We start from the raw sequence: 57671 nt of genomic DNA on the forward strand, positions 1-57671 counted from the left end.
TACGCCGTGTGGCAGCAGCAGGAGATGCAGCGTGAATCATACCAACGCCGGGAACACTTCTGGCTGGAGCATTTAGCCGGAGAATTGCCGGTACTGGATTTGCCAATTGCTTATCCTAGACCTGCTGTTCGCAGCTTCGAGGGTGCGATGTATGAATTTACAGTGGACGCGAATGTATCCGAGCAACTGCACCGAATTGCGGCACAGACCGGAAGTACACTGTACATGGTACTGTTGAGCGCCTACACCGTTCTGCTGTCCAAATACAGCGGTCAGGACGATTTGATCATCGGTACGCCGGTAGCAGGCCGCTTGTTGCCTGAGCTGGAGCCACTGATCGGAATGTTCGTCAATACGCTAGCCATTCGGCATCAGCCGAAGGGCAACCAAACGTTCCACAGCTACTTGCAGGAAGCCAGAGATCGTACGCTGCAAGCCTTCGAGCATCAGGATTATCCACTGGAAGAGTTGGTGGAAAAGCTGGATGTAACACGGGATGCAAGCCGTAACCCGTTATTCGACACCATGTTTGTACTGGAAAACACAGAGTCGCCGGAAGCGAAGCTTGAAACACTGTCCTTCAGCCCGTATGTTCGGGAGCATCGTATTTCCAAATTCGATTTGACTTTGTCTATGAGTGATGAAGATGGGGAGATGAAGGGTTCCTTTGAATATTGCACGAAGCTATTTGGGGCTGACGCTATTGAGAGATTAACCAGAGATTTGATAGCGATCCTGTCCCAGATTGGAATCGATCCAGATTTGCTGTTAAGCGATATTCAGGTGAACTCGGACGAGCAGCCGGAAGGCTTCTCACCGGATTCCATCGACTTTGTTTTCTAAATCCGTTTTCTAAAATGCAATGATTTCACTTTGCGTGTGCAGAGGGTGGCGGCTTGTCCGACTGCCCTTGCCTGCAAAGTATTCTTTTTCCGACACAACGCTCATGTACTAACATTAAAAAAAATACAATTCCCTTTGAAAATTTAAGTATTATAAACAATTCGTCGAGTTTAGGTTGATTATGCACATTATATATTAGGGGAAGAGTATAAGATGGATTAGCTCCATTTTATATTCCGAATTGTTTAGATTATATAAAAGGTACCACTTTGAGTAAGCTCAATGAACTCTAACAAAAGAAGACCCGCGTTTCAATAACGCGGGTCTTCTTTTGTTAGAAATTGCTGGTTTGATTCATATGCAGTTTAAAGACCAATTTGATTAAACCATCATTTTAATTACGATAATTCCAATCAATGCAAGAATTAAGCCGAATATCTCTTGACGACTCATTTTTTCTTTTAGATAGAATTGAGACACGTTCTAAAAGTGTCCCTTCATTTTTTTGATTTTTTTGTTTTGCTCATTAAAAGTTACATCTGTTGAAGAAGGAACTTGTCTAATCTTAATTACAAAGGCTATAAAACAAGATGGCCAGTATGCCCCATTGCCAGTCTTGATACTGTCCTACTTGCAGATCTCGCTTGTATCTAACAACGATAAGAGAGAGGATAATTACAGAATCCGACTAGCTGCACTAAAACGGCGTCTCTTCCCAAAGCAAAGGAGCTAGCAGGATAACAAGCGCAGGCGTTAGTCCCGAAAAAAATGCTATGACTGAAGCTCGACCAAGACAAACTTAAGATCGAAACAAAGAGATATGAGCATCAAGCTTCAGTCTCTTTTATCTTTCTCATGATTTGGTGATGTAGCAGAGTGTGTTAATATGCGGTCAAGTATTTTTTTAGTAAATGGCATAAAGTAATTGAGTATTAGCCCCCCTAAACAAACGGTTAACAAGGTTCCAATGCCAATGGGTCCGTTTAAAAGGACTGCTATGATCAAGAATATAAGGTAGATGAATGTTCTCGAAAAAAATAGATTTGTTCTAGTAAATTCTTGTATGATTAATGTTAATCGGTCAACTGGAATGGGTGCAAAATTTGTCTGTAAATATGTTGCAGTTCCTAATCCTACAACAACTAAACCAATTCCAAAACAAACAACTTTGCTGTACCATAGTTCAGGTGTTATCAAATTGTGTAATAAAAAAAGCCACATATCAATACCAATACCCGTTATAAATGCTGTTAACAACCCCAAAACTTCTGGTGTTTGTCTTTTTAAAAGCGAATTACAACCTATCAATATTATAGCTATTATGATTTCCCAACTTCCCACAGTAAGCCCCACATTTATAGACAGTCCTACTAAAAGTGCATCAAAAGGTGAAGCCCCAAGGTCTGATTGTATAGTGAACGAAATTCCAAGGGATAATATAAAAATTCCTAATACGAAAAAAATATATTTCAATTTACTCGACCTCTTTAATATAATTTTATGTTGCAAATGCAATAAAAATAAGGTAAATTCAATATATATCATTTTTATTGCATTTGCAACAAAATAGGGGTAAAGGAGTCCATTATGAAGGAAGTACTTCGTGAAATTGGAATGATCGCAAGAGCATTAGATTCTATAAGCAATATTGAATTCAAAGAATATGACCTTACAAAAGGACAATATTTATACCTTGTACGAATATGTGAAAACCCAGGAATCATTCAAGAAAAGTTAGCTGAGATGATAAAAGTAGATCGAACAACCGCATCTCGTGCTATAAAAAAACTTGTTATCAACGGATTTATTGAAAAGGAAGAGGATCAGCATAACAAAAAAATTAATAAACTCTTTCCAACAGAAAAAGGGAATAAAGTCTATCCTTTTATAAAAAGAGAACATGATTATTCGGATAATGTTGCATTAGCGGGATTTTCGGAAAGTGAAGTAAACACCATTTTTAATCTTCTTCAAAGAGTAAGAAAAAATATAGGTGATGAATGGGAATTTGTAAAAAAAGGGAACAAGAGAAATTATTGATTTACATGAAGGAGCGATAATTTAAAGTGACTGTAAAAATAATAAAGTGCAGCCGTGAAGATCTACAAATACTCCAAGAAATAAGTATTGAAACATTCAACGATACTTTTAAGGATCTGAATTCACCTGAAAATATGAAGGCCTATCTGGAAAGAGCATTTAACTTTAAACAGTTGGAGAAGGAATTGTCCAACGTCTCTTCAGAATTCTTTTTCATCTATTTCAATGAAGAACTTGCTGGATATTTAAAGGTAAATATGAACAATGCCCAATCCGAAAAAATGGGTAATGAGTCGCTCGAAATTGAGAGGGTTTATATAAAAAACAGATCTCAAAAACATGGGCTTGGTAAATATCTGCTAAATAAAGCTATGGAAATTGCAATGGAACATAATAAAAAGAAAATCTGGCTCGGTGTATGGGAAAAAAATGAAAACGCCATTGCTTTTTATAAGAAAATGGGGTTTGTTCAAACTGGCGCACACTCTTTTTATATGGGTGATGAAGAACAAATTGATTTCATAATGACCAAAACAATGATATAAGTTTAGGGAGATATACGAATTTTTATTGATTTTATATTGTGTTTTATTCACTAATATGTATAATGTTAACTATAAAATTGAATTCAAAAATGTTTTCTAGGGTTCCGCGATAATATCGGCTGGTCCGAGAGAAAACTCACAGTCGTCGTACTGTGCCACGGAGGGATAAAAGCCTGGGAGAAAAACTGCTGTATGCAGTATTCTCTCAGGCTTTTTTTTATTGCTGCTATAAATTCATACTACATTTGCAGCATTATCTAAAAGGAGGAAGCACAGAATGAACAAGACATGGTTATCTGTTGTAGTTGCGGCATTATTCGAAGTTGGATGGGTCATCGGCCTGAAACATGCCAGCGGCTGGTTAGAGTGGGGGGGCACTTTAGTTGCCATTTTAGTAAGTTTCATACTCATGATTATGACTTCCCGTACGCTTCCGGTAGGTACGGTGTATGCAGTATTTGTCGGATTGGGAACGGCCGGCACTGTATTAGCAGAAATTTTGTTGTTTGGTGCTGAGGTAAAGGGATCTAAATTGTTGCTAATCGGGGTGCTTCTGCTCGGAGTTGTAGGACTCAAAATACAGAGCAAAGAGAAGAAACAAGGAAAAGAGGTGCACTGACGTATGAACTGGGTATTTCTTATTTTGGCAGGCGTATTTGAGATGATGGGAGTTCTCATGATTAATAAGCTCCATAAAGACCGGAATTTCCTGTCTGCTTTTTACTTGCTTGCAGGCTTTGGATTGAGCTTTTTGTTTCTATCCCTGGCCATGGAAACACTACCAATGGGAACGGCCTACGCTGTCTGGACCGGTATTGGAGCTTCTGGCGGAGCCATATTGGGCATGATCTTCTACAGTGAACCGCGTAATACCGCGAGGATTCTGTTCATCGCGATGGTACTCGGTTCAGCAGTTGGCCTAAAGCTGGTAAGCTGAATAATGATGGAATTAGAAAAACTGCTGCTCATCTTAGAACAGCAGCGAACTATCTGAATGCTTATGGTAGCTAGAAAAGACCAGCGTGCAGACAAAGTATCGATAAGAAATTTTGTCTGCATGTTTTTTTGCATACTCTTAGCCTTCTATCTCTGATCTTCAGGATCGCCGCGTTGTGTTTTCAGTTTTAGAAAATGAAGAGTCATTTGAAGCTTCAGGCGAATATCACCATCGCTTAGATCAACCTCGAAAAGCTCACGTATCCTGTTGATTCGATAGAACAAAGTATTTCTATGAATAAAAAGTGTTTTAGCAGCAAGATTTGGAGTGTCCACATATTGAAGATAGGCTTCAAGGGTGGGCAGTAAACTTGTTTTGTGGCCATTGTCATAAGCAATTAACTTTTGGATAACTGGATGGCAGAAGTCAGCGAGATCGTTCTGTTCCGATATGATCTTTCCAATATGCTCGCAGAGATAGTCCTCATACATATACACTGGCTTGTTTGAATTAAGTTGGAAATCAATCTCGACGGCGGTTAGGCATTGCTTATAATATTTTCGCAAAAAAGTTAAATGACTAAAGCAGTTACTCAGCGAAGCAGTTAGACCGTTTACTTGGAGAAATTCTAGAAATCGTTTGTCTTCAGCAATGATTTTACAGGATGAATCAACGAGGGAAATGAGAAATACAATGCGTCCCTGATATACGATCCAGCGGCTATCCGGTAGCAATTGGATCATATGCTGTGCAACTAACTGAACTTTCCCGTACACCAAAGCTGTTATCCAACAGTCGTTGGTCTCGGGATCGCGTGAATAATAAGGAATAAGAGCCATACGGGTGAGTTCGTACAGAATGGATTTCTTCATGCTCTCAATGAGTGGTTGGAGCGAGAAGGTGCTTATAGCGCCCTTCATAGAACGAAGCCGGAAACCCTGGCTTTTGCATTAAGTGATTCCCCGACCGGTCTTGCCAGCTGGATCGTAGAAAAATTTCGAGGTTGGAGTGACTGTGACGGAGATATGAAGAGGTCTTTTTCACTTGATCATATCCTCACCAACATATCGATTTACTGGTTTACCAATTCGCTTGCTTCTTCCATACGAATATATACTGAAGGTACTCAAATGCCACTGCATTTCACCGAAGGTCAGCGCGTTACTGTTCCAACAGGGGTTTCCTTATTTCCCAAGGAGCTGCCCACGCCTCCCCGAAGCTGGGTAGAACGCGTCTATAATATTACGTACTGGGAGAAAGCGAATAAAGGCGGTCATTTCGCCGCTATGGAAAATCCTAAATTGTTTGCCGACCATCTAAATCATTTTTTTCATACATTAAGCGTCTGATAGCCTCTATCCTTCGGGGAGCAATGCAGGGGGGATAAACAACAACGGAATGGACAAGAGAGCAGGGTACGTGCTCACGCTTTATCAGTTCTAGGGGCGGGATAACCGCTAATACTTGATGGTTGTTGGTCATTAAATATACGGAAGAATTTACGCACATAGAAGCTGTCGTTGGGGCATCTTGGTTCACTCCCATCCGTTAAAAATTTAGTTCAGAGCAATATCCTGACTCTCTCTCTTAGATATACTTTTTAATTGGAAGCAACCTTAGCACAGTGCAATACCGAACTGAGGTTGCTTCAGTTATCTAAGACATACTACCGTTTACTTCAGATAGGTTCCCGTTTCTCCAATTCCACCTCTACCATTCAATACATATACCCTTGCATTTCCTTTGCCGGAGCATGTCAGGGTAATCTTGCCATCAGTAACGGTTTTGGAATCACCGGTCACCGCATCCACATAGGTTCCGTTCGGAATTCCGGTAAACGTGGCGTTTCCTGAAATCGTGACCAATGCAAAGCTGTCAATGCCTTTGGCACTGTCGGTATATCTTCTCTTAAACGCCAGATTGCCCGACACATTCTCTGTGGAATACTGGCCTTTTTGCAAGGCGGGAACAGCTCTTCTGATTAAATTAAGCTGTCTGATATGTTTCGCCAGAGGATGGTTGAGCGATTCCGCAAGCGTGCCAGTAGCATTTGTGTATTTGCCGTAATCTTGTACCGTAACATTGCCTTCCACGTGATCGCCGAAATATGCTCGTCCCGTTTTGCTTAGCGGTGCGTTTGGACCTGTATCAATAGTTGCCCCTTTTTGAAACTCGATTTCGGAGCCGTAGAAGATAGCGGGTATTCCGCGGAAGGTGAACATCAGATCGAGATTCTCAGCCCAAGTGTCCTGTGTGCCCGCGAATCTTTGATTTTCCGGAGCCTGGTCAGGAGCATAGTCATGCGAGTCGACATAGGTTACATTCCACGTAGCATCATTATAGTATTGGTCGCCACTTCTCATATTGAATGCTTCATGCGCGGTCTTGAATGCCCAATGCATTGGAAAATCAATCACATCCATGCCCGATTTCATCGAATAGTCAGGCGTATGATAGGTATTTCCGTTTAAGAGAGCATTGTTCGAGGTTGGCTGTCCTGCTGTAGTAGAGTTGTCCGTCCACTCTTGTTCAACTGACGCTTTATTGGAGGCGTAGTCATTCTTTCCATCGCCTGGATACGATTTCGAGCTTTTCCAAGTATAGAATGGCGTCGAGATCGCCGGAATTCCACTGTTCCAAACATCTCTGTAACGTGTGGCTACTTCTCCAAAAATATAGAAATCCGAGCCGCCTCTTGTTTTCCAGGCAGGAATATAGTATTTATTGAAAATATACCGGCTCACATGCTTCACCGTATCGACACGGAAAGCGTCAACACCCATGTCAATATAGTGATTGTAGGTATCAATTAAATATTTGTTAACTGCAGGGTTTTCCGTGTTCAAATCCACGCAATCTCCCGCTATCTGACCAGTCTGAACCGTATAGGATTCCCAGGAAAGACTTTTCTCTGTATGGTAAATGTTATTGTTCGTTCCCTCGTTCTTCATTAAGGCGAGCCTTGCCTGATACTGCTGATCGGGTGTCATAGTATCATAGTTTGGTGGCAGCTTATCCGTAGTTTTCACCAAGTTGTTAGCAGTATCCGGTTTAGCCGGATCTTTCTTGAACATGGGGTACAGATTCTCTTCACCGAAATTACCCGTATGATTGACGACGATGTCCTGAATAACCTTCAGCCCTTTGGCATGGGCTGCATTGATCAAATCCTGATAAGAAGCTCCCGCCGATTCATACCGTGGGTCTACTTTGGCAAAATTTAAAGCATGGTAACCATGGTAATCATAACCGCTGGCATTTTGCACAACAGGTGTAATCCAGATGGCGCTGAATCCGAGGGCTTTGATATAATCGAGCTTTTGAATCAGCCCCTTAAAGTCTCCTCTCCAAGCCGGGTCCGAATCTGGATTGCGCGCCTTTCCATCATCCCATGCGTGCACGTTGTTGCTCGGATCACCGTCATAGAACCGAGAAGTAATCACGAAATAGATGGTGTCTTCCCGAAAATCCTTCTTATTTCCAATATTATAAACAAAGCTCTGCTTGGTTTGATTACCAGCGCCGTCTATAACGAGAAATTTTAATGTCGTAGTCTTGGAGATAAGAATAGACGGTCCAGTCAATCCGGTCAGCGCGTTGCCGAGAATATAGACTTTTGAGCTTGTGGTTGGTTCTGTACCATCCTCCGTATAGTATGCCTTGGTCGTTGCCGCCTTGTTATCTTTCAGGTTAAAGGATACAGTCACCGAGGAATCAGAATGCCCGGCAGGCAAATTCGCTGTGATTGTCGGAGCTTGCAGATCTGCATTCAGGTCAATTACATAATCAAAAGAGGATGCATTTCCAGTTTGACCGATTGAGTTGATACCGAAGGCCTTAATGGTCAAAGAGGAAGCAACTTGGATTGGAGAGGTATACAAGGTCGAGGATGTCGTAGGTGTCGAACCATCTATCGTATAGTAAATCTTATCATCACTGTTGGTGCTGGAAAGCGTCACCGTTTGGGACGAATCATATGTTTTGGGTACAGGAGAGGCGGAAATCGCCGGAATTTTAGGCATTTCCGGGCTGACATCATACCATGTGTTATCTGTGTAATACCAGCCCTCTTTCACACTGCGGGACAAGTCGGCCGTTTGTTTGCCGCTACTGTCATTGAAAATGAGGCTTGAGCCTGTGGCATCGGCAATGGTGTAGCTGTACCAGTCATTTCCATCCGACTTCATCAGGATTCCCGGCCACGCCCCGCTTATCGGAACGCTTGCCGGATTCAGGTTCCAGTAATGGATTCGAATCGCTGAATTCCAGCTTGAAGGTTTCTTAAAGTGAACCGTTAACCCAGTTTGAGTTGATTTAGTTGTTGTGGTAGGTGTATACGTTGCGGTAACGGTAGACGTGATCGAAGCGGTTGTCGATGGAAGAGCAGTCGCTGTGGAATTCGTGTAGGTGGCTGTATAATCGTTGTTACTCGAAGCTACGCCGGGTAAGCCGAAGAAGTTGAAGCAAAGCGATAAAATAATCAACCAAGAAATAAAACTCCCAGTTTTTTTTCTTAGCAAGTTAACAACCTCCTGATAATATTTAGTGGAATGGATTTTGCAACCGGTTGCATTAAAAGTAAAAAAAAGAAAGGCATTTATTTGGATAAAATAGATTCATTGATCGCCTCCTCCATGGTATGTAGGGAAATAAATCATTGTACGCGCTTACAAAAGAAAATATGAAAAAAACATCCACAGGGCACTATGCCAATGATTTTTCCTTTTATGATTATATCAACCATACTTTTACTAGTCAATGCAATTGCAGGGACATTATTCAAATCTAAGAAAACCAGTTCGTAATTGAAGTCAACGTCCAAAAAGTCTTGAAGGCACAGTGAATAATAATGAGGGGGAAAAAAGGCCGTTGGAAATTTATCTTTAATATAAGCATTGACAAATTGTCAAATAAATGAAATCATGTCGTTGAGCTCAATTATGTGCAAACGATTGCCCTTTTTGGAAGCGTATACATGTTGTTTTGCCCTCTTTTATTTACTCCTAATCTCTCAAGAGAGGTTGGTTGTAAAATAAAATTTAAAAGGAGAGTTTAGTATGAGGAGGAAGACAAGCCCCATCTTGAGGCGTACCTGGAGTATCGTTCTCTTTGTCGTATTGTTGTTGCAAACGAATGGCTTTACTCCCGAAGCACAGGCGAATGCCGATGTTCGGCAGTTAGGAGGTTCGGATGCGAAGCTATCGGCTGTCGCAAACTACGAACTCCCGGAAAGAACGAAGGATGGTCTTATTTTTCATGCGTGGAACTGGTCTTTTGACAACATCACCAGGAACCTTCCGGAACTGGCTCAGGCGGGATTTAAAGCGGTGCAAACTTCGCCAATCCAAGCCAGCAAGGAAGGGTTGACAGAAGGCAGCAAGTGGTGGATTTTGTACCAGCCCATCAACTTTAAAATCGGCAACTCTCAATTGGGAAGCAGGGATGATTTCAGACAGCTTTGCCAGGAAGCGGATAAATACGGCATAAGTATCATTGTTGATGTTGTCGCCAATCATACGGGGAATGCGGGCGGTGGAAATCAGCAGTATCAGCCGGCGCATAATGTTGATTCGGCAATCAAGAATAACAGCTATTTCTGGCATGAGGCCAGAGGTGTGGAAAACTGGAATGACCGTTGGCAAGTCACACAGTGGGGAATTGGTCTGCCCGACCTCAACACGTCTAACCAGGAATTGCAAGATATCATTATCGGCTTCCTGAATGACGCCATTTCCTTGGGCGCCGACGGCTTCAGATTCGACGCCGCCAAGCATATTGAGTTGCCCAACGATCCGGGGGGCTCCAACTTCTGGCCCCGGGTACTGGGTTCGTTAAACAATAAAGATAGACTGTTTAATTACGGAGAAGTGCTTCAAGGTGGAGCTGACAACTTTGCCGGCTATGCCAATTACCTCAGCTTGGCCGCCTCCAGCTATGGGGACAGTGTCAGAAGCGCCGTTGGTTATCACGGTGGCATCAATGTTGATGCGGCCAAATCTTTTAACGCTAATAATGTAAGCCCCTCCAAATTAGTTACCTGGGTCGAATCGCATGACACTTATGCCAACGACAACAGCGAATCGACGGGGTTGAACGATTGGCAAATCAAAATGGGCTGGGCAATCATCGCCTCCCGGGCGGAGACGACCTCTCTGTTCTTCAACAGACCGACAGGAGGTGGGAAATTTGCGAATCGGCTCGGCGATGCGGGGAATACGCTCTGGAAGGACCCGGACGTCGTTGCCATTAACAAGTTCCACAATGCCATGGTAGGTCAAGACGAATACATTAGGACGCAAGGGAATCAAATTATGCAGGTTGAACGCGGTACCAAAGGCATGACGATTGTGAATCTTGGAGGCAATGCTCAAATCAACTCCCCTACCAGACTGGAGGACGGCGTTTACCAGAACAAGGCCAATGGCGGTGGATCGTTTACGGTGTCGAACGGCAGAATTACCGGCCATCTGGACGGAGGCAGGATCGCCGTACTGTATAGCGCAGCGCAACAAACTCCGTCAGTATCCGTCGATCCTGGGGAAGGAGCCTTTTTCACAGATTCTGTTAACGTGAGAATGAACTATTCCAATGCAGACTCGGCAACGTACACTTTGAACGGGGGGCCGGTGACTCCGTTCAGTTCGGGAGATATGGTCAGCATTGGCGCTGGAACTCCAATCGGATCGACGTTTGTTCTGAAAATAGTCGCCGCGAATTTGTCTGGTCAAACAGAGAAGATGTTCAGATATACGAAGGAGGAACCGAGCTCGGGCATGACCGTTCATTTCTACAAGCCTTCCGGCTGGGGAGTACCGAACATCTACTACTACGATGATTCCGTGACTCCGCTCAGGGAAGGCTCAGCTTGGCCGGGCGTGGCCATGCAGAATGAAGGCAACGGCTGGTATGTGTATAGAGCCCCGGACTGGACGCAGGCGAAGGTCATATTCAACTCAAATGGAAATCAGATACCCGGATCGCAAATGCCTGGATATGCCGTAAGTGGCGAGAGATGGATCAAGGAAGGACGGATTACTCCGCAAAATCCCGATGGGACAAAACCGACGGTTACGATCGATAAACCGGAAGGAACATTCCAAGGGGATAGTCAGGAGATCACGCTCAATTACACCGATGTCGACAGTGGTACTTAGAGACTGAACGGCGGTTTTTTACTACCGACCACAAACTAACGATAGGCACGGGTGATCTGCCCGGTGCCCGCTATACGCTGGAAGTGACAGCTAGCAACGCTATAGGGAAAACGAACAATAGCTATACTTTCGCCAAAGCACAAAGCCCAAGCGAGAAGATGTTGACTTCCAAGAAAGAAAATACAGCTGGGTCGGGAGGTCCAGGGGAGCGGCTTGTATGAATGGCTTTTGGGAAACCTATCTCATTGCATGAATTCTTTTACCCGCTAATGCAAGGTTGCGGCTCGGTCGTTTTGCAATGCAATATTGAGCTTGGCGGTTTAGATCAGCATTTGTCGAGGGACAAGAACATAGTCCTATTAAAAGTCGCTATTTTGGCGGCTTTTTTTGTTGTATAGGCTTTTCAAAAAAACTGAAACTTATTTAAGTTCGCACTTAGCCAGCTTTAGAAAGTTTTTTATATTATTTTGCTGCTATCCTTCCACTGAGAAAGCTAGTATAGAATCAGGATTTTGAGGCTTCTTTAAGGATGTTATTACATAAGAACGGATCTTAATACAATCTTAATGCTGTAGGCAAATTCGTAATACGGTACTGATTTTGCCCATGATATACTAAGGATTGAGAGATATATAATAGAGGGTGGGCACAGGATGGCAGCAAAACAGAACGATGCCGAGTCCATATTTGATCAAATTACTGACTTGCCGGTAAGGAAAAGAAGAGGAAGATTGAAGGTTTATGTTGGATATGCACCAGGTGTTGGGAAGACCTGTGCGATGCTTAGCGACGCCCACGAAGAGCAAAAAGAGGGTATAGATATCGTAGTTGGATATATTGAACATTATGCCCGGCCATACACTGCGGCGCTGTTGGAAGGACTTGAACTTCTTCCTTACATCAAAATTTCAAATAAAGAATCCTCAACTAAGGAATTTGATCTGGACCAAGCGCTCCAGAGAAGCCCTGACCTTATATTATTGGACGATTTGGCCCATACCAACGCGGCAGGATGCCGACATAAAAAAAGATATCAAGATGTCGAGGAGCTTCTTCGCGCAGGAATTCATGTATATACGACGATGAATGTTCAACAGCTCGAAAGCCTAACGGATATTGTTTACTCCATTACTGGCATTTCCGTTGACGAACGCATACCGGACAGTGTATTTGACAGTGCTGATCAGGTGGAATTAGTCGATATTGAACCGGATGATTTAATAGGACGTTTGAATAGGGGAAAGATTTATCCTGAGGGGGAGAATACACAGGCTCATTTATTTACCAAGGAGAAGCTGACGGCTCTACGTGAAATTGCTTTGCGTAATACAGCAAGTCAGTTAAACCGAATTGCGGAGCAAATCAGTGAGCAGGCGATAACAAATGAATCTGATACGAAAGAACATATTCTGGTCTGCCTGTCTTCGGCTGCTTCCAATAAGAAAGTGATCCGAACAGCAGCAAGAATGGCGGCAGCTTTTCATGGTCATTTCACCGCGTTGTTTGTGGAAACACCAGAAGCGAGAGAATTGACATCAAAAAATAAAGCGGAGTTAAGGGAAAACCTTAGGCTGGCTGAGCAAATGGGTGCACAAATCGCAACGATGTATGGAGACGATATTCCAGGACAGATTTCCGAATATGTCAAAACAAGCCACGTATCGAAAATTGTCCTAGGACGCTCCCCTTACAAGAGAAGAGGGCTTGCAAAATCCAATGTAATGGATAAACTAACGGCCTTGCTTCCTAATATTGAAATCTATATTATCCCCTATACTCAGTCCTCCTTATATAAAAGATTGCCTTTTTACGAAAAATACCCAATGCTGTCGTTGGCAGATACTATCAAGACCATTGTTATCTTGACTGTGTGCACAATTATTGGCTTGTGGTTTAAGTATTTGGAATTCCGAGAAGCTAACATTATCACCGTGTACATTCTAGGGGTTTTGTTAAATGCAATTGTGACCAAGGGCAGAATGTATAGCGCCATTTCTTCGGTTATGAGTGTACTTGTGTTTAATTATTTCTTTACCGAGCCTTATTATTCTTTACAGGCTTATGATTCAGGCTATCCGGTCACCTTTCTGGTCATGCTGGCTGCTTCTTTCATGACGAGTACACTAACTATGCGAGTTAGAGAGCAGGCTCGGCAGTCCGCGCAAAAAGCTTACCGTACCGAGGTGCTTCTGGAAACAAGCCGGAAATTGCAACAGGCCAAAGACTCTCCGGCTATTATTAATGAAATGGCGCATCAAATGGTGAAGTTGTTGGACAGAATGGTCATTTTCTATTCAGTTGACCAAGGGGAACTGTCGGCGCCGCAGTTTTTTCCAAAGAAAGAATCTGCAGTTGATCCAGGGGTCTACACAGGAGGCAACGAACGTGCAGTTGCAGAGTGGGTGTATAAAAACAACAAGCGTGCAGGAGCTACGACGGATACTTTTTTTGGCGCTAAGTGTCTATATCATGCGGTGCGTGGAGGAGATCAGGTTCTTGCGGTGGCAGCTATTGTAATGGATGAGGAAGAACCTTTAGAAGTTTTTGAAAATAGCCTAATGCTTGCCATGCTGGGAGAATGCGCGCTGGCGCTGGAGAAAGAAAAACTGAACCAAAGACAACAAGAGATCTCCATGCAAATCCAGCAGGAGCAACTCCGTGCCAGTCTGCTTCGGTCCATTTCTCATGATTTACGCACTCCTCTTACCAGCATCTCAGGCAATGCGGGGATTCTTCTTGGAAACTCAGAGGTACTAAACGAGGAACAAAAAAAAGGTCTATATACGGATATATATGACGATTCCATGTGGCTGATCAATTTAGTAGAAAATTTGCTGTCCATTAGTCGAATCGAAGGTGGTACTCTAAATCTTAATTTTCAGGCAGAATTAATGGAGGAAGTCATTTCGGAGGCTCTGCTTCATGTGAATCGCAACAGTGTGAAGCATGTCATTCAGACGGAATTGGATGATGAATTGATGATGGCTCGAATGGACTCCCGACTTATTGTTCAGGTATTGATCAATATGATTGATAATGCAATCAAGTATACCCAAGATGGCTCTCACATCACGATTTCCGCAAGACACGAAAGACATATAGTCGTTGTAGAAATCTCAGATGATGGCCCCGGTATTTCTTCAGAAGAAGTCAAGGTCAGACTGTTTGAGATGTTTTATACGGCAGACAACATTCATGGGGACGGACGCCGTGGATTAGGGCTGGGGCTTTCTCTGTGCAAATCAATTGTGAATGCTCATGGAGGTACTATTGGTGTTAAGGACAATGTCCCTAAAGGGACGATTTTTTATTTTACCCTGCAAGCTGAGGAAGTGAATGTTCATGAATAAACCTTTTATCCTTGTTGTGGAGGACGATAAACCCATCCGCAAGCTGATTACGACAACCCTGGAGACACAGGGTTATAAATACCATACGGCTGAAACAGGGGAAGCATCGATTTTAGAAGCAGTATCCAAGCAGCCGGACCTAATGATTCTGGATTTGGGGCTGCCGGATATGGACGGTGTAGATATCATAAAAAAGCTTCGTGCATGGTCGAATATGCCTATTATCGTGGTCAGCGCACGCAGCGAAGATCGGGATAAAATAGATGCGCTGGATGCTGGAGCGGACGATTATCTAACAAAGCCCTTCAGTGTAGAAGAACTGCTGGCCAGACTTCGAGTCAGTTTACGAAGAATTCGAAATGACAGTGATAAGCTCCTGAAGGATGCTTCCAGCTTTATTAATGGAAATTTGAGAATTGATTATGCAGCAGGATGCGTATGGATTGGTGAAGAAGAAATTCACCTGACCCCAAGCGAATATAAACTGCTTTGCCTGCTGGCAAAACATGTAGGCAAAGTACTGACCCATAATTTTATTCTGCATGAAATCTGGGGCAGCCACAGCTATGACATTCCTGCCCTGCGTGTGTTTATGGCAACGCTGAGAAAAAAAATAGAAAAAACATCATCACAAACTAAGTTTATTCAAACACATATCGGAGTTGGTTATCGTATGCTTCAGGTTGGAGATGATGGCTAGGTAATCATATTATAATGATGTAATTAGAGATCATGCTCTTTTGGAGCATGGTCTCTTTATTTTTCATCTGTCATCTAAATCTTAAGGTGATCTTTATACCTATATGAAAACCCTAATCCTAAACTAATGGTGAAAATGTTACGCTGAATTCGGAAGTAGAGAGGATAAGGAGGTTTGGCATGTGAGATGGGCACTCCCATGTTCGTCTGTTTCATCGGCTAAGCTGTCAACTGAGTGGAAAGGGAAAGAGGTATGGGGAATGAATGAAATTTTAACAATTGCGGGTCTGATCTCAATTGTGCTGGCGGTGCTGTATTTCGTTAAAAAAATATATGATTTTATCGATTTGCAGAAGGTGACACGGAAGGATATCTATGAGAACTATGATATCTATAAAGCAGCTCAGAAGTTTGCTCTCGGTACACCCGTCGATGAGATCAGAGAAATCCTGACAAACAGCTATGAGTTAGACGATAACCAGGTTGAAGAGACAATGCTTTTGGCTCTTCCTCATCGGCACGATACAGATGGTGGTTATCTTGCCTTTATCAAGGCTGTAAATCGGGTGCTGGAACAAGAGGTTTACAGCTAAACGTTAGTAAGAAGGAAAAATATGAATCGTTAGGCCGCGTTACTGGTGTTTGCTCCCAACTTGGCCAGAGAACAATTTCTACAAGTGCTGAGTGAAGGAGAGAAATTATTTGTTGCTTTGGCATCCAATCCTGATCAACAACAACATTTGTAAGAATTAGGAGTAGAAAATGTTATTGAAAGCTTAGAAGGCTTATTCCACTTGTTGAAGACGGAGTGAGTCTTTTTTACATGCAGAAAATTCAACTACAATAAGCAATTAAAAACGGCAAGTCGATGTATGCAAAGAGGAAGAGAGAATAAGTTCTATGAATTCCATGAAAGCGTTTGACATATTTGAATATCAATCTATAATTATGAACAGAATTGGACCTCCCCGAGATGGAGGTATCCTGATTTTTTCAATCTGAATCGGATTAAGATGTCGCCAATTTTCAAATAGGTCGCTGCCTATGAGGAAGACGATAATTGATAGAGCTGTTATTCATAAACAGCAAGCTCATAACCAGGGGCTTGCTCTTTCATTTACCTAAGGAGAATGGGTCGGAATGACACTTAAAAAAAGAATCTTTTTATTGTTTTTTCTCAGCGCATTTATTCCCTTTATCAGTATATTTGCAATTTCTTACTATACCATTGATTCCATTTTTGCGAATAAAATCAATGATGGAATTAGGAGCAATCTACAGCAGGTAACTTCATCACTGGAAAATTCAATTACCAACCTGAATCATGTTACTCAGCAATTATCCTATAGTGGTACATTAGGCAAAAAACTGGATGAAGTCTTGAAGCCTTCCTCCAATATATTTGAATTGATTGAGGCTAGAGATGAATTAAAGAATGAGTTAAATGTCGTAACGTTTACTAATCCGAATATAGGTCTGACCTTATACTATTTCCAGAAAGAAGGCACTACACAGTTCGCTAACTTTCCCATCAAAGATCGTTTTTCTCCCGAGTCTTTGCCTGTGCTTTCCAAATCATATGGCATTGCGTACTATGGTCCCCATATGAGTATGAACCGATTTGATGATCAGCTTGTTTTATCTGCTATGCGAAAGGTACAGCTGCCTCAAAGGGACGATGTATATATTTACATCGAATCCGGCTTTCGTCTTACACAGGATATACTGGGTTACAATCAATACAAAGGAGCTTTATCGCATTTAATCCTGAATGGTGAGGGCAACATTGTTTACAGTGAAATTCCAGAAGCGATGAAGGTCGGAGAGAATTTTTCCAGCATATCGAAAGGTACTGCAAAAGATGGAATATCCCGTGATTACCATTGGTTTAAGGAGGACTCCAGTCAGAATTGGAGCGTCATATCGGTAATTTCGCAGGCTAAGTATCAACAGGAGAAAAACCAGTGGTTGCTTCAAATATTACTGGTCGCTTTATTTTTTCTCGGCTTTACCGTATTTCTGGCTTGGCTTCTGTGGAAGATGGTTTACAAACCACTCGGTCTGTTCCATTCGGAAATTAACGGAATGTCTCAGAATCCACAAAAGGCAGGCAGCCAGACCCGCACTCAAATTCCCGAGTTTGATTTTCTGTTGGGGGAATTCTCAAATATGCAGCATCAAATCGGCGACCTGTTCAAGGAAGTGCAGCAGAAAGAGAAGATTCGTGCAGATTTGGAAGTGGAAAAATTGTTATATCAGATCAATCCTCACTTTCTGATGAATACGCTGGATACTGTGCACTGGCTGGCCGTCATGAACGGACAAGGGGAGATTGACAAGTTGGTGCAATCCTTAAACAAGCTGTTGTATTACAATTTGGGTAAATTAGGGCAAGTATCCACGATGGAAGAGGAAATTGATGCGCTAAGACAGTACCTAATCTTGCAGCAAATTCGATATGACTTTGAATTTGACGTACGTATTTCAGCGGATGATCAAGTGCTTCAAATACCTGTGCCTCGTTTTATTTTGCAACCGTTGGTTGAAAATTCACTTTATCATGGACTGAGTGACGAAGGTTTTATTCAAATTGAAGTTACACTTGCCAAAACGCTGAATATTTTAATACAGGATAATGGAGCAGGCATGACCGAGGAAGCGATTCAAAGACTTCTGAATAATCGTATAACTGAACATAAAAAAGTAGGGATGGGCATTGGACTCAATTATGTCCACCGCATGTTGAGGGCACAGTACGGAGATCAAGCACAACTGGTGATCGAAAGTGAATTGGGTACAGGGACAAGTATACTGCTCATACTTCCTATCAAAGGAGAAGATGTCTGAGGATGATTAAGGTATTGATAGTGGATGACGATAAATTAGTACGAAAAGGAATAAGCTCTGCGATGCCGTGGAACGAGTTCAATATGGAGGTTGTAGGAGAAGCAAGTAACGGGTTGAAAGCACTGGATTTTCTGAAAGCCCAACCGGTCGATCTGATGTTGACGGATCTCGCGATGCCGGTGATGTCAGGTATTGAACTGATGCGAGCTGCAAGGCAGCTCTATCCAGAACTACATATTGTCGTATTAACACTGCATCAAGATTTCGATTATATCCAGGAAGCGCTCAGACTTGGAGCCATCGACTATATAGCCAAAGTTCAGCTCGAGAAGGAGCAATTCGAACACGTGCTGCATCGAATACATGCTCGGATTGACGAGCTGGCGAATACAAGACGAAAGCTGCCTCTGCTAAGTGAGACCAATGTCCATTATCGCCATGTGTATGCACTTGTTTCACTGGATCGCAAGTCAGGACAGAGCTGGCCGATTGAACTGACATCCAATGTAGACGAGATCCGATGGGAGGTTGAACGGAACTGTTGGATGTGGACGGCACCCATGGACGTAGAGGATCAGCTGTTCCATAAACTGAAGGAATCCCTGGATCAAGTTCCCCAAGGCGCCTTGCTGGTTATATCCGATGTACAAGACCGAACATGGTCGCAAATCCAAAACTGGATTATGAATTATACAGAAACGTCCTTATTCTATGCATACAACCCTTATGATCCTGTCATTGCCGTTTCGATGGATGTGGAGGACTCTTTTCCAATAGAACCGAAGGATGAAGACATGGATCGTATTAAGCAAAGTTGGTTCCTATCACCATGGACCCACAACGATAGTTACTACAACCAACTGATTGAACAGCTCAAATCACTAAGACTGCATAAAGGCCAGCTGATGGGATTGCTATACTCTATAGTTATGGAATGGAATCACCTTTTTGCCCAGACTACGCTGGGTAGAATCTCAATGATCCATTCTTTTCAATCCTGGTACGAGGTAGAAGAGTGGATCAAGCAGACCTCTGAGGGCATTCGTAAGTCAGATGAACAGACTTCGTATTCACAGGAAATTGTAGACGCCGTGAAAAAAGCGATTATGATCATGCACAATGATTTGGACCAAGCTTTTACAGCTTCAGGTCTGTCCCAGCAACTGAACATCAGCCGAAGCTATTTCAGTCAATGCTTCAAGGATCTGATGGGGAAAACCTTTAATGAGTACTCCCGATTTATACGAATAGAGAAGTCTAAAGAGTATTTATTGAATACAAACAACACGATTTTCTGGATTGCGGAGCGAGTGGGTTATACGGATGAAAAATATTTCAGCCGAATTTTTCGCGAATTGACAGGTCTGCTACCAAGCGAATATCGACACCTCGGCAGAGGGGATAAATAGCGTACTCTCCCAGATGACCAATAAACCGGGCGAAAGAGGGGAAAGCGATGATTAAGAAGATGGCTGCATGTGTTCTTGTCGTCAGCTTAATTGCAGTGACCGTATATTTCAGCAAACCATACTTCCGGGAATCGCCAATGGGACCAACGAAAACAATCTCGGACACTGCCGCTGCCGATCCATTTGGGAAATATGAACATCCCGTTTCCATCCGACTGGGATATGCGGTAGACCCAACAGGCGCGGATCTCTCTGGAGGAGAAACACTTGAGAAGAATATATGGAAAACGGTGATTAAACAAAACCTTAACATTGATGTCCAGGTATTATGGCAGGTATCGAAGGAAAATCTGAGTCAGAAAATCGACCTGGCTATCGCCAGCAATGATCTGCCGGATGCCATGATTGTAAATCAGCTGCAGCTGAACGAGATGATCAAGGCTGGTGAAATTGAAGATCTAACCGAGGCATACAATAGCAGCGCATCACCGGAAATAAAAAAAATTATTGATAGCACAAACGGATTGGCTATGGAACAAGTGACCTTCGCTGGCAAGATAATGGCTGTTCCTTCTGTGACAGCGGAAGACTTCAGCATGCTCTGGATTCGACAGGATTGGCTGGACCGTCTTGGACTGAAACCGCCGAAAACGGTAGATGATCTGGAAGCTATCGCCAAGGCCTTTGTGGAGAATGACCCAGATGGAAACAGTAAGCGGGATACGATTGGCCTTGCTTCAAGCACTGGACTGTATAACGATTTCAACAACAGTGCTTTTTCTTTTGATCTAACGCCAATCTTCGCAGCATATGGATCTTTTCCGGGATATTGGCTGAGCAAAGATGGAAAACCTGTATACGGTTCGGTTCTACCGGAAACGAAGGACGCCTTGGTCAAACTGCGTGAAATGTACGCCAAAGGCCTTCTCGATCCAGAACTGGGTCTCCGCAAAGAAGCGGAAGAAACAGTTATTAACGGTCAGGCGGGGATGTTCTTTCAAGGTTTCTATGCTGGGTACTGGCCCCTTCCGAGCGCTTGGCAGAACGAGCCGGAGGCGAACTGGCAAGCATACGCACTCCCACTGGATGCAAACGGTGCATACCATGTAAAGGTGGATAATCCGTCAAGTTCATTCTTGGTGGTACGAAAAGGATATGCTCATCCCGAAGCGATCATAAAAATTAACAATCTGTACCTTCGTGATGAGTTCAAGTACGGTACGCGTTTTATGCTGGGCCGCAATTTCTTAGCTCCGGCAGATGAAGCACGATTTGAATCAAAGGCTGCGCAGGATATTCTGATGGGAACCAAAACACCCGCCGATTTCAAGGACAAGTCTGAATACAAATTGCTGGAAAATTTGGTTTCGACAATAAAACAAACCAAATTGAAGCCTTATGATCAATATGGTATTTCCTATTGGAATGAACACAGCAACAGCTTTATGCGGGGTTATTCGCTTCTAGTAGGCGGAAGAAATTTTTTCGATCCAAACATCCATAAAGTTCGAAGCCTTACCTATATACGAACTCCAACGATGGAGAAGACTTGGGGTGAACTATCAAAACTGGAACATGATACATTTTTAAAAATTATTTTAGGCGCTGAACCGACCGATTCATTTGATCAATTTGTCGAGGAATGGAAGGAACAAGGGGGCGATCAAGTGACTGTGGAGGTGACTGCACTCCATAACCATCGCTGAAGACCATCATGAATGTGATACGATAAATTCTATAAGACACTTTTATAATTCCATTAATCAAGCCGACGATTCCTATTTCAGGAGCTGCCGGTTTTTTTTGTTCTTCACTTTGATTAGTAAGTAAGGATAGACAAATGTATGTCGGTAGGTAGGATAAATGCTTACAAGCCAACTTTGGCTTTTTGATCCCGAATGAAACCGCATACATTTCTCTATCCAAACAGACGTTCAATCCCTATCTCGATTTGTCTTCTCCGAGCTTTATAATGAAAGCGCAAACAACAATGATAGAGAAATATTCAGAACGAAGGGGAATCGAATGTGATGAGAACTAAATGGTTCATAAAAAGCAAATTGTTGACGAGACGTCTGGCTGCGCTGTCGATGTCTGCCCTGGTGATTTCAACCCTTGCAGCCTGTGGGGGCTCTTCCAACCCTCCCACTGCGGAGGAAGCGGGCAAGTATGAGGCAACACCGGGAGACCCATTCAGTGCCTATAAAGACGAAATAACCGTAACGATGGGTCGTGTAACTACAGCCAACCCGAAACTGCCGGCTGGAGATACGTATGAGAACAACGCGTATACTCGGCTAGTTAAAGAAACGTTTAACGCTAAGATTAAAGACCAATTTGAAGCCAACGGAGAAGATTACAGCCGTCAGGTTTCTCTCGCCATCGCCTCTGGGGAACTGCCTGACATGATGCGTGTTGATTCCAAGGATGAACTCAAAGAACTGGTTGATAATGATCTGATTGAAGATATGACGGAAATTTACAAACAATATGCCACAGATAACATCAAGAACATTTACGACTCTTATGAGGGCCGTGCATTAGACAGTGCAACGATAGATGGACGTTTAATGGGACTTCCGGCTACTTCCCTAGATTCCGCGCCAACCATGGTCTGGGTTCGTCAGGATTGGCTGGATCTACTGGGAATCCAACTTGACGCAGACGGAGACGGGGCCATCAAGCTGGATGATGTGGAGAAAACGGCTGAGGAATTCCTGAAAAGAGATCCTGGCCAATCCGGGAAACCGGTAGGTATTCCCTTTGTGAACACCCTGAATACAAGTGACTATAATGCTTCTGCCTATACCATGCTGGGAGTTGCCTCCACCAAGGGTGCATTCCCTCAATACTGGATGAAGGGGAAGGACGGCAGCATTATTTATGGCTCGACAACAAAGGAAACCAAGCAGATGTTAGGCGTCATGGCAGATTGGTTCAAGAGAGGCCTCATCGACCCGCAATTTGGAACACGCACATTTGATGATATTACGGCACTGTACACCAACGGCCAAAGTGGTATTGCTTTTGGACCATGGCATATTCCTGACTGGGGTCTGAGCAGCGTGAAGCAGATGGATAAGAATGCGAAATTCACGGCTTACACTTTGGAGGATGCAGACGGAAAGGTAAACGTGGCACACGCCAATCCAGCTAATCAGTTTATCGTTGTGAGAAAAGGATATGAACACCCGGAACTCGCCGTTAAAATAGTAAACCTTTTCTACGATAAATTGGCAAATGATAAAAATGTGGAAACATCTATGCCAGAAGCCGCCAAGTATCAAGAGAACGGCGTAGACGGTTCTACCAGACCTTTTAATATTGAAGTCAACTCGGCTACCTCGCTGCTGGATGATTACTCTGACATTGTTCGCGGAATTAAAGGGGAGATTAGTTTGGATCAGGTCCGGACAACAGAATCAAAGAACAATATTAAAAGTATTCAAACCTACTTGAGCGATATGGATACGGATAACGTAACATCCTGGGCGAAATATCACTCGCGTATCAACGGAGTGGGACTCATCGACAAACTGACACGGGAAAACAAATTCGTTTGGATGACACCCGCCTTCTCTGGCACTACACCAAGCATGAAACAGACATGGGCTAATCTGACCAAGATGGAGCAGGAATCTTTCATCAAAATCGTGACTGGTGCAGAATCTCTGGATTACTTCGATACTTTCGTTAGCAATTGGAAGAAACAAGGTGGTGACCAGGTAATTCAGGAAATTGAAGACGAAGCTGCATCCGAAAAATAAACAATCATGAACTGCTAGAAGGGCTGCGATAAGCAGCCTTTCTTCAGGAAAGGGGTCCATCCATGAAACAGGGAAATGATAGAGCAAAAGGTCGGTTGGGCACGGGTGCCATGTATCATTTGATGATGCTTCCGGGGATTTTATTTTTACTGGTATTCAGCTATGTTCCGATGGTCGGTGTCATTACGGCGTTTCAGGATTATATACCAGCCAAGGGGATGTTTGGCTCCAAATTTGTAGGGCTGAAGCATTTTATTTATATGTTTAAGCTGCCGGACATCGCACAGGTTTTTAGTAATACGTTGGTGATTGCCATTGCCAAGATTCTATTGGGAACAATGATGGCTATCATTTTTTCCATCTTGTTAAATGAGATCCGCATCAAATTCGTTAAAAAATCTGTACAGACAATTGTTTATTTGCCACACTTTTTATCCTGGGTAGTTCTAGCATCCGTGGTTGTTAACATGTTCAGTTTGGATGGAATAGTGAATCAAATTTTGGCTTTTTTCGGTCTGGAGAATATTAATTTTCTCGGCAGCAACACCTGGTTCCAGCCGCTGATTATTGGGACAGACGTGTGGAAGGAGTTCGGTTACAGTTCCATCGTCTATTTGGCTGCAATTACTTCGATTGATCCGGGTCTGTATGAAGCGGCAGGAATGGATGGAGCCAGCTGGTGGAGAAAAGTATGGCATATTACATTGCCAGGTATGCTGCCTATTATCCTGCTCATGGGAGTGATGAGTCTGACCAATATTTTGAGTGCCGGCTTCGATCAAATTTATAATCTGTATAATCCGGTTGTCTATGAATCGGGGGATATTCTGGATACTTATGTATATCGGATTGGACTCGTTGGGCGACAGTATAGCTTCGGTACGGCTGTTGGTCTGTTTAAGTCAGTGATCGGTATTGTTTTGCTATTATCCGCCAACCATTTGGCCAAGAAATACACCGACCGAAAAATATTCTAAGGAGGCAAAGCCTATGCCGTATTCTGTAAGCCTAAAAGATCGAATTGGCCGGTTTGTCATCAATACCATCGTCATATTGCTGGCATTGATCTGCCTTCTTCCTTTATGGAATATCGTTGCGATTTCATTCAGCAGCAGCGAGGCCGTGTCAGCTAATGCTGTAGGTCTCGTACCGGTCAATTTTACAACAGCAGCGTATACGAAAATTATTGATGATGCTCAGTTCTGGCGTTCCTTTGGCATATCTGTTCTACGTGTTGTGCTTACACTTATTCTCAACATGATTCTTATTATTTTAATGGCATACCCGCTCTCCAAGTCGAAAAGGGAATTTAGAGGCAGAAACATTTATATGAATGTCATGATTTTTGCCATGCTGTTCAGCGGCGGGATGATCCCGAGTTATCTACTGATCAAAAACCTCGATATGCTTAATACAATTTGGTCGCTTGTTCTGCCGGGTGCGGTCCCTATATTCAGTGTCATCCTTGTCATGAACTTCTTCTCTGCTGTACCTAAGGCGCTAGAAGAAGCAGCATTCATCGATGGGGCGAATCCGCTCCAGGTCCTGTTTAAAGTGTATGTTCCCGTGTCCATCCCTGCGCTGGCGACGGTAGCACTATTCAGTATCGTGGGAACGTGGAATGATTTCTTCAGCGGTTTGATCTATATGACCCAAGTTAGCAATTATCCGCTAATGACTTATATTCAGTCCCTTAATGTGAACATTGCGGAACTTCTTCAATCCGGCACCAACTCAGCACAACTCAGCAACTTGACTGAAATTTCAAACAAAAATTTAAATGCGGCCAAAATCGTAGTCGCTGTCATCCCGCTGCTGCTGATTTATCCGCTGCTTCAAAAATATTTTGTGACTGGAATTGTTGTAGGATCGGTAAAAGAGTAATTATATGCTGTGACTTGCTTAAGATAAAAATACTATTTGTGTATTGGAAGGGTTGTAATGAACAATGGAAAATAAAAATTGGTGGAAAGAAATCGTTGTATACCAGATATATCCACGGAGTTTTCAAGATAGTAATGGTGATGGAATCGGCGATTTGAAAGGAATTGTTTCCCGTCTAGACTATTTGCAGCAACTCGGTGTCGGTGCAATTTGGCTATCACCAGTTTGTAAATCCCCTCAGGATGATTTTGGTTATGATATTTTGGACTATCGGGATATTGATCCGATGTTCGGGTCTTTGGATGATATGGGGATGTTAATTCATGAGGCTGGGAAACGTGACATTCGAATCATAATGGATTTGGTGTTAAACCATACTTCCGATGAGCATCCATGGTTTCAAGAAGCAAAAAAAAGTAAAGAAAATCCGTACCATGACTACTATGTCTGGAGAGATGGCGTTGAAGGAATGCCACCAAACGATTTGGGTTCCATCTTTGGTGGTTCAGCATGGGAATGGGTACCCGAGATAGGACAATATTATTTACATCTTTTTTCTGTAAAACAGCCGGATCTCAACTGGGAAAACCCAAAAGTCCGACAAGAGATTTACGAAATGATCAATTGGTGGATAAGCAAGGGTGTAGGCGGTTTTCGACTTGACGTAATTGACTTAATCGGAAAAGAGCCAGATTTGAAAATTACCAGCAACGGGCCGAATCTGCATAAGTATATCAGGGAACTCAGCAAGGAGACGTTTCAAAAAGCTGGAGACCTGCTGACGGTTGGAGAAACATGGGGCGCTACGCCAGAGATCGCCAAATTGTATAGCAACCCGGACGGCAGTGAGTTCTCAATGGTATTTCAATTTGAACATATTAGTTTGGACGAACAAGCGGGGAAAGGGAAGTGGGATCTTAAGCCTCTAGATTTTCTAGAATTAAAAAAAGTGTTGTCTAAATGGCAGACAGAGCTGAAGGGGGATGCCTGGAACAGTTTGTTTTGGAATAATCACGACTTACCCCGAATCGTTTCTCGTTGGGGAGATGACGGAGAATACAGGATAGAATCGGCTAAAATGTTGGCAACCCTTCTTCATGGCATGCGAGGCACACCATACATTTATCAGGGGGAAGAATTAGGAATGACGAATGTTCAATATCCAATTGAAGACTATCGGGATATTGAGTTACTAAATTTCTACAAAGATAGAATTGAGAAAGGATACCCTGAAGATAAAGTTATGGAGTCAGTCTTTGCAAAGGGGCGTGATAACGCTCGAACACCAATGCAGTGGGACGCTTCCGACAACGCTGGTTTTACATTAGGGAACCCTTGGATTAAAATAAACCCGAATTATAAGGATATCCATGCACAAGAAAGTTTAAATAACCCTGAATCCATATTCCATTATTATCGGAAACTAATCCGATTAAGGAAAGATCATGAAGTGATCATATATGGGGATTATGAGCTGATGTATCCCGAGAATAAAGATTTGTTCGCTTACACTCGAACGCTGAAAGGAGCCAAACTACTTGTAGTATGTAATTTTCAAAAATACACAACCCATCTCCCACTTCAGAAAGAGCTGGCAGAGACTAAGCAGTTGCTAATATCCAATTATCCAAATAACATGTCTGAAATAGAAATGCGTCCTTATGAAGCGAGGATGTACCTTATCGATACACTCCATAAATGAAAAGGTCTCAGCTTTTTAGATTTCTTTTTTTGATGACAATAACCACAAATAGTAACAAAGGGAGGAGAATTTGAAAAATAGGAAACCAGGAATTAAGAACAAATTTCCGACCGATTACCATGTGATGAGTATAGTTAGGCGACAAAAAAGAAAGCCCATAAATAAGTGCAGCAAGGGGAAGAATCCATTTTTTAAATCCGACTCCAGTTATTTTTTCAAGTCCTATCACTGCACCGTTAAAAAATAAAGACATTTTGATGATCAAGCCAAGAAAAAGAAGCAAGGTGAAAAGGGCATCCATTCGTTCGAACAGATCTGCTAATTCAATCAACTGAACGGTTTCCAAAAGTGGAAGTGTGCTATTAGCGGCGATCTTAGGTCCGAGAACAAAAATATCCAATTGATTAATAAATGTTAGAGCAAGTGCGGTCACTATATAGGCAAAGAAAACGGGTTTTGTGAGATTCCGGCCTTTATGTACGAGCGGATAAAATACAAGAAATAACACAGTTTGTCCGAATGGAAAGGAGATAAGCTCAGGAATAGCGGCTTTAAATATGGGTTTCCATCCTTCCTCTAAAACTGGAAGGGAATTTTCCAAGTGAAAGAGACCAGTTGCCGGAATTAATATACTAATTATGGCGTATCCAAGTACAAAAAAAGGGAAAAGGAACAAGCAAAATAAGAAAAATGCTTTGTAGCCGTAACGAACCGTGTTGGATACAACCACGATTGTGATCAAGATGATGATCCACAAAGGGGTTTGGCGGAGCAATGTCATTACTGTCACCTCGCCTAAATCGCGTATGTTCCGAGAAGCTTCATATGTAAAATACAGCACAAAAAGTAAATTGATGAGTGTGCCCACATATTTCCCAGTGTAACGGCGAAACAACATGAACAAATCTAATTCAGGATCTTGATGGTGAATAACAAGATGGAGCTTTAGCAGAAGTAGTCCTGCTAAAGCTCCTATCAACATGACTAACCAAGCATCTTGATTTGCTTCAGCCCCCATTAAAAACAAAGTTGTACTTCCAACTTCAAATAAAGACATACAAATGATCAACTCGGATAGTCGGATTGTATTTTGACGCATGGCTTCAATTCACCTCTCCCTGTTTATCTTATTTCAACAGTTCGTTAAAAGATTTTTCGAATAATCCTGGACGTGCAAGCTTCATTTTTACATCTATTTTTATATCCATGTTTGCTAACTCTCCAGGCCACGTCTCTTTTATTTTTTTCCAGTCTTTTGGATACTTGTGATGGATTTTATTTCCAATACCGATAAGGTCGATATTCTTTTGCTGTAAGGCTTTCCAGCCTTCCTGAATTTGCAATTTGATCGTTTCTGCTGCTTGCATCTGCAATTGATGTGTACTTTGCATATTTTTCATTTCTCTTTGGGAAGAGGCTGACAGAAGATCACCGGTAGCTTTAACGTCAACGTTTAGGTAATAATGATTTAAATTCTTGATTGGCGTAACCTTAATCTTGGCTTTCCGGATGAGGAAAGCGGACGTAACATTCCCATCTACATAGTTTACAGTAGTGTTTTTAATCTGGTTGTTTAACCATGAAACCCCCATACTTTCCTTTTCATTTAGAAAGCCGACTCTCTTGTCTTTCTGAAAAATGCTTAAACCCGATAACTTGAGTTTATTTTTGGCGGAGGTTTCCTTGAAAACATCAACAGAGTCTAGTTTCTCCGGCTCTGAACCCTCAAGAGATATTTCTGGAACTCCGGCTGCGCCACTATCGGAGCTAATTTTCGAAATAAATTCATACATGGATATTGCGGGGTAGATTGATCCTAATTTGCTATCTCTTTCTATAATCTTTTCTAAAGCTTGACCAGGAATTTTCTCTGGTGGTACAAGCTTTTTTAAAAAATCACGAGCCTCTCCGTTGGCAATGAATACTTTTACAGTTTCTCGTGAATCAAGGTTGCGGAGGTAAATATCAATAATCTCTTCAATGCCTTGTTCTGCTGCTTTTTTTCCAATAACGAGTATATTATTTTGGGCAAAATATAGTTTACGCGGGTATTCCAGGCTACTCTTCGTAACGGTTTCTCTCAATGTTTTTCCATGTGTAGAAAAGGTATGTACAGCGCTTTGCGATGCCCCGGTGGAAGAACCACCTGATCCAGTCGTCATAGCTGATGGAATTATGATTTGATAGGTATTGATCCAGTCGCCCTTATGGCCATCAATTCCAGTTGCTGTTGTGATGGCTAATTCGTTCAATTCTGTACGATCTACGCACCCTGTAAGTAATAACCCTGCAATAAACAGAACATAACTAACTCTTAATTGCCGCACCATTGATCTCTCCTATTTTTGGGTATCAGACTTGTCATTATTTTTGATTTCATCCGAACTAGCAGGGTATTGGTGAGCTGCCTGTCTTGTCTGGTTATGGCCTGATTTTTCGCTAGGTCTGGTTTTCATAGCCCACCACGGAGCTCTGATGATAAGGTCCTTCATATTAGATTTAAAGGTGGGGCTGTAGGGCACAAAATAATCAACTCCGAATGATTTGAGAGATACAAGATGAACAAGAAGGGGGATAATTCCTATCAGAATACCGAATAAGCCCAGAGCCCCCGCCAGTAGCATAAGTGCAAAACGCAACAACCTGACTGCTGAAGCCATACCAAAATACGGGATGACAAAGTTCGATATAGCAGTGAAGGCAACAACGATAACCATTGCACCTGAGACCAGTCCGGCTTGCACCGCTGCCTGCCCGATAACCAGAGCTCCTACAATGGAAACGGCTGGTCCGATGACCCGTGGCATTCGCACACCTGCTTCACGAATCACTTCAAACATCAATTCCATCATTAATGCTTCAATTAATGCAGGAAAAGGAGTTCCTTCCCGTTGAGCCATCAGCGTAATTAACAGCGTGGTGGGGATCATTTCCTGTTGGAAAGTCGTCAAGGCTATAAATAGAGAGGGAAGCAACAATGAGACTAGAAAAGATACCACACGAAGAGCCCTTAAAAAAGTTGAAATGTCATATCTCTGGTAGTAGTCTTCGGCCGTTTGAAAGAAATTGAAGAAAGTTACAGGTGCAATCAGAGCGAATGGCGTCCCATCAACCAGAACAGCTACTTGTCCGTCTAAAAGGCTACCTGCGACAGTATCCGGACGCTCTGAGTTTAGCATGGTGGGAAAGAGACTAAGTGGTTCATCCTGTATGAATTCTTCGATATAGCCACTTTCAAGTATGCTGTCTGTATCAATGGATTGAAGCCGTTTTGTAATTTCCCGTATTACTTCTGGATTAGCGACATTTTCAATGTAAGCTAATATGACTTTAGTTTGTGTATATCGTCCAATAACGTGACTTTCAAATTTAAGGTCAGGTGTCCGCAATTTTCTTCTGATCAGTGTAATGTTAGTTGAGACATCCTCTGTAAATCCTTCTTTAGGACCCCGTACTACGGTCTGAGTACTGGGTTCCTGAATAGCCCGTCTTACTCCGCCTGCGATGGAAACTGCCAAAGCATAGTTGTTTCCGTTGATGACAATGACAGCATTCCCGGAGAGAATGGCTTGATATACCTCATTTTGCGAATGTATCATTTGAATATTTCCTGCTGGAATTGTCTTCTTTAATAGAGAGACCGTGCTATTTTCACCAAGCTTAGAGGAAGATTCAGAGAGTTTTTCTGTAATTAAACCTTCCATTAAATCGGAAAGTAAGTTTTGATCAATTAATCCCTCGATATAACATACTGCGAGATGACCGGCATGGGCAGGATTTTCGGAAAAATTACGAATGATAAAATCAGGACCTTGTCCGAGTTTCGATTTGAGTAAAGACAGAGTTTGGGGCAATGACGGATTAATGGGGTCAGTTGTTTGCTGATTGGACTTTTCACTATCTTGTCTACGCCTTCTTTCAGGTCTCAGAACGTTTCTAAACCAACCTAACAACACAAGTTAACCCCCTTGCTTTATTGATAAAGCATATTTTATCCTCTAAGACCTAAAATATACTTCTTAAGAGCAGTTGATTCCAAAGTTAACCATTAAAATCCAAAAAATCAAAAGCGGGCGCCGTCCAACAGAGGAGAGCGCCCGCTTTTGATTTTTTGGAAATAACTAAATTCAACTAGCAGGTCAGGGAATCAACTCGAGCCCTTCTCCCGGTTCCAACACTTTCCCTACCCCTTCCTTTAGAAGCGAGGCGAAGTAGTGAGGGTCTTGTTTGATATGAGGGAACGTATTGAAATGGATCGGCACAACTTGTTTCGCTTGAAGCCATTCAGTTGCCAGCGCAGCATCTTCTGGACCCATAGTATGGTTGTCTCCGATCGGCAGAAATGCCAAATCGATATTGCTGAGTTCTCCAATCACCTTCATATCGTAGAACAAACCTGTGTCTCCTGCGTGGTAAATCGTTCTGCCCTCTGCTGTGAACAGAATCCCTGTAGGCATTCCCGTATAGATGATTGTTTTAGTCTCCAGATTAACGAGGCTTGAGCTATGAAAAGCCTGGGTTAATTTCACTTTTCCAAATTCGAATTGATAAGCTCCCCCAATGCTCATGGCGTGGGTTCGTACACCTTGCCAACTGAGAACATCCGCTAGCTCTGCCGATGCGATTACCAGCGCGTCATTTCGTTTTGCAATTTCCACAGTATCTCCAACATGATCCCCGTGGCCATGGGTCAGAAGGATTACATCAGCCTGCACGTCGGTTGCTTCCAGATCGGTGTTGGAGTTGCCTGTAATAAAAGGATCAATAAGAATAATTGTGCCATGGGTTTCGATTTTTACAACGGAATGTCCATGATAAGATACTTTCATTTTTCTTCCCCCTTGGTCAAATCGGCGGTGCCGGGTTTATTCAGATTAATGTGTGTAACAAACCATTGCCACGATATTGACTAATTTCGGAAGTGCGCTCTGCAACAAAACGGGAGTTTCCGGATTTTGATGTCACTTGGTTTGAAACCGTTGCTTCGTTCGAAGGTTCCGCGCAGGAAGGTCGGGTTGCCACGCAAGCCGTTTCACTTGCAAGGCAAAGTCAGTTACCGAAGCCTCATTCTCTCTTTATAGGAAGAAACCAATCCATGGCTGACCTGAAAGAACAGCTGAAGTTCCATTCCCTTGTGTCAATCGTAGGACCCGGAGGGATAGGGAAAACATCACTTGCTGTTCGAGTCGCTTCAACGCTTGCTGAAACGTATCCGGACGGTATTTGGATGTTCGAATTCGGCGCCGTAAAGGATCATCATTTTTTGGGCCAGTATCTGTTATCCACTATGGGACTGCAAAATCAAGGGAATCGAACTGATCTCCAAACCATATTAGATGTAATCTCCGAGAAAAGAATGATGTTTATTTTCGACAACTGCGAACACATCATTGATGCATGCGCGGCTTTAGCTGAATCACTCCTGATGGCTGCGCCAACACTAAGCATCATGGTCACGAGCCGAGAAGCCTTGAACATTTCGGGGGAATACGTCTATCGGATTCCCCCGTTATCCTTTCCAGGTGAGGAGTATTCGCTGGAGGTGCTTTCCGAAGAAGAAATCAAGGAATTTGAAGCCGTGCAACTGTTTATGGAACGTGCGCTTTTGGTTGCTCCTAAGCTTCAACCCACACTGGCAAACTTGCAGGTGCCATATGCAAAAAATTAGAAGGGATTCCGTTAGCCATTGAGCTTGCGGCTTCCAGAATGAGTATGTTGACATTAGAACAGATGGAAGAACGTCTGGCGAGTCTGCTGACATTGTTGACTGCTGGAAAACGAAATGCTGTGCCTCGGCAAAAAACGCTGAAATCTACAATCGATTGGAGCTACGATCTACTAACCGGCAAGGAGCAACTGCTTCTGAGAAGGCTCAGTGTATTTTCGGGAGGGTTTACGTTGGAGGCAGTGGAGCGGATCTGTAGCTGCGAACCCGCATTGCCCATCCGTGATGATAAACTTGCTCGGGAAGATATGCTTGATCTGTTATCCGGACTGGTCAACAAGTCACTCGTCTCAATCGAAACCAGTGATGACTACCGCTACATCCGTTATTTCATGCTGGAAGCCATTAAGGAATATGCTGGCGAGAAGATGCGGGAAGAAACTGACGGCCGTAACAGACATGTTCTTCTTGAATGTCATGCTCAATATTACAGCCAAATTTTGAATCGTGTCGAGGCCAAGTTCAGGACTCGAGAGCGTGATGCCTGCCTTGATGAAGTGAGACAAGAATATGCAAACCTGCGCTCAGCCATGCAATGGTGTTATCAGAATGATGCACATACCAACTCAATCGGATTTCATATGGTTTCAAACCTTTACTGGTTCTGGCTTCATGAAGGCAGATTAAAGGAGGGGATTTTTTGGCTTAACCGTTTTCTGGAAAGTACCGTTCATAAAGAACTGCCTGGTGGAGACTTTTCCAAAGCATTGCATGGGCGGGGCGTCATTCAATTGGTTCAAGGAAACGTTGAAGAAGCCACGGTTTCAGCTGCACGCAGCGTTGAGCTGGCCCGTGATCTGAATCATTCTGCACAATTAGCCTCTTCTCTTCGTCTCATGGCATTTATTTATATCAACCAGCTACTTTTGAAAGATGCCGAGCCTCTCGTTAAGGAGAGCGTTGATATTGCCAGGAAAACGAAGGACATGTGGAATTTGGCGGCTTCGTTGCATGCTTACGGAAAGCTAAAACTGGAACAAAAGGAGTATCATGAAGCATCCATGCTTCTAAAAGAGAGCGTGTACTTCTTCGAATCGGTTCAGGATAAATGGGAAGTATCCGGTCCGTACGAAAGCCTCGGTTATGCTGCCTTGAAACTTGGGCAGACCGATCAATCCATTGAATGCTTCAAAAAAAGCATTGCGATCAGCCAAATTTACAAAGGGACATGGATTCTCTCTCGCGGAATAGAAGGGTTGGCTATAGCTTTATGGGCAAAGAAGGCTTATCCAGAAGCGGTCATCCTTCTGAGTGCTGCTGAGAAATGTCGCGAAAGCTTCGGAGGTGCTGCCGTTCCGAATTTTCCCGTGGAGCATAATGTAGTGCTTCTTGATCTTCAACATGTTTTAATTGAACAGGAAATGCGCGATATTTGGAACAAAGGAAAGAGTCTAACGAAAGACCAGATTCTCGCATATTCTTTAGAAACTTAGGTGTGAAAGCCTCCCTGAAAATCTGATCGTCCAAACGATGGACAGCCTCATTGACAACACGAACAAGGTGATAGTACAAAGAAACCGTTCCTTTCGTAAATGGTGGGTCGCACTTCCATTTACCAAGACGGTTTCTTTTTGTTTTACATCTTTGAGAAAAGCGGTCTTCCTGTGGGGTATGCAGTTTATGAACGACCAATAAAAGTCAAAAAATTGGTGTCTGCATTTCAAGATCCCTCTTGACATTCATTTTTTTCTGTAACTATAATGATTACATTAAAAAAGGAGTTAGTAATGATAATATTCAGCGGATTTTCAATAGGACTCGAAAAAGTTCCACTGCTGAATGTTTACCAGACAGTGGAAGTCATGGAGTAGGGGAAGCTCTTTCATATCCACGAACAGCATAGCTAGAATTGCTATTAATAGCATTGTATCCTCAATTATTTTAATCATAACATAGGAGTGGATTTATCATGGCAACTGTATTGTACGTAACCGCGCATCCTTTAAAAGACGGTACATACAGCTTATCAGTCGGCAAACAGTTTATCGAAATCTATCAGGAGGCCAATCCAGGAGATGAGGTCATTCATTTGGACCTGTATCGCATGGATCTTCCGCAAATCGACGCCGATCTTCTAAGACGCTGGGGGCAGCCACCAAGTGGTCTTTCTTTCGATGAACTGAGCGAGGGATCGAAGGGCAAAGCGGTGCGAATGCGCGAGATTGCGGACCAATTCATGACTGCGGATAAAATCGTCATTGTCAATCCGGTATGGAATTATTCTTTCCCGTCGGTTCTGAAAGCGTACATTGACGCGGTTATAGTTCCGGGAAAGACTATTAAGCGAGCCGATAATGGGCTGCGGGGTTTGTCCGGTTTGATTGGGACGCAGCAGGACAAAAAAGTGATGCACATTCAGGCTTCCGGCACGGTTCTCTCCCATGGGAAGTTCAAAGATGTAGAGTACAGCCATAGTTATGTAAAAGCTATCATGAATTTACTGGGCATTGACGATGTGCAGGCTATCTTTGTTGAAGGTATCAGTGAGCAGCCGGACCAAGCGCAGAGCATAAAGGAATCAGCAATCCGGCAAGCCATATTGGCAGCCAAAGCGTTTTGATGTGACAGCCTAAAGAAAAAGCGGAAAAATTCCAGGATTTTTTTCTGGTTTTTCTTTCTCTTTTTTGACCATGATGGGGGAATGTATTGTTGTTACACCTGATGTACGTTACCCAAATAAGTTGCATTATTACAATCCTTGATACTTAAGGCAATTCCTTTGTTTTGGCGGCCACAATGCGGTCATCATTATGGAGCGCTATGAGCCATAAGTGGAAATATAATGGTTAAACCCCAGGGACCTTATCCATCTGGAAGAAGCCCTGAGGTTTTTTGTTATTGAGCAGGGAGGTCTTGCCTGTAGTAATACGAAGCGGTCTCAAAATCTTTTTGGTGATAATAAGCTTCAGCTATAAGAATATACAATTCACTCATTTTTTTGTGCGCTTGCTTTTGTTATTGAGTTGGGCTTTTAAATCAGCTTCTTCCTCTGTGATTTCTATACTCTTTATTATGTTTAGAAACTCATTTAACAAATTGCTTTCAAGATATTGTTCCGCCCTTACCAATTGAGTAGGAATGGAGGGAGGAGGAGAAACGGTTTCCGAGGCCACTTCTTCTAAGAGAAAAGTAATAGAGCAATTTAATCGCTCCGCAAGCTTGCTAATGATCTCAAAAGAGGGCATCGCATTTCCTTTCTCAATTTGATTAATCAATATCAGATGATGAATTCACCCGCAGCTGGTTAGCAGCAGGGATAAGCAAGGATTATGCTGAGATCATGACCGGACTCGACCGTAAAATTCGCGAGGAAGGAGCGGAAGATCTAAGTACTGATACTGTAATGAGGGTGACTGGGAAGGCGCCTGTCTCCTTCCAACAATTTGCACAGAGACACGCAGGAATCTGGATGCGGGAATTAGACAGTACTATGACATTTTAGCCAAACTCAAACAGCGTGCACCAAGCTTGGAAAATTCCCTTGGAATCCTCGGCACTTCGCGTAGATATTTGTGTGTCCCAGCTTCCAACTGACAAAACCGAAAATATCTAGTTACGAACACAAGCTGAGAATTGCGCTAACAGAGATGCTTGTTGAATAAATTAGTCTAAATCTTCTATTAGAAACAGACTAGAATTATTGCTTTAATAGGGGGGATTATGATTAAGCGAAAGGTGGCATCTTATAAAGCGGAAAAGCGAATCCAAGGGTCAATTCAAGTAAAGAAAGGACAGGGTTCACTTTAAACCGCTCTGCCCTTTCTTTATAGATGAGGATAAACGAGTGATAAGTTTATGGTTCGATCAAGGTTTACAGATCGATTCTCCAGTTGCCCATCATCTTGGCGACTTCCGGGTCGCGATACGATAAGAAAAGACTTTCCCGCGTATCGAGGGCCGAGATTTGTTCGATATCATCCGCGCTCAACTCAAAATCGAAAATGTCAAAGTTTTCGACGATCCGCTCTTTTCTCACCGATTTTGGAATTACAACGACTTCACGCTGAACAAGCCAGCGCAATACGACCTGAGCGACGGACTTGTTGTATTTTTCTGCGATCGAGAGCAACACTTCGTTTTTGAACATGTTGTTAAGTCCCTCAGCGAATGGGGCCCACGACTGGTGTTGAACTCCGTGCTCTTTCATAAAAGCTGCGCTCTCTGTTTGCTGGTAGAACGGGTGCGTTTCGATCTGGTTGACGGCGGGTACGATTTCGTTATGAACGATGAGGTCCATCAGGCGGTCGGGTAGGAAGTTGCTGACACCGATCGCCCTAATCTTGCCTTCGCGGTACAGGTCTTCCATCGCACGCCATGCACCGTAGTAATCGCCAAATGGCTGGTGAATAAGGTACAGATCGAGATAGTCGAGTTGAAGCTTCTTCAAGGATTTGGCAAATGCGTGCTTGGTACTCTCGTAGCCGGCATCCTGAACCCAGAGCTTGGTCGTGATGAACAGCTGCTCACGCGGTACGCCGCTGCGGTTAATCGCACGACCGACCGCTTCCTCATTCAAATAACCGGAGGCGGTGTCGATCAGGCGGTAACCAGCCATCAGCGCTTCATATACAGCGTTCTCGCATTCTTCAGCATCTGGAACTTGGTAGACACCAAAGCCGATGATCGGCATTTTCACACCATTGTTTAATGTTACGGTTTGCATTGTATTTCCTCCCATTGTCCAAATGTAAAACGCAAACGGCCGCAAAACTCGGAAATCGGGCACCTCAGTGGGCTTCCGCTTACGGTCGACTTGCATTACAATAAGCCTAACGCCTTCGTGTTACACGAAGTCAAGCCATCTTCAAAAATTTTTATTTTTCCAAGGAGGATTCCACATGCATACAGTCAAAGAAGCTGCCCAGATAACGGGACTCACCGAGCACGCTGTACGCTTTTACACGGATAAAGGCCTGGTACCAAGCGTACAGCGCAATCAAAACAACATTCGGATGTTCGACGAAGAATCGATCAACTGGTTGCATGGCGTCAAATGTCTCAAGCAATCCGGGATGCCGATTGAAGTCATTAAAATGTACGTCGATTTCTGTCTCGAAGGGGATTCGACCATTCCGCAACGCTACACACTCATGATGGAGCATAAGGAAGCGGCGCTCATTAAGCTCGAAGAAGCCAAACAGCACGTTGCCCATTTGGAACAAAAAACGGCTCTATATCAGGCCATTCTGGAGCACCGCTCTCCAGACACGACCAATCCTGGCAACTGGGATAAAATTCAGCATATGCATAGTGACGTTTTTTACTCGCCCTCTGTTCGGAAGGCTAGAGATCTACGTGAGACACAACCACTCGAAGAAAATCCTCTGTTTTAAATTTCTGGTTGGCTTAGGATGAACAAGATTCAGAACAGTCTAGATTGGACTAACGAGAGACGATAACTTAATCATAACGAGAAGGCAGCAGGCCAAATGGACCCATTGCCTTCGTTCAAATCCTCTGTTTTTACACCAAATAACAGCACTGAACGCATCGTAAAAGATCATAAAATGGTAACGTTGTTTCAAACATGAGTCGAACCGTCTGGGTAACTTAGTTCTCGGACTGATCTTCCCAATGTATGTATTTACCTTTTTTCGGGATCAGTCGATCAGCTAACGCACTTTCAGGAAAGCTTTCTATGCATCGTATGTACACATGATTTAAAAGGAGGCAGCACCCCACGCCAGCGGTAGAATTGACTACTACAGAGATTAGAATGTAAAGAAACGTAAGTCTGAAATAACAAGGGGCAGACTGAAAGATTTAATGGAACTGCGTCCAAGACTTAAACAGGCACAGTATGCAAAAATACTTGGGCTAAGCCAATTCAGTGTCTCACATCATATGCGAAAATTCAGAGAAGATTCAACTTGTGAATAGCTCACTTAACTACGTAATTGACCATTGCCCAATTATAATATACTATTGGTTAAAAATGTAATCAGGAGGCAGCTATATGTTTAACTCGGCAGTTTTAGAATCAATAAGTGACATAAACCTTTTGTATGAAATGCTGCAAGCAGAGTTTTCACTAGATGGTTGGGATGCTATGGTACATATTGCGGATAAACTCCACCACTCAATCAACGCATTCTATGAAGAAGACCAACTTAGACAAGCAAAAGGGCAGCCGAGAATTGATACTAAAAGACTTAAACGAAGTGTTGCTTTTTATTTTGGATATTCTATGGTGGCGAAAGGTATCGCATTGCAAAAGATGGGCGATTACTCAGCAGCCAGGGATTGTATTGAAAAGTACTCTGAATTGGGATGGATATCTGGATTGGACGATGAGGGGAAGGAGGATGTAGCACATTTCAGGATGATTGCAAATGCCAATACATATGTTTTGAATTTGCTGGAAGGTAATATGGAGACGCTTCCTGAATATGTGCAATTTATACACAATGCCGAGGAAGAAGAGTTGTTGCCGGGGATTATTACGATACTGGAGTCAGCTTTAAAACATAACTGTAACGTTGATTGGGCATTAAAAGAATTTGAGCCTAATTTGGACGCTCTGGATGGAGAGTACGAAACGGAAGCCAATATTCGTTATTATATAGATCATTTATATCTTATGTCCCTTTACCACTTTACTAATGGTAATATTTACAATGCATTAAATATATCCCTCAAGGGATTGCGAATGTCTGATAAACTTAAGGATGATACTGGATATAAAAAAATCAATGCATTATTTGTTTCATTTAGTGTTCATGCAACTAAAGAACAGCTGAATGAATATAATGTATTGAACAAAACTATCCTAGAAAGGGTGTTAAAAGATGAAAAAGGCATTAGGTATGATGGCAGTAGTATTGTTTCTGTTAGGTAACGTAATCATCCCTACTGGTGCAGCAACGATCCAACCTAACAATCACGGCATGAATAGCTTCCAACAACTTAATAATCATGGCATGAATAGCTAGGTTCGTATATTTGAAACCCCTTCTACAAAGAAGGGGTTTTTATTTGGTAGAATAGTTCCAAAGAATCATAACAATCTTCTAGAAATCTACTGATTTTTCTGAAGGATATCCACTCAATTCACAGAACACTATCATTGAGGAGAGGCGTGTCGAGGCAGGGGGTGCTTCGTGCCCTCATAAAGCCATTTCAGCAGCACAAAGACTTAATGTCTCGGCCGTCAATTCAAATATATCGGTTACATTGGGCGTTTTACATTGCAATAAAAACGATGGAGGGCGCTCAACGTGATAACACTGACTAGTAATCGTTACTGATAATATTCCCTCCATTCCTATTCCAGTCATAGGTTCAATATCAATTAACCCCATGCATACTAAATAATGAAAAGTTAAGTGTCGTTCAGTATTTAGTTCTAGCGGACCTGACAAAAGGCATTGTCAAACAGTTTTCCGGGAAATTTTAAGCGATCGTTATAGACGCTCCAAAGCAGATTAGCTTTTTATAATCACCCGAAAAGGTGGCTATGGAAAGCTTTTTTACCGGTTTAATGAATCATTAATACAATGATGGATGTAGTCGGTACGACGTACATACACAAATTTCGTTAGAGCGACGAGCATAGGTTTTGCTGAAATACAATAGTTCTTTGTACAATAAAGTTGTTTTCTAATGTCTAACAATTTCTTAATCCTGATGTCATTGGACTGTCCAATTAAGTGCAGCCTAAAAAAATTCGAAGAAAATCTCCCGAGCATGATACAAAAAAGGAAGAAGGTTCGTCTTCCTAATAGCTGCAGCTTAAAAGGAGGCAATTATAAAATGAGTATTCCGGAATCCTCACCATTCCGCAACATATTTTATGAGCATTATCCAACCGTACGCAGAAAACTGGCTGCGCTTGTGCGAGATGAAGCAGCAGCCGACGATCTGGCGCAGGAAGTATTTCTGAGGCTGTACAGAAATCCGCCGGACAACCCGGCAACCCTGGGGGCATGGCTACACCGGGTACTGACAAGAATCGGATACGATTATTTAGAGAAGAGAGCAAGAGAGAGAAAGCTGCAGAATAAGCAGGAGATAATGTATGAAGGGGAAGTCGCTTCTGAATCCGGCGAAGAGGCGCTGATGCGTCGATTGGATCAGGAAGAGGTTCAGGCTTGGCTGGACAGACTGCCCGAACGAGACCGCCAAGCGCTGCTTCTGCGCTACTCCGGCTACAGCTATGCGGAGATCGCGGAAGAGCTTAATGTCAGGTCGCCGCTAATAGGCAGTCTGCTCCAAAGAGCGACACGCAAGCTGCAGGCCACATCCAGCAAGGCTATAGCAAGGCAGGACTAATCAAATATTCGGAAAGGATTGAAATGATATGACAACTAAATTGCAGCATTCAGAAGCTGACAAAAGTACACATGAAGCCTGGGAGAGGTTGCTACAGAAGCTGGCCATGGAGCCGGTAAACGCCAAGTGGGAGACCGGGGACGCAAATAACAAAGAGGACGTTCTGAGGCTTGCCGATACCCTTAGTCCGCCAGCGGACTCAGCTGCAATTCAGGATTCGGAATCCAGTTTGAAAGTTGATGCTCCGGCTCCGGTTGCTTCTTTCCGCCGGCGGGCAGGCAAGGGCCGAAAGTGGGCCGCAGCGGTGGCGGCAGCCGTTATCTTTGGCGTCGTACTTACAACCCCTGTGGGAAATAACGCGCTGGCGGCATTTTTAAATCAATTCCGGGTGCAGGATATCGCTACAGTTGACGAAAGCACGCTCGAAGGTATGTTTAATCAGCTGGTTCCGGGAAAATCGGCCGACATAGAAAACACCTTTGGCCAGTTTACATCGGAAAGCGGAAACGTACAGGGGGATTTTACGCGTGAACAAGCCGTCTCTAAGCTCGGATATCAGCTTCTTCCAGTAAATGTGGCCGGAACGAAGGAAAGTGTGTACGTTACTCCTTCGCAAAAAATTACAATGATGCTGAATGTGGATGAGCTCAATAAAGCTATGCAGCGTGTAGGGGCAACGAAGCTGCTGCCGGAGTCGATGGACGGTAAAGAAATAGCGTTTAGTACACATGAAAGCGTAAATTACGATTTGGGTACCGATCAGGACCACTGGGCAACTCTGACACAGATGCAGGCTCCAGAAATTACGGTAGATCCGTCCGTTGATACAGAAAAAGCGGTGGATGCCGTTCTTCAGCTTCCGATTCTGCCTTCCGATCTGAAAGAGAAGGTAAAGCGCAGCCGCATTCTGGCAGGTTCCATTCCTATGCCATATGTGGTTAATAAAAGTGCTGAAACTTCTGAGATTACCGTTGGAGGAACCAAGGTTCTGGTTACAAACATGAAGTACAGCTCAATGACGAATCGTACCGCTATCTGGATCAAAGACGGACAGTTCTTTTCCTTTGAAGGTGGGAGCGCCTATGAGTCAGAGTTTGATTTCATGAACAAGCTTAAGGAGCTGGTTGAGGCATGAGTAAGCCGACAATCGACGCTAAAGGATTAACCAAGGAATACAGCAACGGGCGCGGCTGCCGCAACGTGACCATCACCGTAGGGAAAGGGGAAGCCTTTGGCTTCCTCGGCCCCAATGGAGCCGGGAAAAGCACATTTGTGAAAATGCTGGTCGGGCTCATCCATCCGACGGCCGGAGGAGCAACCCTGATGGGTGCACCCATCGGAACGCTCGAAGCGAAACGGCAAATCGGGTATCTTCCCGAGCTGTACCGGTATCAGGAATGGCTTACAGGTGATGAGGTCGTCCGGTTGCATGGGCGATTATGCGGTTTGGACAAGCAGGTGATCGACAAGAGAGTTCCTGAGCTATTGCACATGGTAGGTGTGGGTCAGCGGGGGAAAGACCGTGTTAAGCATTATTCCAAAGGCATGCAGCAGCGGCTTGGACTGGCTTGCGCGCTGGTGAATGATCCGGCCGTGATTTTTCTTGACGAGCCTTCTTCCGCCATGGACCCGGTTGGACGAATGCATGTACGTAATATACTTGAGGAACTGAAGCAGCAGGGGAAAACGATTTTCTTAAACTCCCATCTGCTTGAGGATGTGGAAGTATTATGCGACAGAATGGCACTCTTGAATAACGGACAGGTTCTCCGCCATGGGCGGGTAGCCGAAATGCTCCAGAAGCGAGTCTGCTGGCGTTTTAAAGTCGGCGGATTTTCGCCTTTTTTGCTGTCCTGGCTTATGGATACGACAGAGCTCAGCTTTCGAGTAATAACAGATGGAAAAGCCGAAGGCGGATTTACAGGAGAGAGGGGCATAGATGATACCGTCTGGCTTGAAGCGGAACTGGAGAGCGAAGAACAGGCAGGCTGGATCAATACGTTGCTGATCGGACAGGGGATGACGTTATATGAAGTCACCAAAGTTCGAGAACGGCTTGAAGAGTGGTTCATGAAGGCTGTTGCAGGGCTGAATCATAGGGGGGAACAGGAATGAGGATTATTTGGACCATGACCTGGAAGGAGCTACTGCGCAAACGGGTCCTCCTGCTGACACTTTTATTAACTGTTGTATTCCTGCTGGGATTTTGGTTTATTGCCGGCGCCATCGCAGGAGATTCTACCTCTAGGGTGATCACAGGCGGTACGAATAATGAAACTATGATCCAGGAATTTACGCTCGGGATGTTCATTTTGATGCTCGGTTTTTTCTTCGCAAGTTTTGTACTCGCCTTTTTAGCGATTTTTAGCTCATTTTCCACGATTGCGGGTGAGGCGGAGCAGGGGGTCATGCAGGCGATGCTGCCACGGCCGATTCCGAGGTGGAAATGGTATACGGGCCGCTGGCTCGGCTATGTTTCGCTTGGTGTAATCTATGCCTTGGTATTGTACAGCCTGATTTTGTGGATCACCGATGTGCATGCTTCGATCCCGCGTGATCCGGTAGTGCTGGTGCAGTCTTTTTTGCTATTTGCTTCAGTCGTTCCCCTGCTTGTAACCGTGTCCATGTTCGGATCCGGCTATTTGTCATCGGTTGCGAATGGTGTCGTCATGACGATGCTTTATGGGGCTGGTTGGCTCGGTGGCATGGTTGGAAAAATCATCGGCTCTGTGGGTCTGGAGCCAGGTCCCATGCAGACCCTGAACAATATAACGGGTGTCCTGTCCCTGATCATGCCTGCCGATGGACTGCAGCGTAAAATGCAGGCAGTGTTGTTCAGCTTCGAGAATATTAATGGACTCATCCCGGTAAGCACAAGTGGACCGTTTGGTATCGGCGAGATTCCTTCAACAGCCTTTTTGATATACGCGGCATTTTACACGGCTGTGCTCTTTGGACTCGGGCTGCGCCGCTTTGTCCGCAAGGATTTATAGGTTCTACTTTGAAGTTTCAGACTTCAGCAGCCATTCAAAAAAATTGTTTTAAAAGACCTTCTGAGAATAAAAAAGGTGGTCTAAAAAGACCGCCAAATTGCTTGCTTTATTCCAATAAATGAATCAATGAGTCTGTTTATCTATTTCGATCGTTCATTAGTTTCAGCCTCGTCTTTACGCCATAATCACGCTTAAAGCGATCAAAAAGGGCCTAAGGTCTCCAAGTCTATAGAAGGTGATAGACATTATTGCAACCATATTTACACAGCGATAATAATATTTTAATTGGGGCAGAACAAGATGGACTGCTGCTAGTTACTATTCTGACAATATGCATCTTAATTTCAGTTTGATGTTACCCGTTAGAGAGCATCGGGTACAAGCTCAAACTTTAATCATTTGATGTTGACCTCTATGGCTAATATTTCTATTTTCAAAAGACGTTTTAGGATAACCTAGAGCGTTTTTTTATTTTGAAAATCACCTGGGTATATGCCCATTTCTGCAAACGATGCTTATCTTTCCAGCGTAACAATCAATAGAAACCTACTAATTTGATTAACCATGTCAAGTTGGAGTTTTTCATCCTGTACAATAGAAAAAGACAGTGGTTTAGAATTTCTATGTGGCCAAAAGTATTTAAATATGACAGGCGAAGAACTGGTCATGGACGTGGAAAAACTATTAATCGCTTGAGCTTCATAAAATACAAATGCAATTGCTCTACATAAAAAGTTGACCTGATTTTTGCCCGCCAGCTACAGCATCTTCCGAAAATATTTTTCCACATCGTAGCCGATCATGGCAAGCATCCTTCCATCACAGGTTGCAAGTGAGCCGTCATTTGTTATCTCCCCAAATCAAATGTTTGAAAGGCCAGAAGTTTGTCAAAAATGGATATTATATCCTATAGTTGCAATTCGAATAATCTCCAAAGGGGAGCTATACATGGTAAAAAAAATTCAGTTGCCATTGCAAACCCTTAGTCTGGTTGTCTCCTTTATGGCCTGGGTCTTGATCTCTTCCCTGATTTCTTACATAAGTCAGGATATTCCGCTGACGCCTGGGCAAAGAGCGTGGTCTACCGCGATCCCGGTAATCTTGGGCTCTTTGCTGCGAATTCCGGCGGGGATTCTGACCAACCGCTTCGGGGCAAGGCTGATGAATACAGTCAGTTTCTTGATTTTGCTTGTTCCTGTCTACTATTTGAGCCAGGCCAATACTTTTCTGGATTTGGCGGTTGGGGGCTTCTTTCTTGGGATAGGCGGGGCTACGTTCTCGATCGGTGTGACTTCACTGCCTCAATATTATCCCAAAGAAAAGCAGGGCACCATCAATGGGATATACGGGATCGGGAACCTGGGTACGGCCATCTCTACCTTTGGCGCACCGTGGGTGGCTGATGCGATCGGCTGGTCAAGAGCCCTTCAGCTTTTTTTGATTTTGCTTGCCCTTTTCGCTCTGCTGAATCTGTTTTTAGGGGATAAGCGCGAAGAGCGTGTACGAAGCTCCTGGAAGAATCAACTCAAGCAGGTTTATCGCAACGAAAAGCTGTGGTTTTTCAGCATATTTTACTTCATTACCTTCGGCTCCTTCGTAGCTTTTACAATCTATCTCCCCAGTTTTCTGGTCAGCTATTTTGAATTAAGCAAGGTGGATGCCGGACTCAGGACGGCGGGTTTTATCGCCTTGGCTACCTTTCTCCGTCCAGTAGGCGGGATACTGTCCGACAAGTCCAATCCTTTTGTAGTTCTTATGTTCGTGTTTGCCGGCCTAACCTTGTCAGGAGTTTTACTCTCTTTCGGATTGACCATGCCTCTTTTTACGTTGGGTTGTTTGATGGTAGCCGTGTGCGCCGGTATCGGGAACGGCGCGGTGTTCAAGCTGGTCCCGCTATACTTTTCAAAGCAAGGGGGCATCGCCAGCGGGATCGTCTCTGCCGCGGGCGGTCTGGGCGGTTTTTTTCCTCCACTGCTGCTTACCCTGCTGTTTGGGTGGACAGGCCACTACGCAATCGGCTTTATGGCCTTGTCCGAGGCCTCGCTGGCCAGCCTGATACTTGTTCTGTGGGTATTTTTCAGCAACAAGCTGGAGTTTGCGTCGGATATTATCAAGTCCACAGCCGATGCCGTGATGGTCACTGATGCCAAGGGCGTGATCCATACCGTAAACGCCGCCTTCACCGAGGTCACCGGATATCCCAAAGAAGCGGTGATTGGAAAAACTCCCAATATACTCAACTCCGGCTTCCAAGATCGCTCTTTCTATAATGCCTTTTGGGTCACTTTGCTGACCACCGGAAAATGGCAGGGAAAGATCGTCAATCGCAAGGCAAGCGGGGAGGTTTTTCGAGAGTGGCTCTCGGTAACGGCAATTACGAACGAGCAGAATGTCACTCATTATGTGGCTATATTCAGCGACCTTTCGCAGGCTGACTCCGTAATCGAGGAAGGTGAAGGCGGCGGGCTAGCGCAAAATCATTTCTCAAAAAAAGCAACAGGAAAGGAGGCGGGGGATTCATGTCAGGACCCGCATTGAGACATGTGGACAGTCATTCGATGATTCATGAGGCGGCCTTAGGCGAAGCAAGAGAACTTACCGAGCTGTTGGACAGAAGTATAAAAAAAGGTGAATTGGACAAAGCGGAGGAAATTGCCTACATCACGGTGGAGCATTGGGAGGGGCGTACGCTCCAGCACGCAGCCAGCGAAGAGGAAGGATTATATGTAGAAGCTGTGGGCATCAAGTCGGAGTTGAAGAACGTCATTATTTCCCTGACTCGCGATCATCAATTAATGCGAGAAATTGTCGCTGAGATTAAGGAACTGCTGGCGCAGAGCAAGGTGGGTGGCGAGCTTCTTGCTCGTTTTCAGGCTTTGATTATCGTTGATGAACTGCATAACCGGGATGAAATGAACATGCTGGAAAAAGAAGTGGAGGGACTGCTCCATGAAAAATGAGACCTATACACTGGCGGCGATGCTTCCCGACAAACCACTTCAATCTGTGGAGCCGAGACTGTATCGGCTACTGGTACAAGAGCTCGAGATGCTCCACCTTCATCCTTATGATGTGAAGGCGGGTGGCCGGACCGATGATCACGGCATCACCGTCTACCTCCGATTTGGCGAGGAATTGGGGCAGGTCACCAGCAGGAAATTTTCCTGGGCATTGGTGGAAGACGGCGATGAAGAGGTCTTGACCTTTTTTAAACAGTCGGCGGAAAAGATTAAGAAATCGATGATTGCCGATTATTTTAAAATGATGAAATTCTAACAAAGGTCGGCAGAATGAGTTGGAAAAATGGATACGAAAGAAGGCGAACCAGATGAATCAGGTGGAAACGGAACAATTTGTCCGGGATGATCGGAATGATTTGCTTGCCTTGCTTGAGATGAGATTCGGCGGAGTGCCGCAGCCTGTGCAAGAACAAATCTGCCGGCTGCAGGATCTGAACGAGCTTCAGCGCCTGATTATCGCGGCTTGCAACGCAGCGGATTGGGAAGTGTTTATGGAAGAGCTTCAGTTGGGACAAGACAGCTTCAAACTGACGGGGGAAAGGTTTAACCCGGTAAACCAGCAGGGAAAGGAGCATCTGTGCAATGGCTGAACATAAAAACAAGCTGCTTGATGCGTTGAAATATTTGCAACGCGGAGAGGCCATAAACGAGGGATGGACCGAGGAGAGCCCAAGATCCCGGGATTGGGAGAGCCTATACCGTGGCCGCTGGCAGCATGACAAGGTCGTTCGGTCGACACATGGCGTAAACTGTACCGGTTCCTGCAGTTGGAATGTTTTCGTCAAGGACGGCATTATCACCTGGGAAACACAAAAAACGGACTACCCGACCACAGGAGCCGACTTCCCCGAGTATGAACCCCGGGGCTGCCCGCGCGGGGCAAGCTTCTCCTGGTATACCTATAGCCCGATCCGGGTGAAGTATCCCTATATCCGCGGTGATTTGTACGACATGTGGCGTGAGGAGCTGGCAGTTGTTGAGGACCCGGTCACGGCCTGGAAAAACATCGTCAGCGATCCCAAAAAGCGTGACAGATACGTCAAGGCCAGGGGGAAAGGCGGCTTCGTTCGGGCGGATTGGGATGATGCCTGTCAGATGATTGCCAGCTCTATTATCCATACCATTCAACAATACGGTCCAGATCGTGTTGTTGGTTTTAGCCCGATCCCGGCCATGTCCATGGTGAGTTATTCGGCAGGGACACGCTTCCTGTCGCTGATTGGCGGGACCATCCTCAGTTTTTATGATTGGTATGCAGATCTTCCCCCTGCCTCGCCACAGGTTTGGGGAGAACAAACAGATGTGCCGGAAAGCGGCGATTGGTATAACTCCAAGTATTTTATTATCTGGGGGACCAACATTCCGCAAACCCGGTCTCCTGATGCGCATTTCATGGTGGAAGCCCGTTATAACGGCACCAAGGTGGTCGGGGTCAGCCCCGATTATGCCGAGTATGAAAAGTTTGCGGACATTTGGCTGCCAGCTAAAGCCGGGACCGATGCCGCGCTTGCCATGGCTATGACCCACGTCATTCTCAAAGAATTCTACGTGGATCAGCAAGTCCCTTATTTTACGGATTACGCGAAAAAATTTACAGACCTGCCTTTCCTCGTGATACTAGAGAAACATGCCGATGCGTTTCGTTCGGGCCGCTTCCTCCGGGCCTCCGACTTGGGAGATGCCCAGGAGTTGGCCGAATGGAAAACGGTAGTCTGGGACGAGGCATCAGGAGCGCCGATGGTTCCGAGCGGCAGCCAGGGCTTCCGTTGGGATCAGGACAGCAGGTGGAACCTGGATCTCGAAAATCCTGACGGGACAGTAGTGGATCCTCTGCTGTCATTTATTGATGCGGCGGATGAAGTGGCTCCCGTTGACTTTCCTTATTTCGTGGAATCGGAGGGAGGGACAGTTCGGCGTGGAGTTCCTGTAAAGCATTTGCCGAGTGTGGAAGGCAGGACGCTCAAAGTCGTGACGGTTTATGACCTTATGATGGCTCATGTGGGTGTACCCAGACAGCAACTGCAAGGCGATTATCCGGTCGATTATAACGATCCGAAGCCTTACACTCCGGCTTGGCAGGAGGCGATTACTGGCGTCAAGAAATCTCATTGCATTCAGGTAGCGAGGGAGTTTGCCGAAAATGCGGCCAAGACAGGTGGAAAATCGATGATCGCCATGGGCGGAGGAACGAATCATTGGTATCACAGCGACCAAATCTACCGTTCCATTCTGAATTTGGTTCTGCTCACGGGCTCCCAGGGAGTAAATGGCGGCGGATGGGCCCATTACGTAGGTCAGGAAAAGGTGAGGCCAGTGGAGGGGTGGCAGCAGATCGCATTTGCAGGAGATTGGATCAAGCCTCCCCGCTTACAAAACGGAACCTCCTTCTTCTACTTCGCGACGGAGCAGTTCCGCTATGAGGCCAAGGTCAATGAGGAGCAGAAACCATCCTGGGGCGGGCGGTTTAACCATATGCATCCTGCGGATGTCAATGCTCTGGCCGTAAGGCTCGGGTGGCTGCCTTCATTCCCGCAATTCAACCAGAACTCCATCGATGTGGCCAGACAGGTTCGAGAAAAAGGGTTTTCGGACGATCAGGAGGCCGTACAGGAAATTGCGAGAATGGTTAAAGAGGGAGAGCTAGATTTTGCGGTGGAGCACCCCAATGATCCGAACAATTTCCCGCGTGTCTTTTTCAACTGGCGGTCCAATCTGCTTGGCGATAGCGGTAAAGGGCATGAATACTTTGCCAAGCATTTGATCGGGACGGACAATCAGGTGTTGACGGACCCGAGCCATTCGTGGCGGCCGGAGACGGTGAAGACGGATGATGTTCCGCCGGAAGGCAAAACCGATTTGTTCATCAGCATGGATTTTAGAATGACGAGTTCAGGGCTGTTTTCGGATATCGTGCTGCCAGCAGCGACCTGGTACGAAAAATACGATTTAAGCACGACCGATATGCATCCGTTTGTCCATCCGTTTAATCCAGCTATTGAACCACCTTGGCAAAGCAAAAGCGATTGGGACGCTTTTCGGGAAATCGCCAAAACGTTCTCCCAATTGGCGGAGAAACATTTGCCAGCCTGCGAGGATGTTCTCATGACTCCGCTCGGACATGACAGTCCAGATGAAATCGCCCAAGTTCACGGAAAAATCCGCGATTGGCGCAAGGGAGAGACGGAGGCAGTGCCCGGCAAAACGATGCCCCATTTTTTATTGGTGAAGCGTGACTATCCGAACGTGTATGGAAAAATGATTACCATCGGACCGAACATTAAAAAGGGTTATGGAACAAAGGGGATTAAAATTCCCGGCGACAAGGTGTACGGCCAGCTCATGGAGCGGCTGGGGGCATCGAAACATGAGGGGATTGGCAAAGGACAGCCGGATCTATTCCGGGATAAACAGGTAATCGAAGCGATTCTGCTGATGTCTGGCGCCACGAACGGAGAACGAGCCGTGGAAGGCTGGCGTTCGTTAGAGACCAAAACCGGCAAAAAGCTGGAGGACATCTCAAAACCTCGGGAAGAAGAGGCTTTCACGCTTCTGGATATTACTGCTCAGCCCCGGCATACGATCTCAACTCCGGTCTGGAGTGGCTTGGAGAAGGACAATCGGAGATACTCGCCCTTTACCTTAAATACGGAGTACAGCATTCCATGGCGCACTTTAACAGGCAGACAAAGCTTTTATCTGGACCATGAGATGATTTTGGATTTCGGTGAAGGGCTGCCGCTTTATTTGCCGCCGCTGGAGCACGTTCCTTTTTTTAAGGGTGAGAAAGAAGTGCCAGCGAATGGAAAAACGATGACGATCCGTTATTTGACCCCGCACCAAAAATGGGGAATTCATACGATGTTCATCGACACCAATCAAATGTCGACGCTGTTCCGCGGATGGCAGGTCGTCTGGCTGAACGAAAAAGACGGGGCTTCGATCGGGATCAAGGATAACGATTGGATTGAGGTATATAACCGGAATGGAGTCATCGCAGCAAGAGCGGTGCTGACTTACCGGATTCCAGAGGGGATCGCTTATATGTATCATGCCCAGGATCGCACGCTTGGCGTGCCGGGCACCTCTATCACCAAGCAGCGCGGCGGTACCCATAACAGTGTGACCCGGATTACGATGAAGCCGACACATATGATCGGAGGTTATGCCCAATTGAGCTACGGGTTCAATTATTACGGGCCGACAGGAAGTCAGAGAGATACGATGACAATCATCCGACCGTTGAAGGAGGTTGACTGGCTTGAGGATTAAAGCGCAAGTCGCCATGGTCATGAACTTGGACAAATGCATCGGCTGCCATACCTGTTCGGTGACCTGCAAGAACACGTGGACCAATCGGCCCGGAACGGAATACATGTGGTACAACAATGTGGAAACCCGGCCGGGTCCCGGTTACCCTCGGGCATGGGAAGACCTGAGGAAATTTAAAGGCGGGTGGGTTCTGCGCAACGGAAAGCTGGCACTCCGGGCGGGGGGGCCAATCACCAAACTGGCGAATATTTTTTACAATCCGAATATGGCCAGCCTGGACAACTTCTATGAGCCGTGGACCTATGATTACGATAACTTGATTCATAGCCCCAAGCGGAAGCATCTTCCGGTCGCGCGGCCTGTATCACTGATTACCGGAGAATATATGGACAAGCCGGAATGGGGCCCGAACTGGGATGACGACCTGGCTGGCGGAAGTGAGATCGTACCGCTGGACCCGAATGTCAAGCAGCTTCAGGAACAGATCGCCATGGAGTATGAGAAGACGTTCATGATGTACCTGCCCCGCATTTGCGAGCACTGTCTGAACCCTTCCTGCGTGGCTTCCTGTCCATCCGGAGCTCTGTACAAGCGGGAGGAGGATGGCATTGTACTTGTAGATCAAGACGCTTGTAGGGGGTGGAGATTCTGTACCAATGGCTGTCCCTACCACAAGGTATACTACAACTGGAATACGCACAAGGCGGAAAAATGCAATTTCTGCTACCCGCGGACAGAAGCGGGCATGGCCACGATTTGCTCGGAAACCTGTGTGGGCCGGATTCGCTATATCGGTGTCGTCTTCTATGACGCAGATCGAGCCAAGGCGGCAGCTTCCGTGGAGAATCCGCAGGATTTGTATGAATCCCAGCTTTCGGTGTTCCTTGACCCCTTCGAGCCGGAAGTGATCAAGGAGGCGAGAAGAAGCGGGATCAACGATTCCTGGATCGATGCGGCACAACGCTCGCCGATCTACAAGCTTGCCATGAAGTGGAAGGTTGCTCTGCCACTTCATCCGGAATACCGCACGCTCCCTATGGTGTGGTATGTTCCACCGCTTAGCCCGATTATGAACCATATTGAAGAAGACGAGCTTCAGACCGATCACTATATTCCCGCCGTCGATCAAATGCGGATTCCAATGGAGTATCTGGCATCTCTGCTTACGGCAGGGGATACCTCCGTCATCCGTAGAGTGTTGCTTAAAATGACCGCCATGCGTGTACATAGGCGGCAGCAAGCTGTTGGCGGCATGGATGATCTCAGACACAGCCAGCTTTTGGGAGAGGCGGGAATTACAGTGGAGGAAATTGAAGAGATGACCCGATTGTTCGCTGTTGCCAAATATAACGAAAGGTTTGTGATCCCAACCGCTCGGAGGGAAATGGATGGCGCGAAAGAGCTTCATTACAAGCAGGGGGCCTGCAGCATTGAATCCATTACCCCGTCAAGCGCGGTCACGTCACATCTTTTCGCAAGGGAGGACATGGATGATGGAACATAAGCCCGTTTTGCTGGCGGCCTGCGCCAGATTGCTAGGATATCCCTGTGAGGATTTTCAGGAAATGAAGGAGGAACTGCTTGCAGCTGTCCAAGAGGAAATGAAAGATAATGAGCTGGCGAGCAGGTTTGGCCAGGCGGCCGAGGCTATCTTCTCGGTTCCTCCCAAGGAGCTTCAGGAAATTTATGTTTGGACGTTCGATTGGAAGGAAAAGACCGGACTCTATCTGACCGCTCATGAATTGGGTGACAGTCGGGAACGTGGGGCAGCTCTGATTTTGCTTCAGCATATTGTCCGGGATGCGGGCTTTATGATGCCGAGCGGGGAGCTGTGCGACTTCATTCCGCTGTTGTACGAGCTACTGGCCGTAAGGTCCGACAATGTTCATGTACGCGCGCTTGAACTCCGGCTGGCCGCAGCCACAGAGCGGATTCGGAAGCATCTGTCTGAAGACAGTCCCTATTCCAGGTTGTTGAACTTTCTGATGACCGATGTTTTCGAGGTCCCTACGGAAGAAGAAATTCGCATGCTGGAGAGCAAGCGGGAGAGCGCCGATCTGGATGAACTGCCTTATCCTATCCTGTTTGGCATGGACGGTACGGCTCGTAGCGATTCGGGCTTACCTGTCTACAAAACGTGCGATGGAATGGAGGTATAATGATGACTGGTATCTTTTGGTGGGTCGTGTTTCCCTATCTCACCTTGACGGTGATGATCTTTGGCTTGCTCTATCGGTTTGCTTTTCGTCAGGTCAGCTGGACGGCGCCTTCCACGGAGATTTTTGAAAAAAGATGGCTCAGAATCGGTTCGACTGTGTTCCATTACGGGATCATTTTCGCGTTTGTTGGCCATATCATGGGTGTGTTGATCCCGCGCAGTGTTTATCATTTCTTCGGCATATCCGATGAGACCTATCATATATTTGCGATCGCGGGGGGCGGCTTTGCCGGTCTGATGGTCGTCATCGGTCTGGTTCTTCTGCTTATGCGCAAAATCCTTAACCGTCGGGTAAGGGCCCATGCGGGTTTTGGTGATTATTTTGCAGTGATTTTAGTCCTGATCATCGCAGCCATCGGTACCTATATGACCATCGTGTATAATACGACTGTGGTGGCCTATGAATACCGTACGACCATCGGGCCTTGGTTTCGCAGCCTGTTCACCTTTAATCCGCAATACGGGTTGATGCACATGGTTCCTTTCGTGTTTCAGCTTCACATCATCCTGGCGTTTCTTCTGTTCGCTTCCATTCCGTTTACCCATCTGGTCCATATGTTTTCTTTTCCCGCACGTTATCCGGCAAGATCTCCGCAGCAGTACCGTTCCAGAAACAGTTACCGGAAACGGGAGAGAACCTGATTTCTATTTCGATATGGACGAAAATTTCTGATGACAATAATAGCTGTTCATGAAGAGCATCTCTGCTTAACCAATGAGAAACTGATTGAAAAATATGCTTCAGCTTTTGGAAAACCAGCTTTATCCGTGCATTCTCTGAGACATTCATTTGCAACCCGTTATCACCTAGAGAACATTAATGTGCCCAGATTGAAAAACAACCTTTATTGATGGTGGGCGATCAAATTAAGATTGAAGCTCTTGGAGGACAGAACATAGGATGTAGAAAGTCGCCCTTAATGGCGGCTTTTTTCTATAGTAATGGATTCAGAATGATGGTTTGCGTCCAAGGAGAATTCTTTTATGGAATACATAGACAAAATTGTATAATAATATATAATTCCCCACTTGCAAGAGGTGATTTCAGTTTCATCATTGATCAAACGACCAAAGTGATGAACTTATAGGTGGGGAGGTTTATCAGTGCTTCTGAACTATTGCCATGACTATATTATGTTTTTTGATTGGTTAGTTGCAGAAAACTTTACTAAGGAATCTATGATTGATGAGGTAGGATTCAATGCTCAGCGCGTACTGATGGAGTACATGAAGATAGCTTTTGCAGACATTAATTGGGTAGAGACGATGGTAGATGATGAAGACGAAGGACTCACCGGAGACGAAACGGAGGCTTTAAGTATTCAATAAACCGATTCCTGAATATCGTAAGAACCCACATTGTTCTGCCAAGAGATGCTTAAATTCTTTCCTGACGATTGGCAGGCAAGCACTCTTATGGATTTAGCAAATAATCCTCGTGTTTCAGTCTGTTCAGGTCAGAGTGTAGGAAAACCGGGCTGGAAGCAGCAACGACCCTTTATTTTCTGCGGTGGATTTTTGTGTTAATGAAGGGGCAATTTTTTACCCTGCCATCGCATTAACTTACCATTGAGGATGACATGGATAGTGTTTTATTATCAAATAACAGCCCCCTTACAAAATTTAATATAAAACAAACATTTTGAATTGAGCAATTTTTTTCCTATGGCAAGGGTTGTATGTCCATCCAATCCTACGGGTGGTCAAAAGGGGCTTATTGAAGGGAGCGAGAAGTGGTGAAGTGGGGCAATAACCTTCTTCGGAGAAAGTAATAGGAGGGCAGTTGTTTTCGAACAAAAATTACCGGCCAATGTCGGTAACGAACATTTTTTTTAATTAAATTGGAACCGGTTTCATAATATTAGGAGGAGAGAAATATGGATTACAAGCAAGTTGCAGCTGACATCCTGGATGCCCTGGGAGGTAAGGAAAACATAACGGCAGCTGCTCATTGTGCGACGCGATTGCGGCTCGTTCTTGAAGATGAATCTTTGCTTGATCAAAAAGCGCTTGATCAAATGGACGTTGTTAAAGGGACTTTTTCTATAGCAGGGCAATATCAAATTATCCTTGGAGCCGGGATTGTAAATAACGTGTATGGCGAGTTCGCCAAACTTACGGGTCTCGGAGAAATGTCCACCGGCGATGTAAAGACGGCAGGAGCAGCTAAAATGAATCCGCTTCAACGACTTGTGAAAGCACTTTCCGACATTTTTGTTCCGATCATTCCGGCGATTGTTGCCGGGGGTCTATTAATGGGGATCAACAACGTTCTGACTGCCAGCAATCTGTTTGGTCCCAGGTCTCTGGTCGAGATGTACCCTGGTATTGCCGATTGGGCAAGCATTATTAATTTATTCGCCAACGCTCCATTTGTTTTCCTTCCCATCCTGATCGGCTTCTCGGCCACTCGCAAGTTTGGTGGAAATCCTTATTTGGGTGCGGCGCTGGCCATGATTATGGTTCATCCCGATCTGCTTAATGGTTACAGCTACGGCCAGGCACTTGTAGATGGGACAGTACCCACCTGGCAACTGTTCGGCTTCTCAATCGAAAAGGTTGGCTATCAGGGAACGGTTCTGCCAGTACTGGCCGTATCCTATATTTTATCGGTAATCGAGAAAAATTTGCGAAAGGTAATTCCATCTTATCTTGATAATCTGTTGACTCCCTTGCTGTCTGTCCTCGTTACCGGCCTCTTGACCTTTGCTGTTGTTGGACCGATCCTTCGCGCCGCGGGCAACGGACTGACAGATGGTCTCTTCTGGCTCTATGATACGACGGGTTTCATTGGAGGAGGTATTTTCGGTTTTTTCTATTCTTCGATTGCCATAACGGGAATGCATCACAGTTTCCTCGCTGTGGATACCCAACTATTGTCGGACGTTGCTAAGACGGGCGGATCCTTCTTGCTTCCGATTGCCTCGATGGCGAATATCGCTCAGGGCGCGGCTACGCTGGCCGTCTTTCTCATCACACGCAACAGCAAGACGAAGAGTATCGCCTCAGCTGCCGGCATATCCGCGCTGCTCGGTATTACCGAACCTGCAATGTTCGGAATCAACCTGAAGCTTCGCTACCCGTTCATTGCTGCGATGATCGGTTCCGGCCTGGCTTCCGCCTATATTGCTTACGCACATGTGCTGTCCATTTCGATGGGACCGGCGGCGCTACCCGGTATTATCGCAATCCGCCCACAGTCCATCGCTGATTTCTGTATCGGCATGGGCATCAGCTCTCTGGTTACGTTTCTCATCACCCTGCTCTGGGGCAAGCGGAAAAATGCGTCAGCCTCAGGGGAGACTTCAAACGAAGCAGCGGATCGACCGTAAGTTTAGGCATGCTTGGAACTATTTTGCAGTAAGGAGGTTGCTGTGGAGTGGACGAAAGAAGAGAGATACAGAAGATTAGAAGATACCAATCCGGAGGAAATCTCCGGTCTGGCCGCCAGAGTGGTAAGGTGCCCCTGGCGCCAGGGGTATCATATCCAGCCTGAGACAGGGTTGCTGAACGACCCGAATGGATTTGCTTTTTTTCATGAAGAGTATCATTTGTTCTATCAATGTTTTCCTCTCGGTACTGTGCATGGTCTCAAATATTGGTATCATACCAGCTCTCCGGATCTCGTTCACTGGACGAACCGGGGAGTGGCGTTAAAACCGGACCGGGATTTTGACAGTCATGGAGTATACTCGGGCAGTGCAATCGAACACAATGGGCGATTGTACCTCAGGTACACCGGCAATACACATGATAAGAGTTGGGAGCGAGTGCCTTATCAGTGTATGGCTCAAATGGAGAGAGATGGACGTATACACAAGTTCTCCTCCCCGGTTATAAGCGGACCTCCGTCCGGGTATACCGATCATTGTCGCGACCCCAAAGTATGGAAACAGAAAGATTGCTTTTATGCCGTTTGGAGCGCAACGTTCCAATCTTACCGGCTGAGCCATGCTCTATCGCTCCATTGATCTTTACAAATGGGAAGAGGGTTTACT

46 protein-coding genes, 2 pseudogenes and 1 riboswitch are annotated in these 57671 nt (G+C 44.8%); of the genes and pseudogenes, 39 read left to right on the forward strand and 9 right to left on the reverse strand.

The genetic code is table 11. The features are described 5' to 3' along the window. The coding region (locus G9G53_RS23485; protein ID WP_165150628.1) for a condensation domain-containing protein at window positions 1–843 on the forward strand (843 nt) is incomplete at its 5' end. Between the two features lie 834 nt (window positions 844–1677). Here G9G53_RS23485 and G9G53_RS23490 read toward each other — a convergent pair. After that, the gene (locus G9G53_RS23490; RefSeq protein ID WP_165150629.1) at window positions 1678–2316 is read right to left on the reverse strand and encodes a YczE/YyaS/YitT family protein; all 639 of its coding nucleotides are present in this window, start codon (window positions 2314–2316) and stop codon (window positions 1678–1680) included. 114 nt (window positions 2317–2430) lie between these two features. Here G9G53_RS23490 and G9G53_RS23495 point away from each other — a divergent pair, with 114 nt between their 5' ends. The 4 genes from G9G53_RS23495 to G9G53_RS23510 all read left to right on the forward strand — a co-directional run bounded on the left by G9G53_RS23495 (window position 2431) and on the right by G9G53_RS23510 (window position 4365). Beyond that, window positions 2431–2883: a MarR family winged helix-turn-helix transcriptional regulator gene (locus tag G9G53_RS23495; RefSeq protein ID WP_029515334.1), complete on the forward strand. Its 453-nt coding sequence runs from the start codon at window positions 2431–2433 to the stop codon at window positions 2881–2883. Between the two features lie 26 nt (window positions 2884–2909). After that, window positions 2910–3428, forward strand: coding sequence for a GNAT family N-acetyltransferase (locus tag G9G53_RS23500; protein ID WP_165150630.1), 519 nt, complete (start codon window positions 2910–2912; stop codon window positions 3426–3428). A gap of 85 nt (window positions 3429–3513) precedes the next feature. Beyond that, a riboswitch (guanidine-I (ykkC/yxkD leader) is annotated at window positions 3514–3610 on the forward strand. Window positions 3611–3705: 95 nt separating this feature from the next. Beyond that, entirely contained in the window at window positions 3706–4047 is a 342-nt protein-coding gene (locus G9G53_RS23505) for a DMT family transporter (RefSeq protein ID WP_069011472.1), read from the forward strand. 3 nt (window positions 4048–4050) lie between these two features. Beyond that, a complete protein-coding gene (locus G9G53_RS23510; RefSeq protein WP_023988641.1) occupies window positions 4051–4365 on the forward strand; it encodes a DMT family transporter in 315 nt (104 codons plus the stop codon). A 146-nt stretch (window positions 4366–4511) separates the two neighbouring features. Here the strand turns inward: G9G53_RS23510 and G9G53_RS23515 are convergent, their stop codons facing one another. After that, window positions 4512–5237 (reverse strand): helix-turn-helix domain-containing protein, encoded by a 726-nt coding sequence (locus G9G53_RS23515; protein WP_165150631.1) that lies wholly within the window; start codon window positions 5235–5237, stop codon window positions 4512–4514. 15 nt (window positions 5238–5252) lie between these two features. Between G9G53_RS23515 and G9G53_RS26615 the strand changes: the two genes are divergently transcribed. After that, a complete protein-coding gene (locus G9G53_RS26615) occupies window positions 5253–5714 on the forward strand; it encodes a hypothetical protein (protein ID WP_165181879.1) in 462 nt (153 codons plus the stop codon). 324 nt (window positions 5715–6038) lie between these two features. On the opposite strand, the gene G9G53_RS23525 is transcribed toward G9G53_RS26615, so the two are convergent. After that, entirely contained in the window at window positions 6039–8885 is a 2847-nt protein-coding gene (locus tag G9G53_RS23525; RefSeq protein WP_069011470.1) for an alpha-amylase family glycosyl hydrolase, read from the reverse strand. A 537-nt stretch (window positions 8886–9422) separates the two neighbouring features. Here G9G53_RS23525 and G9G53_RS23530 point away from each other — a divergent pair. The 12 genes and pseudogenes from G9G53_RS23530 to G9G53_RS23585 all read left to right on the forward strand — a co-directional run bounded on the left by G9G53_RS23530 (window position 9423) and on the right by G9G53_RS23585 (window position 27177). Continuing rightward, window positions 9423–11519, forward strand: coding sequence for a starch-binding protein (locus G9G53_RS23530; RefSeq protein ID WP_081317572.1), 2097 nt, complete (start codon window positions 9423–9425; stop codon window positions 11517–11519). 221 nt (window positions 11520–11740) lie between these two features. Further along, window positions 11741–11857: pseudogene (locus G9G53_RS23535) on the forward strand (hypothetical protein); the annotation flags it as partial. A gap of 315 nt (window positions 11858–12172) precedes the next feature. Then, window positions 12173–14869 (forward strand): sensor histidine kinase, encoded by a 2697-nt coding sequence (locus tag G9G53_RS23540; RefSeq protein ID WP_165150633.1) that lies wholly within the window; start codon window positions 12173–12175, stop codon window positions 14867–14869. Then, entirely contained in the window at window positions 14862–15569 is a 708-nt protein-coding gene (locus G9G53_RS23545) for a response regulator (RefSeq protein WP_029515325.1), read from the forward strand. Before G9G53_RS23540 ends, G9G53_RS23545 begins: the two co-directional genes overlap by 8 nt. A gap of 259 nt (window positions 15570–15828) precedes the next feature. Continuing rightward, window positions 15829–16161 carry a hypothetical protein gene (locus tag G9G53_RS23550; protein ID WP_029515324.1) on the forward strand — a complete coding sequence of 111 codons (333 nt, stop codon included), beginning with the start codon at window positions 15829–15831 and terminating at the stop codon, window positions 16159–16161. A gap of 547 nt (window positions 16162–16708) precedes the next feature. Continuing rightward, window positions 16709–18415: a sensor histidine kinase gene (locus G9G53_RS23555; RefSeq protein ID WP_029515322.1), complete on the forward strand. Its 1707-nt coding sequence runs from the start codon at window positions 16709–16711 to the stop codon at window positions 18413–18415. Window positions 18416–18417: 2 nt separating this feature from the next. Further along, on the forward strand, window positions 18418–19824 hold the full coding sequence (locus G9G53_RS23560; protein ID WP_165150634.1) for a response regulator transcription factor: 1407 nt from the start codon (window positions 18418–18420) through the stop codon (window positions 19822–19824). Between the two features lie 47 nt (window positions 19825–19871). Beyond that, window positions 19872–21530 carry an extracellular solute-binding protein gene (locus tag G9G53_RS23565; RefSeq protein ID WP_238437862.1) on the forward strand — a complete coding sequence of 553 codons (1659 nt, stop codon included), beginning with the start codon at window positions 19872–19874 and terminating at the stop codon, window positions 21528–21530. A gap of 324 nt (window positions 21531–21854) precedes the next feature. Continuing rightward, a complete protein-coding gene (locus tag G9G53_RS23570) occupies window positions 21855–23591 on the forward strand; it encodes a sugar ABC transporter substrate-binding protein (protein ID WP_165150635.1) in 1737 nt (578 codons plus the stop codon). A gap of 62 nt (window positions 23592–23653) precedes the next feature. Further along, on the forward strand, window positions 23654–24568 hold the full coding sequence (locus G9G53_RS23575) for an ABC transporter permease (protein WP_029515318.1): 915 nt from the start codon (window positions 23654–23656) through the stop codon (window positions 24566–24568). Window positions 24569–24581: 13 nt separating this feature from the next. Then, window positions 24582–25475 (forward strand): carbohydrate ABC transporter permease, encoded by an 894-nt coding sequence (locus tag G9G53_RS23580; RefSeq protein ID WP_039274896.1) that lies wholly within the window; start codon window positions 24582–24584, stop codon window positions 25473–25475. Window positions 25476–25539: 64 nt separating this feature from the next. Then, entirely contained in the window at window positions 25540–27177 is a 1638-nt protein-coding gene (locus G9G53_RS23585; RefSeq protein ID WP_165150637.1) for a glycoside hydrolase family 13 protein, read from the forward strand. 7 nt (window positions 27178–27184) lie between these two features. On the opposite strand, the gene G9G53_RS23590 is transcribed toward G9G53_RS23585, so the two are convergent. The 4 genes from G9G53_RS23590 to G9G53_RS23605 all read right to left on the reverse strand — a co-directional run bounded on the left by G9G53_RS23590 (window position 27185) and on the right by G9G53_RS23605 (window position 32006). After that, window positions 27185–28276, reverse strand: coding sequence for a GerAB/ArcD/ProY family transporter (locus G9G53_RS23590; protein WP_165150639.1), 1092 nt, complete (start codon window positions 28274–28276; stop codon window positions 27185–27187). Window positions 28277–28304: 28 nt separating this feature from the next. Beyond that, the gene (locus tag G9G53_RS23595; RefSeq protein ID WP_165150641.1) at window positions 28305–29507 is read right to left on the reverse strand and encodes a Ger(x)C family spore germination protein; all 1203 of its coding nucleotides are present in this window, start codon (window positions 29505–29507) and stop codon (window positions 28305–28307) included. Between the two features lie 9 nt (window positions 29508–29516). Next, complete coding sequence (locus G9G53_RS23600) at window positions 29517–31133, reverse strand: spore germination protein (RefSeq protein ID WP_029515313.1); 1617 nt, start codon at window positions 31131–31133, stop codon at window positions 29517–29519. A 183-nt stretch (window positions 31134–31316) separates the two neighbouring features. Further along, complete coding sequence (locus G9G53_RS23605; RefSeq protein ID WP_165150643.1) at window positions 31317–32006, reverse strand: metal-dependent hydrolase; 690 nt, start codon at window positions 32004–32006, stop codon at window positions 31317–31319. 266 nt (window positions 32007–32272) lie between these two features. Between G9G53_RS23605 and G9G53_RS26620 the strand changes: the two genes are divergently transcribed. The 3 genes from G9G53_RS26620 (at window position 32273) to G9G53_RS23615 (ending at window position 35462) form a co-directional block, all read left to right on the forward strand. Beyond that, on the forward strand, window positions 32273–32845 hold the full coding sequence (locus G9G53_RS26620; protein ID WP_238437863.1) for an ATP-binding protein: 573 nt from the start codon (window positions 32273–32275) through the stop codon (window positions 32843–32845). A gap of 38 nt (window positions 32846–32883) precedes the next feature. Then, window positions 32884–34335, forward strand: coding sequence for a tetratricopeptide repeat protein (locus G9G53_RS26625; protein WP_238437864.1), 1452 nt, complete (start codon window positions 32884–32886; stop codon window positions 34333–34335). A gap of 476 nt (window positions 34336–34811) precedes the next feature. Continuing rightward, the gene (locus G9G53_RS23615) at window positions 34812–35462 is read left to right on the forward strand and encodes an FMN-dependent NADH-azoreductase (protein ID WP_165150645.1); all 651 of its coding nucleotides are present in this window, start codon (window positions 34812–34814) and stop codon (window positions 35460–35462) included. A gap of 370 nt (window positions 35463–35832) precedes the next feature. Here G9G53_RS23615 and G9G53_RS23620 read toward each other — a convergent pair whose 3' ends face one another. Together G9G53_RS23620 and G9G53_RS23625 are read right to left on the reverse strand one after the other, a co-directional pair. Next, window positions 35833–36117 carry a helix-turn-helix domain-containing protein gene (locus G9G53_RS23620; protein ID WP_203055939.1) on the reverse strand — a complete coding sequence of 95 codons (285 nt, stop codon included), beginning with the start codon at window positions 36115–36117 and terminating at the stop codon, window positions 35833–35835. A 596-nt stretch (window positions 36118–36713) separates the two neighbouring features. Continuing rightward, on the reverse strand, window positions 36714–37565 hold the full coding sequence (locus tag G9G53_RS23625) for an aldo/keto reductase (RefSeq protein WP_029515308.1): 852 nt from the start codon (window positions 37563–37565) through the stop codon (window positions 36714–36716). A gap of 175 nt (window positions 37566–37740) precedes the next feature. On the opposite strand from G9G53_RS23625, the gene G9G53_RS23630 reads away from it, so the two are divergent. From G9G53_RS23630 to G9G53_RS23715, 18 genes and pseudogenes are all read left to right on the forward strand, one after another. Beyond that, window positions 37741–38235: a MerR family transcriptional regulator gene (locus tag G9G53_RS23630; RefSeq protein ID WP_029515307.1), complete on the forward strand. Its 495-nt coding sequence runs from the start codon at window positions 37741–37743 to the stop codon at window positions 38233–38235. Between the two features lie 623 nt (window positions 38236–38858). Next, a complete protein-coding gene (locus G9G53_RS23635) occupies window positions 38859–39740 on the forward strand; it encodes a hypothetical protein (RefSeq protein WP_029515306.1) in 882 nt (293 codons plus the stop codon). 914 nt (window positions 39741–40654) lie between these two features. Continuing rightward, the gene (locus G9G53_RS23640; protein ID WP_029515305.1) at window positions 40655–41173 is read left to right on the forward strand and encodes a sigma-70 family RNA polymerase sigma factor; all 519 of its coding nucleotides are present in this window, start codon (window positions 40655–40657) and stop codon (window positions 41171–41173) included. Between the two features lie 28 nt (window positions 41174–41201). Beyond that, on the forward strand, window positions 41202–42308 hold the full coding sequence (locus tag G9G53_RS23645) for a hypothetical protein (protein ID WP_165150647.1): 1107 nt from the start codon (window positions 41202–41204) through the stop codon (window positions 42306–42308). Further along, window positions 42305–43288: an ABC transporter ATP-binding protein gene (locus tag G9G53_RS23650; protein ID WP_029515303.1), complete on the forward strand. Its 984-nt coding sequence runs from the start codon at window positions 42305–42307 to the stop codon at window positions 43286–43288. Before G9G53_RS23645 ends, G9G53_RS23650 begins: the two co-directional genes overlap by 4 nt. After that, entirely contained in the window at window positions 43285–44166 is an 882-nt protein-coding gene (locus tag G9G53_RS23655) for an ABC transporter permease subunit (RefSeq protein WP_039274879.1), read from the forward strand. Before G9G53_RS23650 ends, G9G53_RS23655 begins: the two co-directional genes overlap by 4 nt. Window positions 44167–45114: 948 nt before the next feature. Beyond that, window positions 45115–46704, forward strand: coding sequence for a nitrate/nitrite transporter (locus tag G9G53_RS23660; protein ID WP_165150649.1), 1590 nt, complete (start codon window positions 45115–45117; stop codon window positions 46702–46704). Next, window positions 46686–47126 (forward strand): hypothetical protein, encoded by a 441-nt coding sequence (locus G9G53_RS23665; protein ID WP_029515298.1) that lies wholly within the window; start codon window positions 46686–46688, stop codon window positions 47124–47126. Before G9G53_RS23660 ends, G9G53_RS23665 begins: the two co-directional genes overlap by 19 nt. Continuing rightward, on the forward strand, window positions 47116–47442 hold the full coding sequence (locus G9G53_RS23670; protein WP_039274876.1) for a hypothetical protein: 327 nt from the start codon (window positions 47116–47118) through the stop codon (window positions 47440–47442). Before G9G53_RS23665 ends, G9G53_RS23670 begins: the two co-directional genes overlap by 11 nt. Before the next feature lie 52 nt (window positions 47443–47494). After that, window positions 47495–47776, forward strand: coding sequence for a hypothetical protein (locus G9G53_RS23675; protein ID WP_029515295.1), 282 nt, complete (start codon window positions 47495–47497; stop codon window positions 47774–47776). Then, window positions 47769–51455, forward strand: coding sequence for a nitrate reductase subunit alpha (locus G9G53_RS23680; RefSeq protein ID WP_165150651.1), 3687 nt, complete (start codon window positions 47769–47771; stop codon window positions 51453–51455). The genes G9G53_RS23675 and G9G53_RS23680 overlap by 8 nt, the downstream gene beginning before the upstream one ends. Continuing rightward, a complete protein-coding gene (gene narH / locus G9G53_RS23685; RefSeq protein ID WP_069011448.1) occupies window positions 51445–52959 on the forward strand; it encodes a nitrate reductase subunit beta in 1515 nt (504 codons plus the stop codon). The genes G9G53_RS23680 and narH overlap by 11 nt, the downstream gene beginning before the upstream one ends. Then, window positions 52946–53614 carry a nitrate reductase molybdenum cofactor assembly chaperone gene (gene narJ / locus G9G53_RS23690; RefSeq protein WP_165150653.1) on the forward strand — a complete coding sequence of 223 codons (669 nt, stop codon included), beginning with the start codon at window positions 52946–52948 and terminating at the stop codon, window positions 53612–53614. Before narH ends, narJ begins: the two co-directional genes overlap by 14 nt. A gap of 2 nt (window positions 53615–53616) precedes the next feature. Beyond that, window positions 53617–54315 carry a respiratory nitrate reductase subunit gamma gene (gene narI / locus G9G53_RS23695; RefSeq protein ID WP_069011446.1) on the forward strand — a complete coding sequence of 233 codons (699 nt, stop codon included), beginning with the start codon at window positions 53617–53619 and terminating at the stop codon, window positions 54313–54315. 75 nt (window positions 54316–54390) lie between these two features. Continuing rightward, window positions 54391–54519, forward strand: a pseudogene (locus G9G53_RS26630) (tyrosine recombinase XerS); the annotation flags it as partial. Window positions 54520–54777: 258 nt separating this feature from the next. Then, entirely contained in the window at window positions 54778–55002 is a 225-nt protein-coding gene (locus G9G53_RS23705; protein ID WP_029515287.1) for a hypothetical protein, read from the forward strand. A gap of 548 nt (window positions 55003–55550) precedes the next feature. Then, window positions 55551–57005 carry a sucrose-specific PTS transporter subunit IIBC gene (locus G9G53_RS23710; protein ID WP_165150655.1) on the forward strand — a complete coding sequence of 485 codons (1455 nt, stop codon included), beginning with the start codon at window positions 55551–55553 and terminating at the stop codon, window positions 57003–57005. Window positions 57006–57047: 42 nt separating this feature from the next. Next, window positions 57048–57644: a hypothetical protein gene (locus G9G53_RS23715; protein ID WP_238794853.1), complete on the forward strand. Its 597-nt coding sequence runs from the start codon at window positions 57048–57050 to the stop codon at window positions 57642–57644. Window positions 57645–57671 lie beyond the last annotated feature (27 nt).

It is taken from the genome of Paenibacillus sp. EKM206P, from assembly GCF_011066155.1.
Classification (GTDB): Bacteria; Bacillota; Bacilli; order Paenibacillales; family Paenibacillaceae; genus Paenibacillus; species Paenibacillus polymyxa_D.

What these genes read in the sequence shown, in the direction of transcription:
- G9G53_RS23560 (WP_165150634.1), top strand. Translation starts at nt 18,418, where the DNA reads ATGATTAAGGTATTGATAGTGGATGACGATAAATTAGTACGAAAAGGA.
- G9G53_RS26620 (WP_238437863.1), top strand. Translation starts at nt 32,273, where the DNA reads ATGGCTGACCTGAAAGAACAGCTGAAGTTCCATTCCCTTGTGTCAATC.
- G9G53_RS23630 (WP_029515307.1), top strand. Translation starts at nt 37,741, where the DNA reads ATGCATACAGTCAAAGAAGCTGCCCAGATAACGGGACTCACCGAGCAC.
- G9G53_RS23665 (WP_029515298.1), top strand. Translation starts at nt 46,686, where the DNA reads ATGTCAGGACCCGCATTGAGACATGTGGACAGTCATTCGATGATTCAT.
- G9G53_RS23505 (WP_069011472.1), top strand. Translation starts at nt 3,706, where the DNA reads ATGAACAAGACATGGTTATCTGTTGTAGTTGCGGCATTATTCGAAGTT.
- G9G53_RS23495 (WP_029515334.1), top strand. Translation starts at nt 2,431, where the DNA reads ATGAAGGAAGTACTTCGTGAAATTGGAATGATCGCAAGAGCATTAGAT.
- G9G53_RS23580 (WP_039274896.1), top strand. Translation starts at nt 24,582, where the DNA reads ATGCCGTATTCTGTAAGCCTAAAAGATCGAATTGGCCGGTTTGTCATC.
- G9G53_RS23555 (WP_029515322.1), top strand. Translation starts at nt 16,709, where the DNA reads ATGACACTTAAAAAAAGAATCTTTTTATTGTTTTTTCTCAGCGCATTT.
- G9G53_RS23635 (WP_029515306.1), top strand. Translation starts at nt 38,859, where the DNA reads ATGTTTAACTCGGCAGTTTTAGAATCAATAAGTGACATAAACCTTTTG.
- G9G53_RS23530 (WP_081317572.1), top strand. Translation starts at nt 9,423, where the DNA reads ATGAGGAGGAAGACAAGCCCCATCTTGAGGCGTACCTGGAGTATCGTT.
- G9G53_RS23545 (WP_029515325.1), top strand. Translation starts at nt 14,862, where the DNA reads ATGAATAAACCTTTTATCCTTGTTGTGGAGGACGATAAACCCATCCGC.
- G9G53_RS23615 (WP_165150645.1), top strand. Translation starts at nt 34,812, where the DNA reads ATGGCAACTGTATTGTACGTAACCGCGCATCCTTTAAAAGACGGTACA.
- G9G53_RS23680 (WP_165150651.1), top strand. Translation starts at nt 47,769, where the DNA reads ATGGCTGAACATAAAAACAAGCTGCTTGATGCGTTGAAATATTTGCAA.
- G9G53_RS23660 (WP_165150649.1), top strand. Translation starts at nt 45,115, where the DNA reads ATGGTAAAAAAAATTCAGTTGCCATTGCAAACCCTTAGTCTGGTTGTC.
- G9G53_RS23585 (WP_165150637.1), top strand. Translation starts at nt 25,540, where the DNA reads ATGGAAAATAAAAATTGGTGGAAAGAAATCGTTGTATACCAGATATAT.
- G9G53_RS23625 (WP_029515308.1), bottom strand. Translation starts at nt 37,565, where the DNA reads ATGCAAACCGTAACATTAAACAATGGTGTGAAAATGCCGATCATCGGC.
- G9G53_RS26625 (WP_238437864.1), top strand. Translation starts at nt 32,884, where the DNA reads ATGAGTATGTTGACATTAGAACAGATGGAAGAACGTCTGGCGAGTCTG.
- narJ (WP_165150653.1), top strand. Translation starts at nt 52,946, where the DNA reads ATGATGGAACATAAGCCCGTTTTGCTGGCGGCCTGCGCCAGATTGCTA.
- G9G53_RS23550 (WP_029515324.1), top strand. Translation starts at nt 15,829, where the DNA reads ATGAATGAAATTTTAACAATTGCGGGTCTGATCTCAATTGTGCTGGCG.
- G9G53_RS23655 (WP_039274879.1), top strand. Translation starts at nt 43,285, where the DNA reads ATGAGGATTATTTGGACCATGACCTGGAAGGAGCTACTGCGCAAACGG.
- G9G53_RS23575 (WP_029515318.1), top strand. Translation starts at nt 23,654, where the DNA reads ATGAAACAGGGAAATGATAGAGCAAAAGGTCGGTTGGGCACGGGTGCC.
- G9G53_RS23570 (WP_165150635.1), top strand. Translation starts at nt 21,855, where the DNA reads ATGAGAACTAAATGGTTCATAAAAAGCAAATTGTTGACGAGACGTCTG.
- G9G53_RS23670 (WP_039274876.1), top strand. Translation starts at nt 47,116, where the DNA reads ATGAAAAATGAGACCTATACACTGGCGGCGATGCTTCCCGACAAACCA.
- G9G53_RS23675 (WP_029515295.1), top strand. Translation starts at nt 47,495, where the DNA reads ATGAATCAGGTGGAAACGGAACAATTTGTCCGGGATGATCGGAATGAT.
- G9G53_RS23540 (WP_165150633.1), top strand. Translation starts at nt 12,173, where the DNA reads ATGGCAGCAAAACAGAACGATGCCGAGTCCATATTTGATCAAATTACT.
- G9G53_RS23710 (WP_165150655.1), top strand. Translation starts at nt 55,551, where the DNA reads ATGGATTACAAGCAAGTTGCAGCTGACATCCTGGATGCCCTGGGAGGT.
- G9G53_RS23515 (WP_165150631.1), bottom strand. Translation starts at nt 5,237, where the DNA reads ATGAAGAAATCCATTCTGTACGAACTCACCCGTATGGCTCTTATTCCT.
- G9G53_RS23510 (WP_023988641.1), top strand. Translation starts at nt 4,051, where the DNA reads ATGAACTGGGTATTTCTTATTTTGGCAGGCGTATTTGAGATGATGGGA.
- narI (WP_069011446.1), top strand. Translation starts at nt 53,617, where the DNA reads ATGACTGGTATCTTTTGGTGGGTCGTGTTTCCCTATCTCACCTTGACG.
- G9G53_RS23640 (WP_029515305.1), top strand. Translation starts at nt 40,655, where the DNA reads ATGAGTATTCCGGAATCCTCACCATTCCGCAACATATTTTATGAGCAT.
- G9G53_RS23565 (WP_238437862.1), top strand. Translation starts at nt 19,872, where the DNA reads ATGATTAAGAAGATGGCTGCATGTGTTCTTGTCGTCAGCTTAATTGCA.
- G9G53_RS23590 (WP_165150639.1), bottom strand. Translation starts at nt 28,276, where the DNA reads ATGCGTCAAAATACAATCCGACTATCCGAGTTGATCATTTGTATGTCT.
- G9G53_RS23595 (WP_165150641.1), bottom strand. Translation starts at nt 29,507, where the DNA reads ATGGTGCGGCAATTAAGAGTTAGTTATGTTCTGTTTATTGCAGGGTTA.
- G9G53_RS23605 (WP_165150643.1), bottom strand. Translation starts at nt 32,006, where the DNA reads ATGAAAGTATCTTATCATGGACATTCCGTTGTAAAAATCGAAACCCAT.
- G9G53_RS23650 (WP_029515303.1), top strand. Translation starts at nt 42,305, where the DNA reads ATGAGTAAGCCGACAATCGACGCTAAAGGATTAACCAAGGAATACAGC.
- G9G53_RS23645 (WP_165150647.1), top strand. Translation starts at nt 41,202, where the DNA reads ATGACAACTAAATTGCAGCATTCAGAAGCTGACAAAAGTACACATGAA.